Annotated in this window: 61 protein-coding genes and 2 tRNA genes (2 of these 63 cut by a window edge); 23 read left to right on the top strand and 40 right to left on the bottom strand. The window is 34.8% G+C overall.

All coding sequences use genetic code 11. The annotated features are described in order from the left end of the window. Positions 1-521: the end of a basic secretory protein-like protein gene (locus tag CRT24_RS03885; RefSeq protein ID WP_099369927.1), read on the top strand. 664 nt of this gene lie to the left of the window's left edge; only the last 521 of its 1,185 coding nucleotides appear in the window; its start codon lies beyond the left edge, outside the window; the stop codon is at positions 519-521. Between the two features lie 105 nt (positions 522-626). On the opposite strand, the gene CRT24_RS03880 is transcribed toward CRT24_RS03885, so the two are convergent. Next, complete coding sequence (locus tag CRT24_RS03880) at positions 627-1,067, bottom strand: hypothetical protein (RefSeq protein WP_099369926.1); 441 nt, start codon at positions 1,065-1,067, stop codon at positions 627-629. 142 nt (positions 1,068-1,209) lie between these two features. Between CRT24_RS03880 and CRT24_RS03875 the strand changes: the two genes are divergently transcribed. From CRT24_RS03875 to CRT24_RS03860, 4 genes are all read left to right on the top strand, one after another. After that, positions 1,210-1,869, top strand: a complete 660-nt coding sequence (locus CRT24_RS03875) for an Ig-like domain-containing protein (RefSeq protein WP_099369925.1) — start codon at positions 1,210-1,212, stop codon at positions 1,867-1,869. Positions 1,870-2,192: 323 nt separating this feature from the next. Then, positions 2,193-2,438, top strand: a complete 246-nt coding sequence (locus CRT24_RS03870; RefSeq protein WP_099369924.1) for a hypothetical protein — start codon at positions 2,193-2,195, stop codon at positions 2,436-2,438. A 156-nt stretch (positions 2,439-2,594) separates the two neighbouring features. Next, entirely contained in the window at positions 2,595-3,257 is a 663-nt protein-coding gene (locus CRT24_RS03865; RefSeq protein ID WP_099369923.1) for a YceH family protein, read from the top strand. A gap of 18 nt (positions 3,258-3,275) precedes the next feature. After that, complete coding sequence (locus CRT24_RS03860; RefSeq protein ID WP_099369922.1) at positions 3,276-4,283, top strand: YCF48-related protein; 1,008 nt, start codon at positions 3,276-3,278, stop codon at positions 4,281-4,283. Positions 4,284-4,353: 70 nt separating this feature from the next. On the opposite strand, the gene CRT24_RS03855 is transcribed toward CRT24_RS03860, so the two are convergent. The 12 genes from CRT24_RS03855 to CRT24_RS03800 form a co-directional block, all read right to left on the bottom strand. Continuing rightward, positions 4,354-4,776: an SH3 domain-containing protein gene (locus CRT24_RS03855; RefSeq protein WP_099369921.1), complete on the bottom strand. Its 423-nt coding sequence runs from the start codon at positions 4,774-4,776 to the stop codon at positions 4,354-4,356. A gap of 8 nt (positions 4,777-4,784) precedes the next feature. Further along, complete coding sequence (locus CRT24_RS03850) at positions 4,785-5,276, bottom strand: BON domain-containing protein (protein WP_099369963.1); 492 nt, start codon at positions 5,274-5,276, stop codon at positions 4,785-4,787. A 191-nt stretch (positions 5,277-5,467) separates the two neighbouring features. Continuing rightward, positions 5,468-5,917, bottom strand: a complete 450-nt coding sequence (locus CRT24_RS03845) for a GreA/GreB family elongation factor (RefSeq protein ID WP_144034502.1) — start codon at positions 5,915-5,917, stop codon at positions 5,468-5,470. Between the two features lie 113 nt (positions 5,918-6,030). Continuing rightward, positions 6,031-6,504: a hypothetical protein gene (locus CRT24_RS03840; RefSeq protein WP_099369919.1), complete on the bottom strand. Its 474-nt coding sequence runs from the start codon at positions 6,502-6,504 to the stop codon at positions 6,031-6,033. Positions 6,505-6,611: 107 nt separating this feature from the next. After that, the gene (locus CRT24_RS03835; RefSeq protein WP_257213966.1) at positions 6,612-7,214 is read right to left on the bottom strand and encodes a DUF1003 domain-containing protein; all 603 of its coding nucleotides are present in this window, start codon (positions 7,212-7,214) and stop codon (positions 6,612-6,614) included. 140 nt (positions 7,215-7,354) lie between these two features. Further along, the gene (locus CRT24_RS03830; RefSeq protein ID WP_099369918.1) at positions 7,355-8,242 is read right to left on the bottom strand and encodes a bifunctional 5,10-methylenetetrahydrofolate dehydrogenase/5,10-methenyltetrahydrofolate cyclohydrolase; all 888 of its coding nucleotides are present in this window, start codon (positions 8,240-8,242) and stop codon (positions 7,355-7,357) included. Between the two features lie 25 nt (positions 8,243-8,267). After that, positions 8,268-10,058: a translation elongation factor 4 gene (gene lepA / locus CRT24_RS03825; RefSeq protein ID WP_099369917.1), complete on the bottom strand. Its 1,791-nt coding sequence runs from the start codon at positions 10,056-10,058 to the stop codon at positions 8,268-8,270. Positions 10,059-10,197: 139 nt separating this feature from the next. Beyond that, complete coding sequence (locus CRT24_RS03820) at positions 10,198-12,396, bottom strand: ATP-binding protein (RefSeq protein ID WP_099369916.1); 2,199 nt, start codon at positions 12,394-12,396, stop codon at positions 10,198-10,200. A 349-nt stretch (positions 12,397-12,745) separates the two neighbouring features. Then, positions 12,746-13,945: an enoyl-ACP reductase FabV gene (fabV, locus tag CRT24_RS03815; protein ID WP_099369915.1), complete on the bottom strand. Its 1,200-nt coding sequence runs from the start codon at positions 13,943-13,945 to the stop codon at positions 12,746-12,748. 166 nt (positions 13,946-14,111) lie between these two features. Beyond that, complete coding sequence (locus tag CRT24_RS03810; RefSeq protein ID WP_099369914.1) at positions 14,112-15,263, bottom strand: serine hydrolase; 1,152 nt, start codon at positions 15,261-15,263, stop codon at positions 14,112-14,114. A 7-nt stretch (positions 15,264-15,270) separates the two neighbouring features. After that, a complete protein-coding gene (locus tag CRT24_RS03805) occupies positions 15,271-16,002 on the bottom strand; it encodes a DUF3307 domain-containing protein (RefSeq protein ID WP_099369913.1) in 732 nt (243 codons plus the stop codon). After that, the gene (locus CRT24_RS03800; protein ID WP_099369912.1) at positions 15,992-16,597 is read right to left on the bottom strand and encodes a hypothetical protein; all 606 of its coding nucleotides are present in this window, start codon (positions 16,595-16,597) and stop codon (positions 15,992-15,994) included. Before CRT24_RS03800 ends, CRT24_RS03805 begins: the two co-directional genes overlap by 11 nt. Before the next feature lie 221 nt (positions 16,598-16,818). On the opposite strand from CRT24_RS03800, the gene CRT24_RS03795 reads away from it, so the two are divergent. After that, on the top strand, positions 16,819-17,694 hold the full coding sequence (locus CRT24_RS03795; RefSeq protein ID WP_099369911.1) for a PPK2 family polyphosphate kinase: 876 nt from the start codon (positions 16,819-16,821) through the stop codon (positions 17,692-17,694). A gap of 16 nt (positions 17,695-17,710) precedes the next feature. On the opposite strand, the gene CRT24_RS03790 is transcribed toward CRT24_RS03795, so the two are convergent. Next, positions 17,711-18,499, bottom strand: coding sequence for an SDR family oxidoreductase (locus CRT24_RS03790; protein ID WP_099369910.1), 789 nt, complete (start codon positions 18,497-18,499; stop codon positions 17,711-17,713). A 65-nt stretch (positions 18,500-18,564) separates the two neighbouring features. Then, positions 18,565-18,960, bottom strand: a complete 396-nt coding sequence (locus tag CRT24_RS03785) for a hypothetical protein (RefSeq protein WP_099369961.1) — start codon at positions 18,958-18,960, stop codon at positions 18,565-18,567. A gap of 143 nt (positions 18,961-19,103) precedes the next feature. Between CRT24_RS03785 and CRT24_RS03780 the strand changes: the two genes are divergently transcribed. The 4 genes from CRT24_RS03780 to kdsB all read left to right on the top strand — a co-directional run bounded on the left by CRT24_RS03780 (position 19,104) and on the right by kdsB (position 21,998). Continuing rightward, on the top strand, positions 19,104-19,484 hold the full coding sequence (locus CRT24_RS03780; RefSeq protein WP_099369909.1) for a hypothetical protein: 381 nt from the start codon (positions 19,104-19,106) through the stop codon (positions 19,482-19,484). Between the two features lie 101 nt (positions 19,485-19,585). After that, a complete protein-coding gene (gene trpS, locus CRT24_RS03775) occupies positions 19,586-20,584 on the top strand; it encodes a tryptophan--tRNA ligase (protein ID WP_099369908.1) in 999 nt (332 codons plus the stop codon). A 4-nt stretch (positions 20,585-20,588) separates the two neighbouring features. Next, positions 20,589-21,203 (top strand): deoxynucleoside kinase, encoded by a 615-nt coding sequence (locus tag CRT24_RS03770; protein WP_099369907.1) that lies wholly within the window; start codon positions 20,589-20,591, stop codon positions 21,201-21,203. A 51-nt stretch (positions 21,204-21,254) separates the two neighbouring features. Next, positions 21,255-21,998, top strand: coding sequence for a 3-deoxy-manno-octulosonate cytidylyltransferase (gene kdsB / locus CRT24_RS03765; RefSeq protein ID WP_099369906.1), 744 nt, complete (start codon positions 21,255-21,257; stop codon positions 21,996-21,998). Between the two features lie 43 nt (positions 21,999-22,041). Here the strand turns inward: kdsB and fabF are convergent, their stop codons facing one another. The 5 genes from fabF to CRT24_RS03740 all read right to left on the bottom strand — a co-directional run bounded on the left by fabF (position 22,042) and on the right by CRT24_RS03740 (position 26,548). After that, on the bottom strand, positions 22,042-23,286 hold the full coding sequence (gene fabF / locus CRT24_RS03760) for a beta-ketoacyl-ACP synthase II (RefSeq protein WP_099369905.1): 1,245 nt from the start codon (positions 23,284-23,286) through the stop codon (positions 22,042-22,044). Next, on the bottom strand, positions 23,287-23,841 hold the full coding sequence (locus tag CRT24_RS03755; protein WP_099369904.1) for a TetR/AcrR family transcriptional regulator: 555 nt from the start codon (positions 23,839-23,841) through the stop codon (positions 23,287-23,289). 142 nt (positions 23,842-23,983) lie between these two features. Then, positions 23,984-24,892 (bottom strand): aldo/keto reductase, encoded by a 909-nt coding sequence (locus CRT24_RS03750; protein ID WP_099369960.1) that lies wholly within the window; start codon positions 24,890-24,892, stop codon positions 23,984-23,986. Then, a complete protein-coding gene (locus CRT24_RS03745; RefSeq protein WP_099369903.1) occupies positions 24,882-25,559 on the bottom strand; it encodes an FKBP-type peptidyl-prolyl cis-trans isomerase in 678 nt (225 codons plus the stop codon). The genes CRT24_RS03750 and CRT24_RS03745 overlap by 11 nt, the downstream gene beginning before the upstream one ends. Beyond that, positions 25,559-26,548 carry a glycosyltransferase family protein gene (locus tag CRT24_RS03740; RefSeq protein WP_099369902.1) on the bottom strand — a complete coding sequence of 330 codons (990 nt, stop codon included), beginning with the start codon at positions 26,546-26,548 and terminating at the stop codon, positions 25,559-25,561. The genes CRT24_RS03745 and CRT24_RS03740 overlap by 1 nt, the downstream gene beginning before the upstream one ends. 146 nt (positions 26,549-26,694) lie before the next feature. Here CRT24_RS03740 and CRT24_RS03735 point away from each other — a divergent pair, with 146 nt between their 5' ends. Next, complete coding sequence (locus CRT24_RS03735; protein ID WP_257213965.1) at positions 26,695-27,600, top strand: zinc dependent phospholipase C family protein; 906 nt, start codon at positions 26,695-26,697, stop codon at positions 27,598-27,600. 53 nt (positions 27,601-27,653) lie between these two features. Further along, positions 27,654-29,531 (top strand): TonB-dependent siderophore receptor, encoded by a 1,878-nt coding sequence (locus CRT24_RS03730; RefSeq protein WP_099369959.1) that lies wholly within the window; start codon positions 27,654-27,656, stop codon positions 29,529-29,531. A 15-nt stretch (positions 29,532-29,546) separates the two neighbouring features. Here the strand turns inward: CRT24_RS03730 and CRT24_RS03725 are convergent, their stop codons facing one another. From CRT24_RS03725 to CRT24_RS03700, 6 genes are all read right to left on the bottom strand, one after another. Continuing rightward, positions 29,547-29,897, bottom strand: a complete 351-nt coding sequence (locus tag CRT24_RS03725; protein WP_099369900.1) for a helix-turn-helix domain-containing protein — start codon at positions 29,895-29,897, stop codon at positions 29,547-29,549. Positions 29,898-29,932: 35 nt separating this feature from the next. Next, on the bottom strand, positions 29,933-30,274 hold the full coding sequence (locus CRT24_RS03720) for a type II toxin-antitoxin system RelE/ParE family toxin (RefSeq protein WP_099369899.1): 342 nt from the start codon (positions 30,272-30,274) through the stop codon (positions 29,933-29,935). 275 nt (positions 30,275-30,549) lie between these two features. Further along, a complete protein-coding gene (gene trxA, locus CRT24_RS03715; protein ID WP_094256329.1) occupies positions 30,550-30,867 on the bottom strand; it encodes a thioredoxin in 318 nt (105 codons plus the stop codon). A 98-nt stretch (positions 30,868-30,965) separates the two neighbouring features. Next, complete coding sequence (gene dnaE / locus CRT24_RS03710) at positions 30,966-35,387, bottom strand: DNA polymerase III subunit alpha (protein ID WP_099369898.1); 4,422 nt, start codon at positions 35,385-35,387, stop codon at positions 30,966-30,968. Between the two features lie 297 nt (positions 35,388-35,684). Continuing rightward, entirely contained in the window at positions 35,685-36,215 is a 531-nt protein-coding gene (locus CRT24_RS03705) for an OmpA family protein (RefSeq protein WP_257213964.1), read from the bottom strand. Positions 36,216-36,255: 40 nt separating this feature from the next. Beyond that, on the bottom strand, positions 36,256-38,445 hold the full coding sequence (locus CRT24_RS03700; protein WP_099369897.1) for a glucoamylase family protein: 2,190 nt from the start codon (positions 38,443-38,445) through the stop codon (positions 36,256-36,258). A 171-nt stretch (positions 38,446-38,616) separates the two neighbouring features. Here CRT24_RS03700 and CRT24_RS03695 point away from each other — a divergent pair. The 6 genes from CRT24_RS03695 to CRT24_RS03680 all read left to right on the top strand — a co-directional run bounded on the left by CRT24_RS03695 (position 38,617) and on the right by CRT24_RS03680 (position 42,656). Then, positions 38,617-38,689, top strand: a tRNA-Gly gene (locus CRT24_RS03695). 5 nt (positions 38,690-38,694) lie between these two features. Next, a tRNA-Leu gene (locus CRT24_RS03690) sits at positions 38,695-38,779 on the top strand. Between the two features lie 458 nt (positions 38,780-39,237). Further along, positions 39,238-39,981 (top strand): TlpA disulfide reductase family protein, encoded by a 744-nt coding sequence (locus CRT24_RS03685; RefSeq protein ID WP_180269057.1) that lies wholly within the window; start codon positions 39,238-39,240, stop codon positions 39,979-39,981. Positions 39,982-40,082: 101 nt separating this feature from the next. Further along, complete coding sequence (locus tag CRT24_RS20810; protein WP_180269056.1) at positions 40,083-40,253, top strand: hypothetical protein; 171 nt, start codon at positions 40,083-40,085, stop codon at positions 40,251-40,253. 571 nt (positions 40,254-40,824) lie between these two features. Then, positions 40,825-40,989: a hypothetical protein gene (locus CRT24_RS20805; RefSeq protein ID WP_171017650.1), complete on the top strand. Its 165-nt coding sequence runs from the start codon at positions 40,825-40,827 to the stop codon at positions 40,987-40,989. Positions 40,990-41,030: 41 nt separating this feature from the next. Next, positions 41,031-42,656, top strand: a complete 1,626-nt coding sequence (locus tag CRT24_RS03680; RefSeq protein ID WP_099369895.1) for a hypothetical protein — start codon at positions 41,031-41,033, stop codon at positions 42,654-42,656. A 68-nt stretch (positions 42,657-42,724) separates the two neighbouring features. Here the strand turns inward: CRT24_RS03680 and CRT24_RS03675 are convergent, their stop codons facing one another. Next, entirely contained in the window at positions 42,725-43,558 is an 834-nt protein-coding gene (locus tag CRT24_RS03675; protein ID WP_099369894.1) for a glycoside hydrolase family 16 protein, read from the bottom strand. A 12-nt stretch (positions 43,559-43,570) separates the two neighbouring features. Beyond that, positions 43,571-44,308 carry an SOS response-associated peptidase gene (locus CRT24_RS03670; RefSeq protein WP_099369893.1) on the bottom strand — a complete coding sequence of 246 codons (738 nt, stop codon included), beginning with the start codon at positions 44,306-44,308 and terminating at the stop codon, positions 43,571-43,573. A gap of 549 nt (positions 44,309-44,857) precedes the next feature. Between CRT24_RS03670 and CRT24_RS03665 the strand changes: the two genes are divergently transcribed. Next, positions 44,858-45,376, top strand: a complete 519-nt coding sequence (locus tag CRT24_RS03665; protein ID WP_099369892.1) for an O-acetyl-ADP-ribose deacetylase — start codon at positions 44,858-44,860, stop codon at positions 45,374-45,376. Between the two features lie 84 nt (positions 45,377-45,460). Further along, entirely contained in the window at positions 45,461-45,976 is a 516-nt protein-coding gene (locus tag CRT24_RS03660) for a GNAT family N-acetyltransferase (protein WP_099369891.1), read from the top strand. 41 nt (positions 45,977-46,017) lie between these two features. Here CRT24_RS03660 and CRT24_RS03655 read toward each other — a convergent pair whose 3' ends face one another. The 7 genes from CRT24_RS03655 to CRT24_RS03630 all read right to left on the bottom strand — a co-directional run bounded on the left by CRT24_RS03655 (position 46,018) and on the right by CRT24_RS03630 (position 50,919). Beyond that, positions 46,018-46,410: a barstar family protein gene (locus tag CRT24_RS03655; protein ID WP_099369890.1), complete on the bottom strand. Its 393-nt coding sequence runs from the start codon at positions 46,408-46,410 to the stop codon at positions 46,018-46,020. A gap of 57 nt (positions 46,411-46,467) precedes the next feature. Further along, on the bottom strand, positions 46,468-46,830 hold the full coding sequence (locus tag CRT24_RS03650) for a hypothetical protein (RefSeq protein ID WP_099369889.1): 363 nt from the start codon (positions 46,828-46,830) through the stop codon (positions 46,468-46,470). A 31-nt stretch (positions 46,831-46,861) separates the two neighbouring features. Further along, on the bottom strand, positions 46,862-47,209 hold the full coding sequence (locus tag CRT24_RS03645; protein ID WP_099369888.1) for a hypothetical protein: 348 nt from the start codon (positions 47,207-47,209) through the stop codon (positions 46,862-46,864). 134 nt (positions 47,210-47,343) lie between these two features. Next, on the bottom strand, positions 47,344-49,002 hold the full coding sequence (locus CRT24_RS03640) for a fimbrillin family protein (protein WP_144034501.1): 1,659 nt from the start codon (positions 49,000-49,002) through the stop codon (positions 47,344-47,346). Between the two features lie 25 nt (positions 49,003-49,027). Further along, on the bottom strand, positions 49,028-49,189 hold the full coding sequence (locus CRT24_RS20800; RefSeq protein WP_171017649.1) for a hypothetical protein: 162 nt from the start codon (positions 49,187-49,189) through the stop codon (positions 49,028-49,030). A gap of 602 nt (positions 49,190-49,791) precedes the next feature. Next, positions 49,792-50,181, bottom strand: coding sequence for a VOC family protein (locus CRT24_RS03635; RefSeq protein WP_099369886.1), 390 nt, complete (start codon positions 50,179-50,181; stop codon positions 49,792-49,794). Positions 50,182-50,229: 48 nt separating this feature from the next. Next, positions 50,230-50,919 carry an AraC family transcriptional regulator gene (locus tag CRT24_RS03630; protein ID WP_218962572.1) on the bottom strand — a complete coding sequence of 230 codons (690 nt, stop codon included), beginning with the start codon at positions 50,917-50,919 and terminating at the stop codon, positions 50,230-50,232. Between the two features lie 495 nt (positions 50,920-51,414). Between CRT24_RS03630 and CRT24_RS03625 the strand changes: the two genes are divergently transcribed. After that, entirely contained in the window at positions 51,415-51,909 is a 495-nt protein-coding gene (locus tag CRT24_RS03625) for a hypothetical protein (RefSeq protein ID WP_144034500.1), read from the top strand. A gap of 1 nt (position 51,910) precedes the next feature. Here CRT24_RS03625 and CRT24_RS03620 read toward each other — a convergent pair whose 3' ends face one another. The 5 genes from CRT24_RS03620 to CRT24_RS03600 form a co-directional block, all read right to left on the bottom strand. Continuing rightward, on the bottom strand, positions 51,911-52,648 hold the full coding sequence (locus CRT24_RS03620) for a sugar-binding protein (protein WP_099369883.1): 738 nt from the start codon (positions 52,646-52,648) through the stop codon (positions 51,911-51,913). Between the two features lie 51 nt (positions 52,649-52,699). Then, positions 52,700-53,251, bottom strand: coding sequence for a (d)CMP kinase (locus CRT24_RS03615; RefSeq protein ID WP_218962571.1), 552 nt, complete (start codon positions 53,249-53,251; stop codon positions 52,700-52,702). Between the two features lie 137 nt (positions 53,252-53,388). Beyond that, a complete protein-coding gene (locus CRT24_RS03610; protein ID WP_099369882.1) occupies positions 53,389-54,042 on the bottom strand; it encodes a hypothetical protein in 654 nt (217 codons plus the stop codon). Between the two features lie 15 nt (positions 54,043-54,057). Further along, positions 54,058-54,621 (bottom strand): hypothetical protein, encoded by a 564-nt coding sequence (locus CRT24_RS03605; RefSeq protein WP_099369881.1) that lies wholly within the window; start codon positions 54,619-54,621, stop codon positions 54,058-54,060. A 55-nt stretch (positions 54,622-54,676) separates the two neighbouring features. Then, positions 54,677-55,693, bottom strand: coding sequence for a hypothetical protein (locus CRT24_RS03600; protein WP_099369880.1), 1,017 nt, complete (start codon positions 55,691-55,693; stop codon positions 54,677-54,679). A 696-nt stretch (positions 55,694-56,389) separates the two neighbouring features. Between CRT24_RS03600 and CRT24_RS03595 the strand changes: the two genes are divergently transcribed. Together CRT24_RS03595 and CRT24_RS03590 are read left to right on the top strand one after the other, a co-directional pair. After that, positions 56,390-57,511, top strand: coding sequence for a tyrosine-type recombinase/integrase (locus tag CRT24_RS03595; protein ID WP_180269055.1), 1,122 nt, complete (start codon positions 56,390-56,392; stop codon positions 57,509-57,511). A gap of 37 nt (positions 57,512-57,548) precedes the next feature. After that, positions 57,549-57,671 carry the 5' portion of a hypothetical protein gene (locus tag CRT24_RS03590; RefSeq protein ID WP_144034499.1) on the top strand. It continues 96 nt past the right edge of the window, so only the first 123 of its 219 coding nucleotides appear in the window; the start codon lies at positions 57,549-57,551; its stop codon lies off the right edge, out of view.

Here is a 57,671-nt window from a genome sequence, read left to right as displayed (position 1 = left end):
GGTTAATCAATACTTATTTCAGTGTATACCCGAAGTTGATTGCTGACTTCAATCCAGATGCTAAAAAGAAGCTCTATTTTATTATTGACCCAACTTATGAAGGTGCGGCCTATGCATTTGGGGACGTCGTTGTTTTTAGTTATGATTATATGGAGGGCAATCCTACTGATGGCGATGTTGTTGTTCATGAAACTATGCATCATATACAACAAGGATATCAAGGAAATGTACCGGGCTGGTTGGTTGAAGGTATAGCAGACAATGTAAGGTATCATTATGGAATTGATGACCCAGATCCATGGACTCTTCAAGACTACAAACCAGAACACAATTTTGATGGGAGCTATGGAATTACTGCAAGGTTTTTATTATGGATAGAAACTCATAAAAATGAAAACTTCGTCAAGGAACTGGATAGAGCATTGAGAAATGGAATCAATTATAACGACTTTTTCCGTCAATCCTTAGGAAAATCGATTGAAGATACCTGGAGGGAATATGCACAAAATCCTGCGTTGTAAATAATTTGAAAGAATTTAATAAATAAATTTAGGGTGATACTTTAATTAATAGTATCACCCCTTTTGACTGTTAACCTATCTTCCTTTTTTAAGGAGTTGTTGTCATTAAGAAATTGCTTGGATTTCCTGAATTAATGCATCAATATCATTGTCCAATTTGGTTGAATCAATATTTTTCAAATGATTAGCTTTATAACCTTTTAACTGATCAAAAAATTGGAAAAGATTTTTTTTGAATTCTTCATAAGTTAGATCACTTGGGATATACTTTACAGAAGGTTCTAATCTTTCAACTCGAGGGTTTTCAATCGCAGGATACTCTATCCAGTTACCATTTATGTCCAATTTAGGTATATATTCCTCTTGCATCCACAGCACGACATCATTTTGAGGTTTTGATAACCTTAAGAAATAATGCCTGGAATCAGATATTTTCAAACCGAATAAGTTAACTGAATAATCATATTCTGTTAAAAAATCCGACAATGTATCATTTTCCATCAAAGAAATTACCAACTTCAAAATTTTCTCATTTTCATTCATCATATCAACCAATATTTGTTTCTCATAGTTTCATATCACTTTAAAAATAAGGAAACATTCATAGAATCAATAAGTTATTCTGTATTTAATCTTGGGTTAATTTTATACAGCTATATTAATACAGAAAGCAAAATTATCCCCTATTATGAAACTAAAAAATTCATTTATAGTCCTTATGATTTTATTTACAATTTATTCCTGCATAAAGCTAGATGATCATTCAGAAGAATTGATTTTGAATCCAAAAACAGCAGAATTACATATTGGGCAAAAAGTAAGATTTGGGACAAACAAAGATGATGTTGAATGGGAAAGTAAAAACAAATTTATTGGAACAATTAGTTCGAATGGAACATTCAATGCGAAACATATTGGGAAAACAAAAGTTATTGCCCAATATGGGGATGAGAAACAAGAAGCAGAGGTTATTGTAATTCCCCAAGTAACAGGATTTCCTGAACCCGTTATCAAATTCGGAGTAAGCAAAAACGAAATTATTGAATTAGAAAAAAGAAAGCTCTTAGCAAATAATCCCGTGACTTTAATTTATGATTCAGAATCAGCAGATGTTGAAACGATGTATTATTTATTTGAAGGAAATCGCTATTCCTATGCCGTCATTAGGTACAAGGACATGGATAAATCAAAACTAGACGATCTACTGACATTTTATAATGAAAGATATGAATATTATGGCAAGGATAAAGCGGATCAATATTTTGTAGATCAACGAAAAAAAGTCATTGTAGCTGTTTCCACCGATGAGGTAATTAACGCTAGGTATACGGCCTACAAATCTAAATGAGAAAAGTACGTGTTAATAATTTGATACCATTTTGCACTAAAAATTAGGACACATATTCTTAAATAAGCCAAATGATTTAAATATTTTAAATCATTTGGTGCAAATACCTCTTTTAGGTTAATAATAGCTTAATTTATAACATGCTATGTTAACCTAAAATTATTTATAAAAGTTTTAATCAAAAATCAACATAATTGGCACAATATTTTCACTTACGTTCCCGTAGTTGTTTAACAATAGATAATTGTTTGAATTATGACGAATGTTTAGAACACATTTGGGCTAAAATCACAGAACTATCTATATAAAATGGTTTTTTTAATATGGTAAAGAATCAAAACTTTAATAGTGATGAAATTATTAAAGAATTAAAGAAATTGGATCAGAAACATCATGATTATCTTCAAACCGATGGTAAGTGGTTAATTGGAGGTTTTGAATCTATAGTGAGTTATGATGGTAAAATTTCAACAATTCATGGAGAGCAAGTAACATTGAAGAAAGAGATTTACATGATGTTACCTGCCGAAATTAGGGAAGAAATTGCCCAATTTATGGATGTAGAATAAGCAAACCGGGATTTATTCAATCCTTTACTTGCTGAAAAATCATAAAAACTTGTGAAAACAAAAAACAGTCTATTTATTAAATAGACTGTTTTTTTGTGCTCAATCTTCAACTTTTTAATAAAAATGTATATTTAGGGTAGATATTGAATATATATTATGGAAGAAAATAAATCATTGCCAAATTTAAGTGCTGAAGAAATAAGAGTATTAGGATGTTTATTAGAGAAATCAAAGACTACTCCTGAATATTATCCAATGACCCTGAACGGTTTACAAACTGCCTGTAATCAAAAGACTTCAAGAAAGCCAGTGGTTCAATATGATGAAAGTCTTATTGTACAGGTATTAGACAGTCTTCGAAAAAAGGGTTTGGTTTCAACTGTTGTTGGTGGAGGAAGTCGAGTTACAAAATATAAACATAATATCGCAATTCAATTTCCACTTTTACCCCAAGAATTGGCCATTCTTTGTTTGCTTTTTCTGCGCGGTCCCTTAACTGCTGGTGAAATAAACAGTAATTCTGGTAGGCTATATGAATTTGAGAATTTGGATGAAGTACAGGAACTATTAAATAAATTAAGTGGTGAAGAACCACCATATTTGAAACAATTGTCAAAGAAACCTGGGCAGAAAGAGGTTCGATTTGTTCATTTATTCAGCGATTTTGACGAGGATGCCTATGAAGAGGAGTCTATCTCACCTGCCTCAACATCAAATAATTCAACTATTACACAGTTAGAAGAAAAGGTGGCACAACTCGAAGAAAAACTGAATACATTGAGAGAAGAATTTGATCAATTAATGAAACAACTCACGTAGGTATAGTACATTCTGATTATGAAAAAATTAATTTTATCATTTATCCTCTTTACATTTTCCTGTACTGTTCATTCACAGACTTTCGAAACTTTAACATCTGGGAACAAATCTAGTTTCAGAGGACTATCTACCTCTAAAAACAAAGTTGTTTGGGTTAGTGGAAGTAATGGAATCGTAGGTAAATCCATTGATATGGGTAAAACATGGGAATGGGTTTCACCAAAAGGATATGAGAAGTATGATTTTAGAGACATAGAATCTTTTAGTGCAAAGGAAGCAGTAATAGTAAGTGCGGGTTCACCTGCTGTAATATTATATACTAAAAACGGAGGAAAAGATTGGAAAGAAGTTTACAAGAATGAGGATCCTGCAATCTTTTTAGATGGCATGGATTTTCAAGGCAAGACCGGTTACATTTTAGGCGATCCGATTGATGGACAATTTCAGTTATTGAAAAGTAAGAACAAGGGTCGCACTTGGGAAGATGTGACCGAGGGAATCCATTTGTTTGCCGAGCCTGGCGAGGCTGCGTTTGCTGCAAGTGGTACATCCTTGCAAGTTATCAATGATTGGGTTTATATAGGAACTGGCGGCTCCTACTCTAGTTTAATCAAAAGAAGTGAAAAAGAAAGTAGATTAGACGTACAGGATGTCCCTATCTGGTCAGGTTCTGCAAGTACAGGGATTTTTTCCATAGATTTTTTAAATGAACGTGAAGGAGTCGTGGTTGGTGGAAATTATTCTTCAGATAAGGATAATAGCAACAATGTTCTTTTGACAAAAAATGCTGGTCTTTCTTGGGAAAAACCTAAGGTGCCGGTTTTCGGTTATAGATCTTGTGTTAAATACCTAACTCCTGAAATAATGATAGCTACAGGAACTTCAGGAACTGATATTTCCAAGGATGCTGGACAAACTTGGGAAAACATATCCACTGCTAGTTTCAATGTGATATCTATTTCAACAGATAAAAAGAATATTTATTTGGCTGGAAGCGAAGGAAATGTAGTATCGTTGGAATTGTAGTAATGACATAATCATAAACAAAATGCCCGGTAAAGGATTTTTACCGGGCATTTTTTATTTTGGATATATATTAACCCACTGGCTCAAGATACTGAGCATAGCAGTATCCTTCTTCACCATCTTTCGTTCTTACTAACCACCATTGGTCATTAGCGCGACTTATAAGGGTAATTATTTCATCTTTTGCAGCTTTACCAACGATTGGTTGGTCAGTTCCTGGACCTTTACGAATGTTGAGGTTGCTACTTTCAGTAATTACTTTAGCTTGTGTTCCAGCAACTGCTGTAGACACATCTACATTCATCACCACATCACCGGTTAAGAAGTTCGGGTCAATTTGGTTGTAGATATCCCAAAGTTTGTTTTTTACATCAGCATTTGGTGCAGTACCTTGGATATGCAATACGCCTTCTTGTTCAGCAATAGCTAGATCTGTTATGCCAGAAGCTTTTGCAGTGTCAATTAAAACTTGATATTTTGATTGTAAACTCATATTTGTTTCTATTTAACAGTTAAACCACTCATGTCTACTTTTTTAGGATTCAAAGCATCTAAACCCATTTTAAGTGCTTGAATACGTGCTTGCTCCAATTCGCCAGTTACTGTAATAACACCATTAGCGATGCTAGTTTTTACAGTTGGGAAATCTTTTGTGAATTCAGTAACCTTAGCAGTTAGGTCAGCATCATCCGTATTGATTTCAACTGGAGGCATCGTATTCACTACGATATTGTTTTGCACTGATTTTACGCCTTTACTATCAGCAGCTTTTGCAGCATTTTCAATTTGAAGTTTTTCATCTTCAGAATTTGCTGTACCATTCAAAGTAACAACACCGTCTTTTACTTCAACAGTAACACCTGGGTTTGCTTGAACAGCGGTTTCTACTTTAGCTTTAAGATCTGCATCCGAGATGTTGGATTTGCAGGCAATTGTTCCGGATAACAATGTTCCCGATACTAATGCAATAGATAAGATTTTTTTTAAATTCATAAAACCTCTTGTTTTTATTGGTAAATAATACATAAATCTAAACAAAAATTAGAGGTAAAAGTTTTGATGAATAAATTTTTAATTTATCGAGATTCAATTCATTTCAAAGTATATTTAAAATCATAATAGAGCGATCTAAAGAAGTCTATTTGTCGAATTACAATGAATATTTGTGTAACAAACACTTTTGTTTAAAGGATATTTTTGATCATTAAATCCTTTCCATTGAATGTTACCTTCCCTCCTGTTTTATTGCCTATTAATAAACTTCCTATGGGCGATTCTTTTGATATTACCATAAGTGATTTATCGTTTATCTTAACTGGACCTACAGAGATAGCGATAAAATAATCGAATTGGTTTGTGATGACAATACTTCCAACAGAAACGATGCTGGTAGGTTTTACATTCAGTGTTTTGAGTTTGTCGAGATCAGCTTGGGCTTGTTGCAATTGAGTTTGTAAACGATTTAATTCCTGCTGGGCCATTTCACGTGAAGTTTCATACTTATCCCCCATACTGCTTTTGGTATCATTGAGAATGGCATCCTGAGCAGTTTCCTTTGCTGCATTAATATCGTTTATTCGATTTTGAGATTTCTCTATTAAAATTTCTATTATTTCTTGTTTATTATAACTCATTCTATCTTTACGTGAACTGGCAATATACATTAAAGAATGTTCATAAAAAAAGCGCCAACACAATTGGCGCTTTCAATTAAAAACTTAATAACCATTTTTTATAATGGAATTATTTAGTTCTCTAAAGCTTCTTTAACGTTTTCAGCTTTTCTTTTAGCATCTTCAGTTACTTGTTCAGTTTTTTCACCTACTTTTTCAGCTGTGTTTTCGATTGCTTGACCAGCTTCTCTACCAGCTTCTTTAGTAGCATCTACTGCATTTTTCGCAGCTTCTTTAGTTTTTTCCCAAGCAGCATTAGCTTCATCTAATGCTTTTTGAGCAGCTTCTTGAGCTTTTTTATCTCCGCTTTTAATTGCTGCATCAAGGTCAGCTTGAGCTTGTTTCGCATTTTCTTCAGCTTTTGCAAGTTCAGCATTTGCATCAGCTTGCATTGCATCTACATTTTCTTCAGTAGTTTCAATTGTGTGATCTAAGTGCTCACCAACTGTAGTATCACCATCATGATTTTTATCTGCTGATGAATTATTGTTACATGCAGACATTGTTAATGCACATGCAACTGCTGCTAATAGCGCGATTTTTTTCATTGTTTTGTTTTTATTAGTGTTATAATAATTAAGTTTTTCAATAATCTGTAGGTTCGATACAATATTTATACCAAATATTATTGTGGTAAATATCCAAAATAATTTAATTATTGTTGATATCTATTTTTAATTTCTTTTTCCAATTTATCAATATGGTCCGACATCTGTTTAAGTAGCTTTAAATGGGTTACTTGGGACTCAAATAATTGTTTAACCTCTTCCTCCAATAGCATATCAATCTTTTTGTGCAAGCTCCTTATTTCCAGTTCAGCCTTTAAGTTGACCATATAGTCATTTTCCGCTCGTTGTCTATCTTTCTCTTCCTGTCTATTCTGGCTCATCATAATTATTGGAGCCTGTAGGGCAGCAATACAGGAAAGAACCAAGTTCATCAGAATAAATGGATATGGATCAAACTGATCTTGCTTAGCCACCATACTATTATAAATCACCCAAATAATCAATATTCCTGTAAATAATATGATGAAGGACCAGCTTCCTCCAAACCTTGCTACCTTATCAGAAATTAGTTGACCTTGACTCAGCGTTTCTTTAGGAGGATGTAAAAGATTGTCCACTATTAACTTTTCTTCGTCAAATGATTTTTTGACGATTTCATGCAGTTTATTTAGTGTTTCATCATTTTGGTTTTCCATATCCAAAATGTCTTTATTTTTTACTTTATCCAATTTTTCCATATAATAATTCATTAATCCATTGATATGAAAAACCTTAGGAATACTAAATGGTTTTCTATTTTATATAATTGACTTCTAAAATTTGTTTAAATAAAAAAAAGCCTTGACTTGGTCAAGGCTTTAAAATAAACATATTTCAATTCAATAATTTGCTATGCTTTAGGATATACTGTTCCTTTTGCCGCTTCTAGTGTATTCTTTAAAAGACCAATAATAGTCATTAAACCAACACCGCCGGGTACAGGTGTTATCCAAGATGATTTTGGAGCGACGTTTTCAAAATCAACATCTCCATATAATTTGAAACCTGATTTTGTTTCTGTTGAGGATTCTCTGTTAATTCCTACATCAATTACAATCGCACCTTCTTTGACCATATCAGCTGTGACAAAGTTCTTTTTACCGATCGCAGCTACTACTATATCTCCTTGTAGAACTTCATCTTTCAAATCCTTAGTCCTACTATGTGTTAATGTTACGGTACAGTTACCAGGATTAGAATTTCTAGCCAACAGAATGCTCATTGGTGATCCTACAATATTACTTCTACCTACAATAACTGCTTTTTTACCTGCTGTATCAATTCCATAATGTTCCAACATCAGCATAATTCCATAAGGAGTAGCTGGAATAAAACAAGGAAGGTTTCTTTGCATTCGACCTAAATTAATGGGGTGAAATCCATCAACATCTTTGCGGTAGTCAATAGCTTCAGTTACTTTATCTGGGTCAATGTGCTTAGGTAATGGCAATTGAACAATAAGTCCATCAATACTATCATCAGCATTGATTTCTTTGATTTTGTTCAATAATTCTTCTTCAGTGATGTCGACATCATAACGAAGGTTTGTGGAATCAAATCCTACTTGTTCGCAATTTCTCATTTTGCTGGCAACATAGGTTTCACTTCCGCCATCATTTCCGACAAGAATCGCCACTAGATGAGGTTTGCGACCTAACTTTTCAGTTAACTCTGCAGTCTCTCTTTTGATGTCTTCTTTAATCTTTGTTGATACTTCTTTACCGTCAAGTAAATTCATGTTATTATGTATAGGTTGATTTTTGTTAATCTAATTTCAAAACAGCCATAAATGCAGATTGAGGAATTTCCACATTACCTACTTGGCGCATTCTTTTCTTACCTTTTTTCTGTTTCTCCAATAACTTACGCTTACGGGAGATATCACCACCATAACATTTAGCTGTTACATCCTTACGTAAAGCAGAGATAGTTTCTCTCGCAATAATCTTAGCACCGATTGATGCTTGGATACGGATTTCAAATTGTTGTCTTGGCAATAGTTCTTTTAATTTTTCACAGATCTTCTTACCAAAATCGTATGCATTGCTACGGTGAATCAATGATGATAAAGCATCCACTGGTTCATCATTCAACCTTATGTCCAATTTCACTAAATCCGATTGTCTGTAGCCAATCTGGTGATAATCAAAAGAAGCATAGCCTTTAGAAATGGTCTTTAGTTTATCATAGAAATCGAATACGATCTCACCCATCGGCATTTCGAACACCAACTCTACCCTATCTGAAGTTAGATAAGACTGGTTGATAATTGTTCCCCTCTTTTGAATACAAAGAGACATTACAGGACCTACAAATTCAGCCTTTGTAATGATGTTTGCTTTGATATAAGGTTCTTCAATGCTGTCCAATTTACTAGGATCAGGCAAATCAGAAGGGTTATGTACTACTACTTCTTCGTGGTTTTTCGATAAGAAAGCGCGGTAAGACACGTTAGGTACAGTCGTAATAACGGTCATATCGAACTCCCTTTCTAGGCGTTCCTGGATAATTTCCATGTGCAACATACCCAAGAATCCACAACGGAATCCGAATCCTAAAGCTGCGGAAGATTCTGGTTCAAATACCAAGGATGCATCATTCAATTGTAAACGGTGCATCGACTCTCTCAGTTCTTCATAATCTTCAGTATCGACAGGATAAATACCTGCGAAAACCATCGGCTTCACTTCTTCAAAACCTTGAATCGCTTCAGCACATGGCCTATCTTTTTTGGTGATGGTATCACCAACCTTAACTTCTCTTGCTTCTTTAATACCTGATACAATATAACCTACATCCCCAGTTTTAATAACATCTTTTGGAACTTGAGTTAATTTTAGGGTTCCTACTTCATCTGCAAAGTACTCTTTTCCTGTTGCCACGAATTTTACCTTGTCGCCTTTACGGATTTCTCCGTTTTCAACTTTGAAGTAAGCCATAATTCCACGGAAAGAATTGAATACGGAGTCAAAGATCAAAGCTTGCAATGGAGCATCAGGATCTCCAACTGGTGCCGGAATACGCTCCACAATTGCTTCAAGAATATCAGGAATACCCATACCTGTTTTACCAGATGCAGGGATAATATCTTCACGTTTTCCACCAATAAGATCAACGATTTGGTCTTTTACTTCTTCAGGCATTGCACCTGGAAGATCCATTTTATTAAGAATTGGGATGATTTCAAGATCATGTTCCAATGCTAAATATAAGTTGGAAATGGTTTGAGCTTGGATACCTTGCGAAGCATCTACGATCAACAATGCGCCTTCACAAGCAGCAATGGATCTTGATACCTCGTAGGAGAAATCCACGTGGCCTGGGGTATCAATTAGATTCAACACATACTTTTGTCCATCTTTGGTATACTCCATTTGGATTGCATGGCTCTTAATCGTAATCCCTCTTTCACGTTCCAAATCCATATTATCCAACAGCTGAGCTTGCGCTTCACGTTGTGTAATAGTATTGGTATACTCTAATAATCTATCAGCCAAGGTACTTTTACCATGGTCGATATGTGCGATAATACAAAAATTGCGTATATGCTTCATATAGGTTATTATGCCTTCAATTTAATTCGCAAATATAAATTTTTTAAGCGAGGTTTTTAGCTATAAAAGTATCTATTTACGATTCATAGAAGCGAATGAATCTTAACAATAGGAAAATGGAACTTTCTAATAAGAAATTTTACTTAGTATTTGGAAACAACAAATGTATAGTGGTGCCTTTTCCAAGTTCGCTCTCTATCTTTATTTGCATACCCAATCTATCCACAATGCGTTTTACGATAGAAAGGCCTAACCCAGTTCCTTCAAAATTCCCTGCATTAGACAATCTTTTGAATGAATCAAATATCATGCTGAGCTCTTCCTTAGCTATACCAATTCCATTGTCGGCAATAGTATATTCTACAAACTCATGCTTAATTTTAGAATCAAAATGAATTTTTGGATAATTTCCTTTTGCGCTGTATTTGACAGCATTTCCAGTTAAGTTTTGAAACAATTGGTAGACAATGGATTTTTCACCATAAACCGGTAATATAGTTCCATATGTTACTTCAGCATGTTCTGCTTGATAGCGGATTTGACTAAACTCCACAATTTGACTCAGGAATTCATCAACATACACAGGCTCCATCTTATACTCATAACTCTTCACTTTAGAGAACTCATGGACACTACGGAGCAATTCTCCAATCACTTCAACGGCGTCTTTCGTATTTTTGAGCATTCTATTCCGTAATTCTTCCTTCATGTCGGGGCGTTGTAACAACATTTGGGTAGAAAGATTAATTGCGGATAGTGGATTTTTAAGGTCATGACTGACTGTATTGGCATAGTTATCCAAAGCACGATTTAGGTCGCCCACTTCCTTATTTAATTTATCAATTTCTTGGGAGAAATTATTTGCACTTTGGAGAATCAATTCTCTTAATCTTTTGATGAAATAGATTTCATCTTCGCCCCAAGGCTCAGAAGTTCCGACTGTTTTTTGGATCCATATATCCAGGTAAGGATGCTCCTCATGGGTGAAAATTTCATTTGAAAGATTCATTCCAATTCTTCTGACAGGTTTTTCAACCCATTTCCTCTGAAACTCCTTTTCTTTCCTGAACCACAGGATGGTACAGCTTTCATCCATTTCAACATGCAGACCAGCTAAACCAACAAAACGCTCAGCGTTTATTTCTAGCTGTTCTCCATACTTCATGATAAATTCATGATCCGCATAATATTGTTCCTTGCATTCAGACTTCAGCAAAGCTATGATTTCAAGGATTTTTTGCTCACCAATAACAATATTATAGGCATACATGCGGCCATTGATAAAGATGACCATCGAATCAGCTTTGGCATAATAACAAAGTTCTTTTTCAAGAACCCGCAATGATTCGGCTAGATTATTTTTGAGAACAAGTTTTTCCTTGAGTTGGAGTTCAAAATTCCGGATATCGTCATGAAATTCCTTTTCATAATTTTTTTGTTCTTCAGCATACCTGTTCACAGCCATTTGGATAAAATAAACCAAAGCCTCTCTTTTCAAGAGGTTGATTTTTTTAGCTTCTTGACTTTGACAGAAAATGAAACCCCATAATTTACCATCAATCTGCAAGGCAACACTTAAGTTTGAATTTACGCCATCCTTCAGCATATAAGCAGCATGGATCGGCGAAACCATCCTTATGTTAGTCTGAGATAAATTTGGTTCATACTTAGGGTTTGAAATAATACGAATTGTAGGACCATCGATTTGGGCTGCATAACGATGCACGTTGACCTGGTGAATGTTTTTTGCTAATTTGAAGATATCCATATCTGGATAATAGCACCCTAAGATTCCCTCCAGTTCATTGTTGTCAATTGACTCAGCTATAATGAGTCCGTTTCCGCCTTCAACAAATTGAAATACACGGATACGGTCAAAACCACTAATCTTGGTTATATAAGAACATGCAGCTTGCCATATATTCCCTTTATTCTTCGACAATAGCTTGTCTACGATTTCAAATTTTGGAAAAAAAACATTCGAGTCCTCAAATTTCTTTTCAAACTCAAGGTAAATCAGGTCGTTTAATAAATAGATGTTTAAATAATATGAATCCTCTTTAATGAATACCTCCATCAAAACACGTTCATTGATATCATTAAGAACTTGATGGACAGCCTTATTAATGCTTGCAACATATTTCGGAAAATAATCTGTTAGGATATTCCACAAATTAAGACCCAAGCAATCGGAGAAGTCTTCACAAAGCCACTCGTCACAGTTTTCACTGCCAGCAATCAGGTTAAATTCAGTATCCGTAATTAATAGATATCCGAATTCTTGAATGCCTTCGCTCAAGAACATGTGTTCGTCTTTAATAAGAACCTGATTATTCATTTATGTTAATTCATAGTTAGTGGTTTGTTTCAATCTAGATAAAGATTTATTTTATCATGGATTAATGGGGTAAATTTAAAAAAAGAAACAAATTTTTTCTACTTATTTATGTAATAAAAATATGCTATACTATAAATAAACCCATTTTTTGTGATTTTTTGACCGTCATCTATTTAATATTAAGTGATTAAACACATATTTTATTTCATTTCAAATAGATTGTTTAAAACGAACATGGATTTATTAAATTATAATAAATTTCGTTTTCCAAAAAAACAAACGAATGCAAAGCAAAAAAATGCGTCAAGAATATTATATTCTTGACGCATTTCTTAAAATTTAAGATATGTTATTCAGCTAAACTAGGTACTTGAACCAGTTCGCTTGTATCTTTATTATAATCTATCGCATCAAAGTTGAATCCAAACAACTGGAAGAAGTCATCACGGTATCCTTGGATATCAGAGATTTCTTCTAGATTCTCAGTGTTTGCTTGTTCCCAAAGTTTTGCAACTTCTGCTTGAACATCCTCTCTCATTTCTAAATCGTCAACACGGATTCTTCCTTTTTCATCCAATGGGATTTCACCGTCAATATAAAGACGCTCTGCAAATAAGCGCTGCATTTGCTCAATTGTTCCTTCATGAATTCCTTTTTCTTTCATTACTTTATATAACAATGAAATATACAATGGAACGACAGGGATAGCAGAACTAGATTGAGTTACTAAAGCTTTGTTTACAGAAACATAAGAAACTCCATTAAGATCTTTCAATAAATCATTGATTGCTGGTACAGTTCCTTCCAAATCGTCTTTTGCACGGCCAATTGTACCGTTACGGTAAATAGGGTAAGTCAATTCAGGACCAATATATGAATATGCTACAGTCTTCACACCTTCTGCCAATACACCTGCTTCTTTAAGGTCTTCGACCCAGAACTTCCAATCTTCACCACCCATTACAGCAACTGTATTTTTAATATCATCTTCCGAGTCTACCGGTTGGATACTGATATCAGATACAACACCTGAGTGGAAATCAACAGTTTTATCGGTAAAAGGCTTATCAATTGGCTTCAACACTGAAGCATGTTGAACACCTGTTTTAGGATGTGTACGACGAGGAGAAGCTAAAGAATAGATCACTAAATCAACTTGACCAAGGTCTTTCTTTATCAAATCAATTGTTTGTTTTTTGATTTCATCAGAAAAAGCATCGCCATTGATACTCTTTGCATATAATCCTGCAGCATGTGCTTCTTTCTCGAATGCGGCACTATTATACCATCCTGCTGTTCCTAATTTCCCTTCTGAGGCTGGTTTTTCAAAAAATACTCCGATAGTAGCAGCTCCCGAACCGAAAGCAGCACTAATACGTGAAGCAATCCCAAATCCGGTAGATGCACCGATTACTAAAACTTTCTTAGGACCGTTTTTGATCTCTCCTTTGGATTTTACGTATTCGATTTGGTTCTTGATATTCTCTGCTGCTCCTTCCGGATGAGCTGTTAAACAGATAAAACCTCTAGTTCTTGGTTGAATAATCATATTGCTTAATTGTCAATTTGAATAATTTTTACAAAAGTAGTTAATTTAAATCAGTATTTAGATGTTATCCCTTAGGATATAGACCCCAAACAAACCTCAAATCTGCTCATTGAGACACTAAATTCTAATTATCAATTACTTTCAGAATTAATTGTGAATCCTTTATTTATTTTTTTATAAAATCAGTATACAGTAAGTTAATAACTTCTTTGGACATCATGATATCCTCATTCCTATCCAATGTTGGAATACATCCATTCGTGATGACGATAAACCCAAATTTCTTCTTGGGTTCAAAAAACATATTGCTATAAAGTCCATATGCTGAACCCGTATGGCCAATCATATGTTCTCCTGGAATCAATCGGTCATTCTCCAAAAGAGCCAAACCGTAATTCTCTTTTGGAGAAAGACCTGTTTGCATCTTTTTGGAACTAGCCTTTGAAATAATTTTGGTTTTTCCTGATTTACCATAATTCATATGCATCATCATATATTTTGATAAATCATGGGCAGAGATTTTCATGCCCCCTGTTGGGGAAAAAACAGGTGTACTCACACCCATGGTATAGTTTCTTATCTCTTCTGATCTAGGGTTATATGCAGCTTTCTGTTCAACATATTTCCCATCTTCTTTTTCATATAATTTTGCAATTCTACGCTGATCTAATGAATCAACACAATAACCAGCATCCAGTCCTAATGGATTCAATATTTGCTGTTTGATGTAATTGTCAAAGCGTACATTGGTCAATCGCTCCAAAACAGCTCCTATCATATTAAAGTTCAAATTACAGTATTCATAATCCGTCCCAGGTTCATAGGAATTGAAAGATTTTTGCCAATCTTTAGTTTTGGTCGTATCCAATACATCTAACGTAAAATAGCCATTGCTGTCATTGAGACTAGAACGATGCGAAAGCATCATTTCCAGAGTAATCTTTGTGTTTGGAAACTTAGGATTTCTAACTTTAAAACCTATTAGGTCGCTGATATCATCATCTAATGATACTTTACCAGCTTCCACCAATTGCATAATCGCTGTCGAACTGAAAGATTTTGAAATGGAAGCAATCCGAAACAAGTTGTCTGTTGTCAATGGTTCTTTGGTTTCCAAATCTTTATAACCAAAAGCTTTTTCATATACAGGTTTCCCGTTCTTTACCACAACAACTGCTAAGCCAACGGCATCGTACTTATCTGTGATCTTCTTGAGCTCAGATTCAAAAGTAGCTGTTTGAGCATGGATTCCGGTTGAATATATTGCAGCGAAAATTAATAGAATTAAGGCTTTAAAACCTTTTTTAGTTTTATTCATGGTATGATTAAATTATATTTAGTGCATGTTTAAGTGCTATGGCCACCAACATTCCCAACCCAAAACTCAATAAAGTCCCTATCAGCACATATTCTGTAAACTTAGTGTCCTTCGCATTCGTTAGGTCGCCAAATCTAAAAATTGACTTAGCAGCCAACAAAAACCCAACTCCTTCCATAAAATCCATTAATATAAATCCCAAGATCATGGTTCTTTCGATAATCCCTATGATCGTTCCTGCATCAAATAAGGTTTCTTTCCTTTTAACATTGAATTCTGATTCTTTATTCCATTTGCTGAAAAAGATTCTGATTCCAATTGGAATAACAAAAACTATCAATAATATAGCAATCAAGTACAACATAACATGATTGGCTGAAATATCTGCCGTCATGGTTTTGAATACTTCGGGATGGGTAAAGAAATATACACCGAATATACTTGCCAAATGCAAAGCCTGGTCGATCAAGAATATTCGCGCTGGGTTGGCTGGCCATCTTTGCTCCCATCCAATTTTCAAGCTATCGATGGCTAAGTGTGCTGCTACTAAGAATAGAATGTTCTGCCAATTTCCTGCTAAGTCATTGATAAAAAACAAAATCAGCAGTCCAGCATGGACAGCAACATGATATAACAGATATTGGATCTTGGTTTTCCGCTTGTCTACCCATGATTTCGGTTGAAGGACAAAGTCCCCTAAAATATGGGCAGTCAACATTTTAAGTAAATCAGTTAACATATCGCTTTAATTCTTTAGTACAATAATCGATGACCTGGTTGATTTTTGTATAATTCGCTTTCCCCAATTCAGTACTGACTTGGCTTTGGTGCTTTTTACCCGTAATTCTTGTCAATTCCGTTTGATTTGCTTTAGGATTGTCCATGGCTGCCTGAACCGTTTCGGCCATATTTGCAGTCCATTGGTCAGTTAATCTAGTCGATAAAGTTAAAATTAAATTTATACATTCATCCAATTCTTTCCATTGAGATCGAAATTCCAAACTTTCCTTTGTCAAACTATCCAAGGATTCTCCCGATAGAATAAAAGCTTCTCCAGTTGATTTTTTGATATCCTTATCTATAAAATCAACTTGCCCAACTCCTACTCCTATCCGCACATCCATCCCCTCGAACTGACGCATCTCCGCCTTTAGATAAAACAAAGCCTTAAAACAATCTTCCAAAGAAACTTCAGCCTGGAAACTATCTCCCCTAAAAATATCATAAGACTTTGCGTATCGCTTGATTCCCCGTTCAAATTTTGGCAACCATTCACTCGCCTCGTATGACCGTGAGTGGATTACATCGCCCGTCAATATTACGTGATACTTCATTTTTTCTGTGATTAAGATTCTCTATTTACTTTACAATCATCGAATCTAATGATATTTTAAATTATCACTCATATCAATGATAAATAAAATTATCACTTATTTTAGTGATAATCTAAATTATCACACATTTAAATGATAATCTAAATTATCATTAAATTTAATGATAATCAAATGAAATAGAAACAAAATTTTAGTAAATTGTGTTACCTAAAATAAAATCTATGGCAAACTATTCTAAGAAATTAGCTGCTAAAAGCAATTTTAAATTAAAAGAACACCCTACTAACATAAAGGATGAAATCAGTAAAGACGATGCAAAAATTGAACTCAAGGAATTGAGGAAAAAGATTGCAGCATTGCAGGATAAAATGTACGCAGATGATAGATACAGCGTATTAATATGTTTGCAAGGGATGGATACTTCCGGGAAAGATTCGTTGATTCGAGAAGTATTCAAGGAAATGAATGTCAGAGGAGTGGTCGTTGAAAGTTTCAAGACGCCTACAGAATTAGAATTGCAGCATGATTACCTGTGGAGACATGAAATAAGGTTGCCCGAGAAAGGGAAATTCACTGTTTTCAATAGAACGCATTATGAAAACGTACTAGTGACTAGAGTGCATCCTGAATATTTATTGAACGAACGGATTCCAAATATTACAGATCCACAAAATCTTCCGAATGATTTTTGGGAAATGAGGTTTGACCAAATAAACAATTTTGAGAAACGACTAACTCAAAATGGTATGATTATCCTTAAATTCTTCTTGAATGTCAGCAAGGAAGAACAAAAAGAAAGACTATTGAGCAGACTGGAAGAAGAAGAGAAAAACTGGAAATTCTCACCCGGGGATTTAAAAGAAAGAGCTTTATGGGATAAATATATGGAATGTTATGAGGATGCAATCAGGAATACAACTAAGAAAGATGCTCCTTGGTATATAATTCCATCGGATTCCAAACCCATCAGCAGATTCTTGGTAGCTAGCATCATCTATGAAACTCTATCAGAATATAAAGACATCCACTACCCTGAGATGCCAGAAGAGGTAGAAGAACACAAAAGAAAGTATAAAGAACAATTGGAAGCTGAATAGCTTCCAATTGAATTTCTTAAAATATAAAATCAGAAAGCCCTCCATCTAAAGGAATGGAAGCTCCCGTCAAAAAGGAAGCATAAGGTGAAGCCAAGAAAGCCACCAAATAACCATATTCTTCAGGCTTGCCCAATCTTTTGACAGGCATACTATCAATTCTTCTTTTTTCAATAACCTCCACATCAACACCCTCACTCTTAGCCTGATTATTCATCAAATCATGTAAACGATCTGTGCCAAAGTAACCCGTTAAAACAGAATTGACGGTAATTCCATCTGCAGCAACCGCTTTTGAAAGAGATTTACTCCAGCTAACCAGCGCAACTCGCATAGTATTGGAAAGAACCAATGAGTCTTGAGGCTCTTTGACAGTCAAGGACGAAACGTTAATGATCCTTCCAAAACCAGCATCACGCATTGAATTCAAAGCCAAACTCGAAGCATAGACAGCATTCTTGAACAATAAATCAAATGCTTCCTGATAATCAGAAATGGACTTGTTCATTACCGTTCCTGCAGAAGGGCCATTCGTGTTGTTTACTAAAATATCGATAACATGCTCATCAAAGAACTTCTTTAAATTTGATTTATGAACCTCAAAATTCATAAAATCTGTAGCGATGTATCCATGTACTTGCCCTGCTGTTGTGTCCAATTCTGTTAAAACTTGCTTCAGCTTATCCTCATTTCTTGCCATCAAATAAACTTCTGCTCCACAAGCAGCCAATTCTTTGGCGATAGCTTTGCCAATTCCAGCGGTTCCACCGCCAACAAGAGCAGTTTTGCCCGTTAAATCAATATGCATATCAATAATTTTGAAAGACTAAATATAGTGATTCAAGTCAAAATAAAAATTTTGGCAAGTATAGACTACTCGTCGTTTTTTGGATACCCTTCCTCGTCTAAATCATCGCGGTAATCTTCGGCATCTCTAGACAATTCTTCATCTTCTTTAGAAACCCTCACAATACTTTCACCTTCAATATGCATGTTATTGTCATCCAAATTTTCTTCTCTCAATTCTTCCAAAGGAGCGTATTCATCACCAACATAAGGGTTAGCAGAGTCATAGGTAGAATCATCATCAGCAGCACCCTCACTTATGGTGTCATAATCCGATGGGTGTTCCCAATCTGGATCTCTGTCATTGACATCAAGCTCATACGAATCTTCTTCTGAGTCATAAGCAAGATTATTAGGATCTCTAGGTCCTTGATCATCATCATTCAACTTGTTCTTCTTTTTATTCTCATCTGAATTTATCATAACCATTGTTTTTTAAAATGTACTATTAGAACCTTCCAAACAACCTATTTGTTTGCATACACATTGAGAGTTAATCTTAATTTAACCGTTGTATGGAAAAGGATAATTGATTATATTTACGATAACACTTATAAACTTTTGTTATGCAAACTAAAACTGAGTACCTTATTTGGGACAAAATTGTCTCAAGTGCGAAAAGTCGTTTTGATTCTGAACTATATGCTAATAAGTTCAAGAATATGAATCCGGAACTGTTTGACAAATTAATCTTACATATTATTGTTGGATTTGCTTCAGGTGAAGATCACGAGAGCATCTCAACCAATCTTCACAATGAAATAGAGCATTTGGGAATTGACATCAGGGAAGGTGTTATTGACACCATTGTCTCAGACAAACATGTCGTTTTCAGTTGTGAGATATATGCTGCATACCTAACCTTTTCCATGTTGGAAGATGGAGCCCAAGAAGCGGAAGTTTTAGGTTATGTAACGGACTTATTGGAAAACCCTCAACTCTACTAAACCTAGTTTAAAACACCTTTTAGCACGATTATCTTACGACAGCTTAACATCGATTTAACCTGTCTGAATTTTCCTGTTTTTTATGTAACTTCGCAACTAATATGGAAACCGTTGTTAGTGGTATTAGAAGTACCGGAAAATTACACCTTGGAAATTACTATGGAGCATTGAAGAATTTCGTCAAAATGCAAGACGAGTACAATTGCTTCTTTTTTATCGCAGATTTACACTCTTTAACTACTCACCCAACGCCACATGGATTAAAAGAAACTGTGCGCAATGTCGTAGTAGAATATCTTGCCGCTGGACTTGATCCAGAAAAATCAACCATATACGTACAATCAGATGTACCTGAGGTGGCTGAACTTTACCTATATATGAATATGAATGCATATTTGGGGGAACTTGAGCGCTCAACAGCATTCAAGGATAAAGTAAGAGCAAATCCTAACAATGTCAATGCAGGACTATTGACTTACCCAGTATTAATGGCATGTGATATCTTAATTCACCATGGAACGAAAGTACCGGTTGGAAAAGATCAAGAACAACACTTGGAAATGACAAGGACTTTTGGAAATAGATTCAACCGATTGTATGATGTTGATTATTTCAAAGAATCATTTGCATTTACCTATTCTGATAAGTTAATTAAAATCCCTGGGCTTTCAGGTCAAGGAAAGATGGGCAAATCAAATGGTGATGCCGACTGTATTTACCTTTCTGACACTGAGGAGGCTGTTCGTAAAAAAATAATGCGTGCTGTAACTGACGCTGGGCCTACTCAAGAAAACCAAGAAAAACCTGAAGCTGTTCAGAACCTTTTTGATTTGATGAATGTAGTATCTACACCAGATACAGTTCAACATTTTGACAATCTATATAATAAAGCTGAGATCCGTTACGGTGATTTCAAAAAACAATTGGCTGAAGATATGATCATTGCTACTAGCGAAGTTAGAGCAAGAATCAATGAAATCAACCAAGACGACGCATATATTGCTAAAGTATTGAAACTTGGAGCTGAAAAAGCGCAAGCAAGTGCTCAAAAAACAATGAAAGAAGTGCGTGAAATCATCGGTTTAAAAAAATTGTACTAGAATTATGCATATAGCTATCGTTGGAAATATTGGTGCCGGTAAAACTACTTTAACAGAATTATTAGCTAAGCACCTGAACTTTGAACCTCAGTTTGAAGCCGTAGAAAACAATCCTTACTTAGAAGATTTCTACAGCGACATGAAACGCTGGGCATTCAACCTTCAAATCTTCTTCTTGAATTCTAGATTCCGCCATATTGTTGATCTGCAAAACAGAGACATCAATATGATCCAGGACAGAACAATCTATGAAGATGCTTATATCTTTGCAGAAAACCTCTACGATATGGGGTTGATGAGTGCACGTGACTTTGAAAATTATTCCGATATCTTTCAGAGCATCGTGAATTATATCAAACCTCCAGATCTCCTTATCTATCTAAAAGCCTCTGTTCCTACCCTAGTGAACAATATTCAAAAAAGAGGACGTGATTATGAATCTGGAATTCGCTTGGACTACTTATCGAAACTAAACGATAAATACGAAAAATGGATCAATAATTATACAGAAGGAAAACTATTGGTATTAGACAAAGACAACTTAGACTTTGCAAATAACCAAGAAGATCTCGGTAAGATTATCCAAAAAATAGAAGCCGAACTTTTCGGTCTGTTCTAATCAAAATATTTTAAAAGCCGATTTTCATCGGCTTTTTTTTATTTTTATCCTATGAAAGTTATCGGAATAATTCCCGCTAGGTATGAATCCACAAGGTTTCCTGGCAAGCCATTGGTAGACATTGGCGGATTATCAATGATCCAAAGAGTTTATAATCAGGTTAAGCATGCAAGTTCTTTAAGTGAAGTCGTAGTGGCGACCGATGATCAAAGAATCTTTGACCATGTAAAGAGTTTTGCTGGAAACGTTGTGATGACCAGTAAGGATCATCAGTCTGGCACTGACCGATGTGCTGAAGTCATCAACAGTATTTCAGGATTTGATGTGGCAATCAACATACAAGGCGACGAGCCTTTTATCGATCCCCAACAGATTGACCTACTTGTCTCATGTTTTGAAAAACCAGAAACTTCAATCGCGACTTTAGTAAGACCTATTACTGAATTAGCAGACCTCGAAAATGTCAATAAGCCAAAGGTTGTTCTGAACCATAATAATGAAGCGCTATACTTCTCTAGACAACCAATTCCTTACTTTAGAGGATTAAATATATCTGAATGGCTCTCGAATGCTCCTTACTATAATCATATCGGTATATATGGATACAAAATCGATGTTCTAAAAGAGATAGCGAAACTTCCAATATCTAAGCTTGAAACTACAGAGTCCTTAGAACAATTAAGATGGTTGGATAACGGATATAAAATACAAGCTGCTGTTTCAAATCATATCAATGATGCAATCGATACTCCCGAAGATTTGGAGGCGATCTTAAAGAAATATTTTAGATCTTAAAACAAAAATGACCAAGTTATAGCTTGGTCATTTTTGTTATCGATTAATCTGTATACTTTTTGAAAATACTAGAGGCTATATGTCCTCCAAAACCGAAAGTATTGTTCAGCGCATAGTTGACAGGCTTCTTGATACTAGTACCTAATGGAAAGTTGAAAGAGTTTGCAAATGCAGGTTCAATCTCGGTAGTATTGATTGTAGCAGGAATTATGTCCTCACTTACAGCTTTGATACAAACAATAGCTTCAATGGCTCCAGCTGCTCCTAATAAATGACCTAGCATTGATTTTGTAGAACTAACGCTTATATCCTTGTTTTCTCCAAAAACTCTAGTCATAGCCTTCAATTCACTTATGTCGCCTGCTGGCGTCGACGTAGCATGAGCATTGATGTAATCAATCTCATAAGGTTCAATATTTGCCTCTTCTAAAGCTGCTAACATTCCCAAGTAAGCACCCTCTCCTTCTGGATGTGTACCAGTCAAATGATACGCATCTGCAGCCATACCACCTCCAACGATTTCAGCAATAATATTTGCTCCACGCTTCTTCGCATGTTCTAATTCCTCAAGGATGATTGCTCCTGCGCCTTCTCCCATCACAAATCCATCTCTATTGACATCAAATGGTCTTGAAGCTTGGCCAGGATTATCATTATTGGTTGATAATGCTCTTGCAGCATTAAATCCACCAACCGAACTCTCTGTAATTGCTGCTTCAGATCCTCCAGTTACTATCATATCTGCCTTATTCCATTTTATATAATTAAAGGCATCAATAATTGAAGTATTGGAAGTTGCACATGCTGAAACAGTGGCAAAATTAACTCCCCTCAATCCATACTTCATGGAAATAACACCTGAAGCAATATCAACGATCATTTTAGGAATAAAATATGGGTTAAATCGAGGTACCCCATTTCCTAAGGCAAACTCTGAAACCTGCTCCTGAAAGGTCTCGATCCCTCCATTACCTGAACCCCAGATAACTCCTATTTTGTTTCTATTTAATTGCTCGAAATCAATGCCGGCATGTTTGACTGCCTCATCAACGGCAACCAGAGCATATTGAGTATACAAATCATATTTGCGTAAATCAGCTTTTTCTATAACCTCTAATGGATCGAAATCTTTAACCTCGCAAGCAAATTTTGTCTTGAAATTACTTGTATCAAATTTTGTGATATTTTTAGCTGCAGATTTACCTGCAACGATAGCTTTCCAAAAATCTTTTATCGTATTGCCCAATGGACTAATCGCTCCAATTCCAGTAACAACAACTCTTCTCATTTAAATATTTGTTAAATTATTAATAATGGCATTCTTAATATCCCGAAAATCATGTTTATAGGTGATTCTTGTCAATTGTTCCGCACCTAAAATATTCGTGATTAATAATAAGGCTTTGGTCCTATTATCTTCTTTGAAAATAAATACCTCCAAACTCTTCCCTTCCTTCAATGTTTCTGATAACCAATGCAAGGTATTGTCCATCAAAATCTTTAATTCCGTTTGAATTTCTGAAGTAAAGGTGTTATAATCATTACTTAAAGAACCTAGAATACTTCTTTTGCCTTCTTTCCTCCCAAAACTGTAGACATTTAAAAACATGGTAATTTTCTGCAATGGATCAGAATTACTGACATTCTTTTTAAATCGTTCCAATTGAATCACATGTTTTTGAATAATAGCTATAACTAAAGATGTTTTAGTTGGAAAATGATAATGAATAGAAGCATTCTTTATATTCAACTGCTTAGAAATATCACTGAAGCTAAAGGCATTGTAACCTCTATCCCGTATCAGTGTATCTCCTAGTTGAATGATTTTATCTCTTGTATCCATATAGTATTTTATATTTACCTACTAGTAGGTAGGCAAATATAAGAATAATATTTCTAAAAGAATTCTAACAAGAAATAAAAAAGGTTACCCACATTGGATAACCTCTTTTAAATCTTAAAATGATAAATTTAAATTCTTGATTTTATTTCCTATGGTCCTGATACTTAATTTCTTTTGGCAGTACATTAAATAAAGGACTATAAGAATCAATATTTAATGTGCTCATTTCTTGGAATACATTATCCAATGCATTTACCTGTGTTTTGGTTCTTATGCCAAGCACACAACAAGCAACTGGCTCATGTAATAAAGGATATTTTAAAGCTAATGCAAGACTTGATACATTCAACTCATTAGCGATTGCGTTTATTTTCTTTTGAATATCAAGGACATCATGGACTGAATAACTAAGATATTTTTGTGCTGCTTTCTTTATTAACAGCCCTTGGGCAACTGTTCCTCTGGCAAGAACAGAAATATTTCTTTTTGACAATTCTGAAAAATATTCTTCTGGTCTACGATCCAAAATACTGTACTGCATCATATCTGAAACTATATTACTATGCTCAGCATAATTAAGAAATACATTAGGACGAATAGATGAAATCCCGTAATAACGGATTTTCCCCTGCTTTACCAGTATTTCAAATGCTTCAACGATTTCTTCAAAAGGATCATCAATAGTTCCACCATGCAGCTGATAAAGATCAAGATAGTCAGTTTTTAAACGTCTAAGTGAATCTTCAACAGCTTTTAGAATATAATCTTTACTTGGTTTCCAATCCCATCCACTTCCATCTTCACGCCACTTATTACCTACCTTGGATGCTAAAATCCATTTATCTCGCTCACCAGATAGAAGTCTCCCTATCAATTCTTCGTTTTTACCTTTATCATATAGATCTGAAGTATCGAGATAATTGATTCCCAATTCCCTAGCATGATTTATGATATAAGAATTGGTATCATCCTGACCTTGAACCAAGGACATCGCTCCCAACCCTACCTCAGAAATTTTCAAATCTGAATGACCTATTTTATTATATTGCATTTTCATTAGGTGATTTGATGTCCAACAATTCTACTTCAAATATCAGGGTGCTATAAGCTGGAATCGGTCCACTTGCTCGTTCACCATATCCAAGTGAATGAGGAATAAAGAATCTATATTTAGAACCTTTGTTCATCAATGGAATTCCAATTTTCCAACCTTCGATCATTGACTTTAAATTAAGTTCTAAAGGTTCGCCACGATCATACGAGCTATCAAATTGTTCACCAGTATAAATTTTACCCACATAATGAACGGTTAAGGTATCCTCTAGCGTCGCTTTCAATCCTTCCCCCTCTTTGATAACCTCATATTGAACCCCCTCAGGAGTAACTTTTACGCCAGGTTTCTTTTTGTTTTGATCCAAAAAATCTTGTGATGCTTTTTTCAGACCTGCATTTTTTTCTTCTTGAATTTTCATTAATCCAGCGCGAATTACGCCTTCGCGTTCCTCATCTTTCAATAATGTTGCTTTTCCATCTAGAACATCACTGACAGCTTGCATTAAAAGAGTTTTATTCAGTGGGAGCTCCATTTTTTTGAGATAAGATGCCAAGTCTTGACCCAATGCATAGGACAATGAATCAGTGCTATTCGATAATTTCTGAGCATGAACACTTTTCGAACTCAAGGCTAAACAAAAAAAGATTCCTAAAATATACTTCATTACGGTTTATGTTTTTTCACGATGTTATCTACTATCTCAGCAGTACAATCTTGGTAGTCTACATTTACTTTAGATTTGGCATTGAGCCACGACTCAATATCCAATTCTGATTTCTTTTTCAAGCTTTTTATAACCGGAACTCCGATTTCTTCTAATGAGGCAGCATTTAAATGCTGTTCATATTGATTTTTCATCGGAATGACCAACAACTTCTTGCCTAAGTACAAAGCCTCAGCAGGTGTTTCAAAACCAGCTCCGCAAAGCACACCTGATGATTCTGCCATACTCTGAACAAAAGCGTCGCTATTAATCGGATTAATAGAAACATTCTTCATCCTAAAGGGTTTCTTGTTATGTTTAGAGAATACTTCCCACTTTACATCAGGAAACCTCGAAAGATGCTTTAAGAGATGCGAATCATCGTAAGATGGTAAATATACGGTATAATGTCCTAAATCTTTAGGATCTAATTGCCTAACTGATTGACGGATGACAGGAGTGAAAATATGGGAAGCATAGGATTTAAAATGAAATCCATAAGAAATATTGGCAGGAGCATAATTTTTCATGATGAATTTACCCAACATATCCGATTCTTCGGGCTTAGGACTTGAGGGGTCAAAAGCTCCAATCTGGTGGCTTAAACCAATGCAGCTTTTTTCTTTGAAGTAACATCCCCATGCTGAAATTGGCTCAAAATCATTGATCACCAAATCATAATCTTCAACAGGTACCGAATTTACTTCTTTAACGAATTTACGGACAGTGGAACTCATAAAGGTCTTCCAAAGATCGACACCACCAGATTTCCCAAAAATAAAACTCAAACCATGATAACGGTATTTCACCTCAAATGGCAATACGATATCGGCTTGGATACCACTGATTAAAACGTCTACTTGTCCATATTCCTGAAGGCAGGGAATAATATCAATTGCCCTACATAAATGCCCATTTCCAGTCCCTTGAACAGCATATAATATTTTCATCGATTCCGAATTTGACTGTAACAAAGTAACAAATTTCAGTTAATATGTTTAGAAAAAACTCTAGATATCTTAACTAAAAATTATTAATTTTCGATAAATCTCTCGTAACCAACATGAAACGCTGTGTGACTGCAATAGCATTTTTTATGTTAACGTTCATTGTATCGTCTTGGGGATTTCAACCTCATAAATTGATCAACCTTAACGCCATCTTCACGCTCCCACCAAATCTCGCCATATTCTATAAAAAACATAGCTTCCAAATCCGTGAATTTGCCGTAAATGCAGATAAAAGAGTATATATCGACCCCAAGGAATCGCCAAGACATTTTATCGATCTTGACAAAATTGAAAATACCGATTCATTGTTGATACCTTGGTATAAAGTCAGAGAAAAATTCAATGAAAAAATAATTTTAAGCAAAGGTATTGTCCCTTGGCAGATCGACAATTCATATAGGCAACTAGTTAAGGCTTTTTACAACAAGGATATTGCAAGGATAATCAAGCTTTCTGCAGATTTGGGACATTATGCTGCTGATGCGCACGTGCCACTACATACGACTAGCAATTATAACGGTCAATTTACTAATCAGATTGGAATTCATGCTCTTTGGGAAACTCGAATACCTGAAATGTTTCACCATAAATACAAACTTATGGTAGGCCCAGCAAAATATATAAACAATGTCCTGGATTTCGCTTGGTCAACAGTTCTCGAAAGTCATCATTTACTCGATTCCGTATTGACAATAGAAAAACGACTCTCCAAAAATTTACCCAAAGTTTTGCAAAGAGCATATATCCAAAGAGGACAACAAATACAAACTAATTATTCCGATTTCTATGTCATATCTTATCATTTAGCTTTGAATGGAATGGTACAAAGAAGGATGAAAAAATCCATACACGCGATTGGGTCTTTGTGGTATAGTGCATGGGTGGATGCAGGACAACCTGATCTATCAAAATTGGAAAAAAGATCTATTGAAAATGACAGTATCGATTTGACTATAAATAAAATACCAAAAGGAAGGCAAGAATGGCATTAAAAACTTCGTTTGCTGTAAACATTTTAACTAATTTTGGCAAAATTTTAATTAGAATGTCAACTAAGAATTTATTATTTCTTCTGTGCTCATTACCTACTGTTGTTTTTGCACAAAACATAAACTCCGATACTACCAATATAGATGAAGTATTAATTCAAGAAAATAGATTCCAAATTCCTTTTAACCAACATAGTCGAAACATTCAGGTCCTCACCCAAAAAGACCTCAAAAATCTGCCAAGTACCAGTATTAATGAGGTTTTAAGATATGTGTCCGGATTGGATATTAGACAAAGAGGTCCATTTGGAACCCAAGCTGACATAGGTATTGACGGCGGCAGTTTTGATCAAACTTTACTTTTGATCAATGGTGTTAAATTGTCTGATCCTCAAACAGGTCATCATATGCTCAATATTCCAATTCCATTGGAAGCCATTGAAAGAATAGAAATCCTGAGAGGACCAGCATCTAGAATGTATGGAATCAATGCCCTAACTGGAGCTGTAAATATTGTTACCAAAAAAGTTGACCACAATTCTGTTTATGCACATTTATATGCGGGAAGCTCCTTCAAAAAGGTGGAAGAAGAAGATAAAAGTGGCATTTATTATGGTAGTGGTATACAGGTTGGTGGAACATTGAACGCACAAAAACACCAACACCAGCTTTATGCCACCAAAGAACATAGTAACGGTCAACGCTACAATACGGGCAGTAATAATGAAAGGTTGCATTACCAAAATAATATCATCTTGAATCAGGACAATAGGATACAGATGATGGCGGGATATATCAATAATAAATTCGGAGCAAATGGTTTTTATGCAGCACCTGGTGATAAAAATTCCGAAGAGATTGTCGAAACATTTCTGTCGAGCATTACCTCTCAACATCAGATTAATGAAAAGTGGTACTTGAATCCAAGGATAAATTATAGGTATAACGAAGATGATTATAGATATTTCAAAGATGATTTAAGCAAAGGTAGAAGTCAACATTATACACATTCTTTCTCAGGTGAATTGCACGCTTATAGACAATCTAAATATGGTGATCTGGGCCTAGGGGTTGAATCAAGACATGAATCAATTAGCAGCTCTAATATTGGTGACCACAACCGTAATAATTTAGGGATGTTTACAGAATTTAGGTCAACCTATTTCAGGAATTTTATTTTCAACTTAGGAGCTTATATTAACTATAATACCGATTATGATTGGCAAGTTTTCCCGGGGTTGGATATCAGTTATTTAATTAATGATCATTGGAAAGTCTCTGCCAGCAGCGGAACAAGCCAAAAAATCCCAACTTTTACAGATCTTTACCTCAACCAAAGACCTGGAAACATTGGAAATCCAGACCTGAAAAGTGAAAATGCATGGCAGAATGAAATCAGCACATCATTCCAAAAAAACAGTCTTACCCTAAAAGGAGGATACTTTTACAGAGATATCGACAACTTCATCGACTGGGTCAGAGCATCCACAGATGAACCATTCCAAGCCCAAAATTTAGGGAACAATAAAACACATGGCTTTTTCAGCAATATTTTATACAATCATAAAATAACAGAAAATAAAAACATAAACTTCAACTTTTCTTATACATATTTAAACCCTTCTATTATAAATGATTATAAGAACACTATAATCAAATACGGAATCGAAAGTTTAAAGCATCAAGCGATTGGAACAATCAGTTTTCAAACAGGAAATTGGACTTTCAGTACTGCAAATAGAATGCTTGAGAGAAGTTCTAAAAACTCTTATTTTGTTTCAGATGCAAGAATCTCCTTCCAGAAATCTAGCTATATGATCTATACCGATATGCAGAATATATTCGATGCACAATATATAGAAGTTGGAGCGGTACCAATGCCAAGCCGATGGGCAACATTGGGGTTTAGATATAGGTTATCGGTAACAAAGTAACTTTTAGAAATACCATTAAGGAAAATCCAGTTGGTCTTCATCATCTAACACAACACTTATTTTAAGCTTTGCATTAAGGGCTACAAAAACTTTAGAAATAATTTTTAGAGAAATATTATCATAGCCAGATTCTATTTTACTTATTTGGGATTTTTTTACTCCGATTTTTAATCCAAGCTCTTCCTGAGAGAGGTTTCTTTTTTTTCTAATTTCTCTAATTAACTCCTGAATGGTTTCAACATTTAACTCTTGTTCATACCTTTCTCTCTCAAAACTTCCTTCAACACCTATCAATTCATCTTTCAAAGTATCTAGGGAAGTAAGCTGATTATAGTTCAATCCATTAATTTTTATAGAATCCTTCATATTCCTCTTGTTAAATTAAATAACTTAATATTTTATCATGAATGACCACTTTTAAATATTTTTTCATATATTTTTTCTGCTTTTTTTATTTCATTTTGGGGAATTTTATTACTTTTTTTCTTAAATCCTGAAAGAACAATAATTGTGGTTTCATCATTAATTTTATAATGTTTAGTAATAAATCTAAACCAATGGTCTTTTGTTTTCAATTTACACTCATAAAAATCTTTTGTACCAGACATCTTAGCATAATAATCTCTAAATAGTCCTAATTTTACTTTATCAAAAGTCTTTAATATTTTTTCTACCGATTTAGAATCTAAACAATATATAAAACCCTTAACTTCTTCAGTAAAAATTATTTTATAATTCAACATAAACAATCGCCAAATTATAAATATAACTATTATTTAAAAATATTACTGAGGTATTGAAATAGTTTCTAAATATAGAAACTAATAATCTAAAAATCGTAAGTAATGGTTAATAAAATTGATTATTTTTAGATATAAAAACTAACAGTCTATATCAAGTCATATGTCTTGTGTCTATTGTCTTATGTCTAATTCTACCCCAAGTCCCACATCTCACATCTCACATCTCATATCCAGAAAACAAAGAAGCCGCTTTTTTGAGCGGCTTCTTTGTTTTCTTATAATTGTTTCTCTAATTTCTCAGTTAGAACTGATTTTGGAACGGCACCGATTTGTTTGTCAACAATTTCACCGTTTTTAAAGAACAACAACGCTGGGATATTTCTGATTCCATAACGTACAGAGATGTCTGGGTTGTTGTCAACATTAACTTTACCCACTACTGCCTTACCTTCGTATTCAGTTGCAATTTCGTCTACCAATGGACCAACCATGCGACATGGGCCACACCATTCTGCCCAAAAATCGATTAGTACTGGTTTATCTGATTTCAATACAACTTCATCAAAGTTGCCATCTGTAATTTCTAATGCCATTTTGATTATGTTTTATGTTTTACAATTTTATAAACACAAATATAAGCAATCACTTATACATGTTATTTTATTACGCCTATTATTTTTTTTATAACCTATCAATTTAATTTATAACGAACGTTTTCAAGAGCCTCAAGGCCATCCAAAAATTCATTGGTTATAAATATCTTCTTCTTCTTAACTGGCATTTCTATAGAAAGCTCATCCTGAAGATCCATGATCATAAATTTCAATTGACAATTCGCTTCCTGCCCTTCTAATTGTGTGCAGCTAACCAATTCTTGTAAGGTATGCATAAATTCTTGATTTAAGGCATGCAAAGGAAATTGAATCGTAAAGCTTTTGGCCATCTTCTCGCGGAGGTCTGATAGCAACTGAATCCCTTTTAACTCAAAACCCCAATTTCCAACCTGTTTGAAACGCTCTTGAACCAATCCGCGGATTTGAACAAAATATCCTTCCTGCAAGTAACCTTTGAATTTAACATAATCTTCTCCGAAAACCATAATTTCAAATGAATCCGAATAGTCTTCAATAATAAAAGAACCAAAAGGCTTGCCAGATTTAGCTACACGATGGTTAGCCATTTGCACAATACCACCTACGACAACCTCTTTATTCTTAATTCTATTAAATTCAAGCAACAGTTCTTGTTCTACCTCTGCCGCTTTGACTTTATTGATCATCTGCAAGTCCGTCACATTGTTTGGACAGAAATGCCTCATTTCAAATTTATAGTTATCCAAAGGATGGCTGGTTAAATAAATACCAATAACATCCTTTTCATATTTCAATTTCTCGATCAAGCCCCATGGTGGACATGGGTTTAAGGTTGGCTCTGGTAGTTCCACAGCGCCACCGGCACCAAACAGACTTACTTGAGCAGAATTTTCATTCTCACGGAATTTGTGAGCAAACTTAATGGCCTTTTCGATACCAGAACTGCTGTCAGAGTCCGAAAAGAAATATTGGGCACGATGGGTATCTGTAAATGAATCAAACCCTCCTCCATAAGCTAAACTCTCAAATGCTTTTTTGTTGATCATACGTAGATCTACGCGCTTCGCCAAATCAAAAATTGACTTGTAAGGTCCGTTGCTTCTACTATTTACGATAGTATCTACAGCTCCAGCACCTACTCCTTTTACGGCCCCCATTCCAAAACGTATAGCACCCTCGTCATTTACCGTAAATTTATAATGCGATTCATTAACATCCGGTCCTAACACTGTTAAGCCCATGCGTCTGCACTCTTCCATAAAAAACGTTACTTGTTTGATATCGTTCATATTATTGGAAAGTACAGCAGCCATATATTCTGCAGGGTAATGTGCTTTTAAATATGCAGTTTGATACGCTATCCAAGCATAACAGGTCGAGTGCGATTTGTTGAAGGCATAAGATGCAAAAGCTTCCCAGTCAGTCCATATCTTCTCAAGGACTTTCGCACTATGACCATTTGCTTCAGCTTGAGAAACAAATTTAGGCTTCATCTTGTCCAATACAGCCTTCTGCTTCTTACCCATTGCCTTACGCAATACGTCGGCATCACCCTTAGAGAAACCTGCTAATTTTTGAGAAAGAAGCATTACCTGCTCCTGATAAACCGTAATACCATACGTTTCACTTAAATATTCCTCGCAGGCATCTAAGTCATAAGTAATAGGTTCAATACCATGTTTACGCTTGACGAAAAGGGGAATATATTCCATTGGTCCTGGACGATACAATGCGTTCATCGCAATTAAATCGGCAAATACAGTAGGCTTCAATTCCTTCATGTATTTCTGCATCCCAGGCGACTCATATTGGAAAACCCCAACAGTCTCCCCTCTTTGGAATAACTCGTAGGTTTTTACATCGTCGATAGGGAAATTATCAGGATCTAATTCTATATCATGGCTTAACTTCACATTCGCCACTGTATCTTTGATCAGTGTTAATGTCTTAAGCCCCAAGAAGTCCATCTTCAAAAGTCCAGCACTCTCAACAACGGAGTTGTCAAATTGAGTGACATATAGATCAGAGTCCTTCGCTAAGGATACCGGAACAAAATTCGTAATATCATCTGGAGTAATGATGACCCCACAGGCATGAATTCCCGTATTACGCATCGAACCCTCCAATACGCGTGCTTGCTTGATGGTCTCAGCTTCAATACCGGCACCATCAGCCAAGGATTTCAGCTTATTTACAGCCTCCAATTCCTCACTCCGCAACACCTCTTTCAATGCCTTATCCTCCAAGTTGAAGATTTTGCTCAGTTTTAGGTTTGGAATTAGCTTGGCAATTTCATTTGCATCTGATAATGGCAAATCCAGTACCCGCGCCGTATCTTTGATCGAAGATTTGGCTGCCATAGTACCATAGGTAATGATCTGAGCAACTTGAGATGCTCCATATTTGTCAATTACATATTGCATAACCCTACCACGGCCTTCATCGTCAAAGTCAATATCAATATCGGGCATGGAAACACGGTCAGGATTCAAGAAACGCTCAAATAGTAGGTCATATTGAATTGGGTCGATATTGGTAATACCTAGACAATATGCTACTGCGGAACCAGCAGCAGATCCACGACCAGGACCAACAGAAACCCCCATTTCTCGAGCGGCAGCAATAAAGTCCTGAACGATCAAAAAGTAACCTGGATACCCAGTTTTTTCAATAGTGGCAAGCTCGAAATCCAAACGTTCCCGGATAGAATCCGTAATTTCTTCATAGCGCTTTTCTGCTCCAATATAGGTTAAATGTTTCAAAAAGGCATTTTCACCTCGTTTGCCGCCATCAACTAAATCTTCAGCAGATTGAAACTGCTCAGGAATCTCAAACTTAGGCAATAGGACATCGCGGTTCAACGAATAAACCTCGATCTTGTCTAATAGATCCTGGATATTGATAATAGCCTCTGGAATATCAGAGAACACTTTCTTCATCTCTTCAGCAGATTTGAAATAGTACTCTTGATTTGGTAAACCAAACCTAAATCCACGGCCACGCCCCTTAGGAGTCGAAAGTTTCTCGCCATCCTTTACACATAACAGGATATCATGAGCATGCGCATCAGATTTATTTACATAATAGGTATTGTTGGTTCCTATCAATTTAACCTGATGTTTCTTAGCCAATTGGATCAATGAGTCATTTACTCGATTCTCATCCTCTTGACCATGTCGCATCAATTCAATATAAAAATCTTCCCCAAACTGCTCCTTCCACCATATCAATGCTTCTTCAGCCTGAACCTCACCAATATTTAAAACTTTGCTCGGAACCTCACCATTCAAATTTCCGGAAAGTACAATTAAATCTTGTTTATATTTTTCTACGGTCTCACGGTCAATACGTGGCACATAATAGAATCCTTCTGTATAAGCGATAGATGCCATTTTGGCCATATTGTGATAGCCATTTTTATTCTTTGCTAAGAATACGACCTGATAACCATTGTCTTTCCGACTTTTATCCTTGCGATTATCACAAACATAAAACTCACAGCCTACAATTGGTTTAATCGGCCTGCCATCATACTCCTCACCTTTCTCAATTGCTTCGGCCATCTTAGCCTCAACATCTTTGTTATGACCCAACGTTTTGCTCACAAAATGGAAAGCACCCATCATATTGCCATGATCGGTCATAGCTACTGCTGCCATTTTGTGCTTTGCAGCAGCTTGGATCAAACTATCAATAGAGATAGTGGATTGTAGTACTGAAAATTGAGTATGATTATGTAAATGTGCAAATTCTGCTGCTTTAAATTTAGCTAGAGTCTCAGGGTCAATAACAACCTTTTTCTGACCCATGCTCTCTGCTTCGCGAATAGCATCTGAAGCCGCCTTGAGATTAATATGTTTTAACCCGACTGATTCAATAACCTCAGGGTTCTCCTCTTTAAACTCAACAAAGTATCCAGTATCCGTTTGAAGTTCTTGAGGAGTAAAAACCTCCTTCCTGATTAACTCAAAGAAACATCTAGTCGTAGCCTCCACATCGGCAGTTGCATTGTGCGCCTCTGCAAATGGAACTCCAAATAAATAGCTATGCAATTCAGTAAGGTTTGGCAATTTATAACGACCGCCCCTACCTCCAGGTAATTTTAATAGATCAGCAGTAACTTCTGTACAAGTATCCAAAATAGGCATTGAAGCCATGGGGCTTTCAACCTGATACCTGTAGAATTCACAGCCCATAATATTGATATCAAAACCAATGTTCTGACCTACTACAAATTTGGCCTTTGATAAAGCCTCATTAAACTTAACTAAAACATCAGTTAAGGGTATACCCTCAGTTTCAGCAAGCTCTGTGGAAATACCATGAATTTTCTCCGAATCATAGGGAATATTGAAACCATCAGGTTTGATTAAATAATCTTGATGCTCAACTAATCGCCCCATTTCATCATGCAATTGCCATGCAATCTGGATACATCTCGGCCAATTATCAGTATCTGTAATTGGTGCATCCCAACGCTTTGGCAAACCCGTCGTTTCCGTATCAAAAATTATATACATAGATTTCTTCCTAACTCAATATATCGTTGTTCACTTCCTCTAATAACTAACAAAATTAATTATTATTATCCTAAAAATCCCCGAAAATCATCCAACCAAGACACTCATAATTTTAAGTAAATCTAAACTAGCCCATTAAAACATCAACATCGTTTTTTTACTGAGTTTTAAATTCGTTCTTCCGTTCCTTATTACAAAATACAGAAAATTATTAACAAAAAAACCGAGGTCCAATTTTCAGTATCCACCAAAAACCAAACCTCGGTATTGAAATCAATTTTTTATTTTAAGGGTATCTTATTTTAAGATTACCACTTCTACACGTCTGTTTTTTTGTCTTCCTTCAGGAGTCTTGTTATCTGCGATTGGTTTTGATTGTCCTAATCCTTTTGTCGATATTCTAGACGCTGAAATACCAGAATCAACCAAGAATTTCTCAACAGAGGCAGCACGTTTCTCTGATAACCAAACATTGTATTCAGCAGTACCTGTAGCGTCTGTATGCCCATCAACGCGAATATCATTCTTGCCGTTAGCTCCTTTTAAAACCTTAACCAATTTGCTCAACTCTGTTTTAGCAGCATCTGTCAAATATGAAGAGTTGGTAGGAAACAACAAATCCGAAGAAATAGAAACTAAAATACCTTCATTTGTTTGTTTAGCATCTTCAAATTCTCTCTTTACATTTTTCAAACCATCATTGGTACCATCTTGAGAAACTACAGCACCTGGATTAACGACTAATGCTTGTTGTTTACAAGAAAATAGGATTAAACCCGCTAAAAAGATTAGAGAAAAATAATTGATTCGCTTCATGTGTTTTTTCATTGTTTAATTGCCGTAAATATAACGATATTGATTTAAAATATTACTTCTTAAAGATTCTTTGTTCTGCAGATTTTATTTCGGGAATAGCCTGATATAATTTCCAAATCAAACCCGTTCTTGAATTTTCCAACTGAATGGCTAAACTCGCCTGATTAGTGGCAATGTATTCATCAGAGACATCATCCGTCCGAATGTCCAACCATGCCCTAAAACCATATTCCGTAAATAAATATTCTCCAAATTGATTATATAATGCATGAAGAGAGCGCTTCCCGCGAACCTCATCCAAAAATATCGATGAAACTGAAATGGCAGGATTAATTCTATAAGTACCGATACTATCTCTTACTTGGTAAAATCCCCAGATATCGGAATTGGAGGTGCCCACCCCTATTTCATTGTCCCTGCGTTTTGCAACTTGCGTATAGCGTTGCAAAACATCTTTCAAATCATAATTCGCAACTTTCGAAATGGAAGGATTAATCGTATTAAACGGTCTATACATGTCCAATAGGCTTGTCGTATAATTACCAAATGGCAATTGAATTCCGTACATCAAGGTATCATGAGTGGCTAAGACCTTATAGATAGAATCTTTACCCGAAACAGTTGAAAACTGTGCTTCTTGATCCATCATTGATTGAACGGAATCCGCAATATTATCACCTGCTGTTACTTGCATATTGCGAATTGTGCTTCTTCTCTTTGGCCTTTCAAACTTATATTGGATTGCATTGGCGAATGCTTCTGGAGCAAGACTGGATTTTGTTGATGCAATAGCCAACATATAGGCATTCATGCCTCCATTTATTCCAACTAAAGGATCGTAAGTAAAGTATTGATCGACCATATCAATTGCAGATCTTAAAACCAAAGGATCCGACGGCAAGGTAACTCCACGCCAATCCAAACGTTCCCACAATTTGGTGATATTCGCTCTTAAATTATTTTCATCTTCTGAATCTGTAGTCAAGTACTGCCTAATAATCAACAAAGCTTCCATTAAACTGGTAGTAGCCTGAATATCATAGCGTGGTTGATCATCTAAGTAAATCGGCAATCCTTTCCTACCATCAAAATATGCCGGATAAAAACCTTTATTATTCTGTGCTTTTCCTAAGAAATCTACAATTCTTTTCACTCTGCTCAAGAACAATGGTTTACTCACAAATCCTTTCTCTACACCAATCAACATGCTGAGCATTGCACCTCCAGTTTCACGAACGGAAACTGGTGCTTTATCCTTCATTCTGAATGGCATGTACATACCGGAATTTATATCATAATTATCGACGAAATAATTGACATTGGCTAACTGTATCAAATCCAGCAGATGGTCTTCACTTAATTTTTTCGGTTCCACTTCCAATACTTCTGAAAATGGAGATTCCCGATAATTGTAGTCTACCCAAGCAATCTTATAGTAATACTTTTTGTCAAGTATGGGCACAAAGTCCAAACACCTCAACATATAAGTCGGTCGGATTCCAACAGCCTTAAAATCTTTATTATCTTCGGAACGATAAATCTTCACGTAACGGATGCTTGGCGTTAAAGGTACCTGCCACAGCAAGTCAACATGGTTTCCATAAGCTTGCGCTTTAGTCAGCACCGCATTTGATGTCAAAGGTGTTTCCGGGTATTGCGAAGGAAGGAATTCAATCTGGTCTAGAAACAGTTGGTTGGTAACCGCACTTGAATGGTGCTGACGCAAAACTATTCCTGAAATAATGTTATCGCTATCCAAACCAGCGAATTCTTTTACAGGGATTTTTACGCTCATCCAACTACTATTATTGAAATCTTCGATGTAATCACCTAAAGGAACGGAGATTGATTGGTTTAGACCTTGTTGAATAGAGATTGATGGCAAGTGTTCAGGTTTGGTACCTTCCGAACCAACAAATATTTTCAAGCTCAAGATATCATTATTTGATACACGGTAATGAAACTTCTGGCGGCTATATTTAATCATGACATCCCAGTCACCGTTTTCTGAGGATATATATTTTAGAGAAAGTGCATTTCCTGGAGTAAAGAACAACGTATCGGAGACTAACAGGTTACGTTGTACATTCTCCACCCAGCTATCACCTGAATAATTGACAATACTTCGGGCATACGAACCTTTCACCAAACTGTTATCGAATACCACTTCGGGGTATGATTCTGATTTGGCAAATTTGACGAAGCAACACAACAATATAAAAGCAAAGAGTCTAAGTTGCATAAATCTAAATTAATTCACGAAAGTAGTCAAAAATAGCACCAAAAGCTATTATTATGGCCTTTTTATCCCTTTCGTGATAAAATTATTACGCACATTACAAGCACATTGCATCATTTCAACAATTATTATTTTTCAACTTTGCTAAATCTATCTATATTTGCAGCACGTCAAGCGAAAGTAGCTCAGTTGGTAGAGCACAACCTTGCCAAGGTTGGGGTCGCGAGTTCGAATCTCGTCTTTCGCTCAGTTGCCTAGGTGGTGGAACTGGTAGACACGCAGGACTTAAAATCCTGTTCCTGTTAAAGGAGTGCGGGTTCGATTCCCGCCCTAGGTACGAAACAAAAAGCCTGTCGCAAGACGGGCTTTTTTTGTTTAGTATTTTGATTTAAGTATTTAGTAATTAGTAGTTAGTATTTAGATAACTGTAGGACGGTATTTTTTAAAAATCTCGATTATCCAAGCGAAATTTTGGTCATCGCAATTTGGTTCACAAATTGTAATTTAAAATACAGACAAGTCTTCATTCGGAGCTTGGATTGCCGTGGCTAGTGTCCCCACCTGCCACTGAAAACTTAGCCATGGCATTTATCTCAAAAGATGGTGCTAAAAATGAAATTATTGTAATTGATAAAATCATCCATAAATCCTTGAATAACTTCTTCTTATCTAAACTCATACAATTTTCTATCTAATTTCATCGTTTATTATTTATCACACAACCACTTAACTAATTAGATTATGAATTTCAAGCCTATACTTACCTCATTGATTACCTTGATTTCAATATCTTCATTGGCACAAGATGCTAGTGATGCTACATTGAAAATTTCTGATGCCGCACCTCCACTATATATCAAAGAATGGGTGAAAGGCGATCCAATAAAAGAATATGAAAAAGGAAAGGTTTATATTGTAGAATTCTGGGCTACATGGTGTAAACCCTGTATTGCTGCTATGCCTCACCTGTCTAAACTAAAAAGAAAAAATAAAGATCATTTGGAAATCATAGGCGTTAGCGTTTTTGAAGATAAAAATACAACGAGCGAAGATATCAAAGAATTTGTCCTCAATATGGGGGACAAGATGGATTACCATGTTGCGATTGATGACAATAATAAAATGGTTGATAATTGGTTTAATGCAACAAACGACAATAAAGGGATACCAAAATCAATTGTCATAGATCAAAATTCAAAGCTTGCATGGTATGGACATCCAAAAGATTTAGAACCTGTCATCAATAAAATTCTTGCTGGAGAATGGGAGCTTCAATCCGCTAGCAAAGAAAAAAATGAGGAAAAAAATTTCAAAGAATTGGAAGTGCATGTTTTGGATTCTATGAATAACTATATCTACGAACTCAATGCTAAAAAACTTAATGAATCAGAAATTAACCAAAAAACCTTAGATAAAATAAATGAGTTTATTGTTGCAAATCCTGAATTAGAAAACACTCCTATTCCAACGTTTTATATTATGCAGTCAATGCTCTCCTTAGATCCAAAAAAGCTTATGAATATGGAAATTCAATTCTAACTTCTAAAGAAATTGTTTTTAAACCTGCTTGGTCCATTGTAGAAGTTATCCGTTACCACGAAAATGAAAATAAATCAACCCTTCCTCCTGAAATATACCTTTTGGGAGCTAAAGCTTTTCAAGAATATATAGACCAAAGTGAATATCAAGAAGTATTGGATCTACCCAAACTTTATAAAAATATTTCCGAGTGGTACTTAAAAGCGAATGAAGAACAATTAGCAAAAGAAGCCCTTCAAAAAGCAAATCTTCCAAGACAAAATACTAATTAATAAGTCTATTCCTGAAAATGGTTTACACATGGATTAAATACTATCAAACCCCTCCTTCCTTATACCCTCCTTCGTCTCTCGTTCGGACATTGTTCGGACCTCGTTCGGAGCTTGTTCGGAAAACATCCGAACAAGGTCCGAACGAAGTCCGAATGAAAGAGGACTGAGAGTGGAACAAGAGTCAGACTTGACTCGAAGAAAATCATAACAGGAAAAAACACAAAAGATCAAAAATGGAAATTGGACAAACATGGTTTCTATTTTAGACCATCTCCTATCTATTAAGTAAAAACTGCAGTTTTCTTACAATTTAAAATTCGAATATTTTAAAATATTACAAGGCTTAGGGGCTACAAAATCTCTTTTAACCGATATCGATAGCAAACTGTAGATAGGAAACGACAATTCAAAATTAACCACCGAAATAACAGTATTCTATCATTAAGAAAAACAATTAACTATATACATTTACATTGTCCTCAAAAGGAAGACATTAGAATTTACCGAAAATCACTAACTATTAACCGGAATTCTAAATTTTATTAATTTTTTAAACTAGGAGCAATGTATTATGGAAAAAAAATACGTTAGCCCCCTGATCGAGGTAAACAATATTCACCTCGAAGAAGGGATTGCTGCAGGATCAGCATTTGTACGTCCTCAAAACGGTAATGATGAGGTCATAGAACAATGGTATGAAGATGACCAAGAGTCAAAAAGCATCGATTGGTTCTAAATTAACACACACACACTAAACGTTTTAAAACACCTTAAAAAATGAAATTCACACAAATCAACAAAGTGGCTAGATTCTCTACGTTGTTCTTTTTTGCCATGCTGTTTATTGTTTTTCAATCTTGTAAAAAATCGGGAACTGACATTGGTTCTGGCGGAGAAACTATGCTAAAAGTGAAGCTTTCGGTAGGATCACCAAAAGAGGAAAACATATTATTTGGGAACAGCAAAACCACTAAAAGAAGCGCTGAATCTAATGTGCAGTTATCTTCTGTAAAAATAAGCGATGGAATAAGTATGGACGTAATGGTTATCAAGGACGGCAATAATGCTACGCTATCAGCAGCATCATCTGCCTTGGGCGATGCTAAAGCAGCAACCCAACCCGTTGTCAAAGTCCTCGATCCAGGTGTTAAATATCGGGTAGTCGTTTATGATGAAGATGGAGCACACAAAGGAAATTATGACTATGCGTATGGGAATGAAGCAACAACACCAGGAATTCCATTAAATAATGGGGCTACCTATACATTTATTGTTTACTCTGTAAACAGTACTTCTACCTTGCCCAATATTACTGACCAGGGAAGCTTGTCGACAGCAAGTTTAAATGATATTTCATCGGAGCTCATGTATTTCAAGAAAACAATGACTTTGACTTTTGGTGAAACAAACTTGTTGGAAGCAGAATTAATTCATCAATTCAGCCAGATCACAACTACAATCGAAATGGACAATAGTATGACTGGAAACATTCACGCTTTATCAGGAAACCAAATAACCCCTACAAAAGCAAGTGGTTCCATCAAGTTCAGCAATAATCTCGTTAGTTTTCCGGCAACCAGTAATTCAACAAACGTTGCTTTCCCGGCGATTACACCAGGAATCCGATCAATCACCAGTACACCTACTTTTTTGATCAGTCCTGCAACAACGACTGCAAACTTTAACATTGGTTCTATTACTTTAGATGGCGAAACTAAAACCAATATTTCAGTACCTGATATAAAAATCACTCCAGGCCATCGTTACAACCTTGTATTGAAATTTAGAGTATGTACCCAGAATGTAACCTCTGATGGTTTAAATTGGAGATATCCTGAAGAGTCGTGGGAAGTACGAGAAAATCGTAAATGGGTAACCTATAAGGGTATTATAAAGGATGGAATTAAATATCCTAATAATTCGATTATCACGAATCAGTTCCTTGCCCCACAAGCAAATTATGGATTCCAGTTTGACATCACAGAATTGGATAATGCCTTCAATATGAAAGTAAATGATAATTATATTTTCGGAACAAGTGCAAACCAACAAATCCAATTCCAAACAAATAATCTTTTGGGAACGGTTAGAAATATTGAATTCATCGACGGTACAGAATATAGCCAAGGTGGAATTGATGAGGTTTACAATTTAGTTGGAACAACTCAGAACCCTTTGATACGGATTCTTATCAGTAGGAATGGCGAGGTCACCATTCTAGGAAGTAAGACCAATGGAGGTCCATTAATGCAAATGAGACTTAAAAACGGTCAATCTTTCAATCCTGTAATATGGAAATCTACTGATGAAAACAAGGTAATTGTTAGCCAAAAGGTCGATGGAAGAACTATTGTAATTGGTAGAGGTTATGGTAGGAAAAGGATTGCATGTCCAAAAAATTAAAGAACCCATTTAAAACAGGAATATAGTTTGAAAATAACGGCCGAACAATTGTTTGGCCGTTTTAATTTCTATTGGTATACTTTTACCCAATCGATTTCCATTTCAACAGGCAACTCACTCTGATCAACTTTCCCAACCCATTTGCCTCCGAGCTGTTGGTCAATCAATATAAAAAACGGTTGGTCATATGGCCATTGTGATTTATCCACCCCATCTACCCTTGGGTATGTAAAGGTATCTTTTCCATTCAATTGAAACACAATTTTGTCAGGATACCAGCTGAGGCCGTAAACATTATATTCATTGGGATTTACAGTGGCAGTGCCTCCATGTGGAGGATTGTCTTTTTGACCTAAATTCAAGGTATAATGTGAATGCGTGGTTTGGTAAATAATCGTATCATAGTTCAAATGTTCCATAATATCGATTTCCCCATTCAATGGATATTTACCATATTTATCAAGCTCAGCAAGCATCCACATAGCAGGCCAAGCACCTTGAGCACTCCCCAATTTAGCACGGATCTCAATTCTGCCATATTGAAAGGCGAATTTGTTCTTACTCCATATTCCGCCGGTTATAAAAGGTCTCGGATCTTTTGTTGTGTCTGGATTATTGATTCCTCTAAGATATAGACTACCATGCTCTAATCTAAAGACGTCATCTACCGTACTCATATGCTTATTCCAATCCGATTCTCCTTTAGGGATTCTGCTCCATTTTGTAGAGTCTATTTCATTTCCATCAAAATCATCTTCCCACACTAATTTCCATTTTTTGGCCTCCCGCCCTTCCTTTTGAACTATTACGTAGGGCTTCTCACTTAATTTCTGTGAAACTGAACAAGCACTTAGAAGAAGTGAAGCTGCGAAGCCACTGATCAGTATGTTTGTTATTTTCATAGGTTTAGATTTTTAAAATAAACTGGTTTGACCAGACCATTTATCTTGGATTACCGGTTTGTTTGTATCTTCTCCCCTGGCTCCGGTTACTCGATAGACCTGGTGGCTACCCAAATCGCCAGAATAAGGCTTCATAAGTTCTTGGATTTCCTGTTTTCCTTCTGCATATAACCATGCATCACGATCTTGTGCAGAAATGATTAAAGGCATCCGTTTCTTTTCATTATGTATTTCTTCTAACAAAGGATTCGCGGCAGTTGTAATGATCGAGAAAGTAGGATATGTTTCTCCGGTTTCTTGGTCTGTAAAGTTATTATACACTACTCCCAATGTTAATATTTCTTTCTGTGGAGCATAGATAAAATAATTCTCAGACTCCTTCTTTCCAGCAACTTTATGTGGTTCATAAAAACCACTTACATATAGTAACCCTCTATTTTTGAGAATATAATTCTTGTAACTAGCTTTTTCGAAAATACTTTCAGACTCTGCATTTAGGGTGTTGGCATACTTTCCAGCGTCTGTTTCATTCTTTACCCAACCTGGTATCAATTTCCATCTAGCTTCAATTACTGAATCAACATCTGAATTTAGAGTAACCGGTAAATAAGGACGAGTAAACCCTGAGATATGAAAGATTTCACTCTCATTGGGATAATAGATTTTTTTCTTTGGTAATTTATTCTTTAGCTCCGATTTACTCGGAGACCCAACATGGTAGCACATATTTGGAAAGTAGACAATAGACATTAGACATAAGACACAAGACAAAGATATAGTTTACTAAATAACTTATGTAAGGTTTTATAAAATGACCTTATGTTCGATTTAAACTAATTTATTATGCCAAATATTGGCTGTTTGATAATTAAGTTAAATAAGCCTTGAAAGTTCTAAGATATTGAGTCTTTGTATAATTACCTTTAATAAGCCTTAAAAGTTCTAAGATATTGGGTGTTTATATAATTAAATTTAATAAGCCTTGAAAGTTCTAATGTCTTATGTCTAATGTCTTATGTCTAACTAAGTCATCCAGTCCAAAAACAATTATACCCCTAGCGACAGGGGTATAATCGACTGTACATTGACAAGTAAATGTTGTATAACTAAATTCTGAAAAGAGTCAATCTACAGTTTTATGGTTGTATTGCGATATGCGTTGTAACAATCATATTGTAAATAAATTTGAAACAATCAAAGCGGGAATTAGTTTGAATTAATTGAATATTTTTAGAATATATCCAACGATTATATGATTCGTAGGTTCTATAGGTAGCAAATTATTAATTAATTGAACAAATGGAGCATAAGATAAAAGTAGAGCTAGGTGATATAACAAAATGTGAAACAGATGCTATTGTTAATGCTGCCAATACTTCCTTAATGGGTGGTGGTGGTGTTGATGGAGCAATTCATCGTGCAGGTGGGAAAGCAATTTTAGACGAATGCATGCATATCCGAAATAAACAAGGTGGATGCAAAACTGGAGAAGCTGTGATTACCAATGCGGGAGACCTACCAGCTGATTATGTTATTCATGCTGTAGGACCTGTATGGCAGGACGGATCTAAAAATGAAGATAAGTTATTGTATTCAGCTTACCATAACAGTTTAAAGTTGGCTTCCAAAAATAACCTCAAATCTATAGCATTCCCTAATATCAGCACTGGTATTTACGGATTTCCGAAAGAAAGGGCTGCAGAAATTGCAATTCATGCTGTTCAAGACTATTTAGTTGAGGATGAATTTATCCAAAATGTAACATTTGTGTGTTTTGACGAGGAAAACTACCGTATTTACTCCAAATTGTTACCGTAAACTATAATTTTAACGTCATAACTCTGATTTTTTTATCTGAATTGCGATAATTTAGATAAATTTAGCCACCTAGGACTTAATATTATGATTCAAATTAAAGTAGCATCTGTCGATGATGTACTCATTATTCAAAAAATAGGACGAGAAACATTTCTGGAAACTTTTCAAGAACGTAATACTGCAGAGGATATGCAGGAATATTTAGCGGAAAGGTTTTCAGATCTTCAAGTTCATAATGAGCTGAAGAACGTAGAGTCCATTTTTTATATTGCCTGGGATCAGGAAGATCCTATAGGTTATCTGAAACTCAATGTTGGGCAAGCCCAGACTGAATTTAAGCTTGAAGATCATATTGAGATAGAGCGGATTTACGTCTATGCAAGTCATTATGGCAAGCAGGTAGGTCAAATGTTATTTTTCAAAGCCTTGGAAACTGCAAAGAATTTGCGCGTACCTACGATTTGGTTAGGCGTATGGGAAGAGAATGCTCGTGCGATCAGCTTTTATAAAAAAAATGGATTTGAGGAATTTGACAAACATACATTCAAACTCGGATCCGATGAACAGATAGATATTTTGATGAAGCGAGCTGTTGTTTAATATTTGTTTAATAAATGAAATAGGCGATGATAATTCATCGCCTATTTTTTTATCAATTCTATATTTGGATGTGAAGATATGATTTCTTCAATTATCTCAAAATAAGTTTGTCCTTCTCCCCTTTCCAACTCATCCAATTGACGGCGAACTAATTTTGAATCAAAATTTTCCGGTTGTTCAAGTTTTTCTTTATAGAAATTTCTAGTAAAATCTAATCCAAAAGCTTCTTTATTTCTTTCAAAATTCAACCAAACAATTTTTATTTCTTCCTTTTCCTTGATTGCTCCAAAACCGCCATACAAGAGATCATCAAAAGCATCTAAGCTTTCAGCTAATTGCCAACTTTCCTCATGCATAAATTGCCTATTGATCTCTTCATATAAGCTGCTTTTATCTTTTATTCTATTTCCATCTATTACGAACTCTTTTTTCATCGATAGCAAAAATAAAAAAAATTAAACAGAGCCTAAATGAGATTTAACAATCAGGATTTATTCATAGAATTTCTTTTCACAACTACTATACACCATTTTTCTATCCTTCACATTTTCAAAATCCCTATTGAATTCCACTAATTCAAGTTCGCAGGTATAACCAGATTGAGGAGTTTCTATAAGGCAATTTTCGCAGTCAGTATATATAAAATATACAATTTTTCCATTATAGTTGCCTTTAAAAAGATGTGTTGAAGATGCACTAATTTCAGTATTTGTATTACAATATAATTCTTCTTTAAAATGTTCCTTCATTTTAAGTGAACATTCTGACGCATCGCCAATGTCTTCAAATTCTTTATCCGAATCACACGAAATAAAAAAGGCAGTCATAAAAAATAATAACAATAAGTTTTTCATAAAATAAATATTATTGGTAGTTAAGAATTATTTACTCGCTGAACTTTTTGTTGCAGCTATCATAGACTTTTGTTTGCTCTTTCATGTTTTCATTGAAATCTTCAAACTCAACTTTTTCCATACTGCATGTATATCCAAATTTAGGTGGCATCGTATTACAATTGGCACATACAGTTAAAGGATAATAAACAGTTTTTCCTTTGTACATACCTTTAAAAAGATGAACACCCTCACCTTGTCCATTGGAAGAACATTTCAATTCATCCTTAAACTGTTCTTTCATTTTGATGTGACAATCTTGGGAATCTACCATTTCGCCATCCTTCTCGCAAGACGAAAACAATAATAAGCTTAAAGCTAAAAATAGGAATCTTTTCATAATTATTAATAGTTTATGTAAACAATACGAGATTGTTGGGCAGTATGCTACAAAAAATTTAAGTAAAATAAAAAAAGAGCCTGAAGTAATTCAGGCTCTCTATTCTATTATGTTTATAAAAAATTAATCTTGTTTTAAGTTGTTGGACAAGCGATTTTTGCTTGACCATAACCTTTACCAATTACGAAAGTGGTATTGGATACTCTTTGGGTTACTTTAACAACATTAACATCAGTTGGAGCAGTTTTCCAAACTACTTTGTTGAAAGTTAATCCTTCTTTTAAAAGTAATTGAAGCAATGGTCCACCATTTGTTTTACTGCCCAACATGGTAATTTCACCAGTTTTACTGATAATAATCCTCACTAAAGGTGCTGTAGCTGTTCCTTTTAAGTTCCAGATATCAGCGATTCCATTTTGACCATATTCAGTATTATCTGGGAATTTAATATTTCTTGTGATAATACCTTCACCATTAGCGGTATTGTCGTATGTTTGGAACTGAACCTGTGCATCTTTTGGATTTGCCAATCTTGCATCCGTTAGAATTTGAACACCATTTACTTCCATATTGATAGCATTATCTAATTCCGTAATATCAAATGTAAAACCATAATCTGATGCAGGTGCATTAAAAGTATGACTTAATAAAGTACCGTTTTTATAATTAACATTGTTTGGCCCAATACAACCAGTATATGTTGAATTTACAGGATATCTCCAATTCATTGCATCATCTGCTAATGCAACAGATTTAGTACATGTTCTAAAGTTCAGGTTTAAGTTGTATTTACAACCTGGATTAACTCTAATATTATTTATAGTAAAGCCCGTTTTGGTTTCATCATCAATCATAATCGAACCAAAAACTAAGGTTTTATTTGATGCCATAGGAGCAATTAACAATGTTGGAGAACTAATAACTTCACGTAAACCTACTGCAAGGTTTGGCCATGCTACAGATGGACGGGAAGTTAATGTGCCTCCATATGTAAGAGTTTCATCAGTAAAGTTGAACGTTGCATTTGCATGCGTAGGTCCAAAAGTTGTATTTACTAGTGACTTAATTGAACCTGTCATTTTTGCATCCATGGTCAATTTCGTAGTAATCATACTGAACCTGTGTTTTAACACGATTGCAAGCTTTGTATCTCCGTGACTGATCGCTCTATTCTTTGCAACAAATACCATTAGGTCTTTATCTACAGTTGGTAAAATGGCATTTGCAAAGGTTTTAACAGTTGTTTTATAGCTTACATCTGGCAGAGTCGAAGTACCATTAAAAGAATATGCTACGAAAGTATAGTTTTTACCAGCATCTAAACTCATTGGCCCGGTTGTCGCTTCACTACCAACAGTATATTCTTTTATTTGATTCAAAGTACCGTCAGAATTAAATGCAACTAATTTATATTTAATTCCAGGAGCTAATTTTGTAGTAACAGTAGAGGCAGCCATATTGCTGTTACCCGCTCTATAAACTGTATTATTATTTACGGTTCTGCTAGATCTGTCAGTTTCGTTTGTCATTTGAACATCCACTACAAAATCATCATATACAATAGACGTGTCTTTGACGATACCCGAAGCTGAAGAATTTGCAGCACTTGATTTAGCGCCGTAATCATAATTGTCTTGTTCAAAAGAAACACCATCCATTTGAACCATTACTTTGGCATCCCCAGTGCCAGTGCCAGCATCTGTATCTTTTTGACAAGATGAAAATGTCAGCATTAAAATCGCCATAAAGCCCATGCTCCACTTTAGGCAAATATTTTTATTTATTCTATTCATTTTATTTTTAAATCCAATTTTATAATTACCAATCAATGTTTCTACTGTCATCAGGTTCTTGCTCCCAAGATTCATACATTTCACCTTTTTCGTTGTAAGGGTATACTTTTGCCGAACCAAGAGCAATATCAGCTTCCATCTGAACCTTGACCATATTGATATGGGGTGATTTATATTGCTTTTTCATATTCGATTATTTGCAATTACAACTTTAGTTCCCTGAATTCAGACTAATCTTTCTATCCAGTTAATTAATTGCTGTAATTTTTTAATACTTCTTTTAATTTTTCTAATAGTTTGTGTGCCATTTAATAATGGTCTACAAAAATACACAGGAATTTTGTTCCTTAAAATCAATAGTGCCCAAAACGGCCTGTTAATTTGTATTTGTAGCATATGCCCTACATACTTAATTGAAAATTTTAATTTTGCTAATATGTTTTAGTAGCTCAAAAAAGATGGTTAAACATCTGTTTTATTAAAATTTTTAATTATTGTAATTCAATAAATAATGCAAGAAAAACCCGTAAAAATCACTCTCAGACAAGATTTTTAGATGGAATAAAAAAAAGATTTTTGTACCGAAAATAGTTAAGAATTTCATCGAAACCCGACAAAAATTTTTATGGCTACATTAAACCTCACAGAATCTGAATTAACATAAAGTATCAAATTATATTCAGAAGGAAAATTAAGTGTTTAAACAAGTGAAATATTAGTGAATTATATCCCAAAAAAGCCGTTTAAGGATATTTTATACGACTTTATTTATATTATTCGAAAGAATTGCTACCCTTGGTAATTATGATATTCAGTAATGCTGATATAATATCCGTCCAAATCCTTAATTGAAAATTCTAACCTATTATAATTGGTATTTCGATGGGTATCTTGAATAATTTGAACTTCCATTTCTTCAGCTTTTCCTCTTATAGATTCAAAATCTGTGGTTTTGAAATATAATATTAAGCCATTTCCAGGAAGGATGGTTGGATCCGTCATAGAAGGATGATTATGGCTTCCCCATTCATGCAAACAGATGACGGTTTCTCCAGATTCATCTTGTAACACTGCGAAATTACTTCCACCATGGTTATTCTTTAAACCAAAGAGTTCCTCATACCATCTTGCACTGGATAATACATCTTTTACAGCTATTATGGGATCTAATTTTATCATCTTCTTTTTGAAAGAAACAATTGATATGTCAATTTGATTTAGAATTTTTTATTGAGGAATCTGATAATTAGTATATTCTTGATATTGTTGATTCAACATTTGATTGATATAACTAGGGTTATGTCCCAAGAAAGTTTTAAAATCTTTAATCAGGTGCATTTGGTCAAAATAACCACATGAATATGCGATTTGGGTCCATGTTTGGTTTGGATTGAGCTCTTTTATCTTATAAGCGGTCGCAAATCTTCTTAGTTTCCTGAAAAAGTTGGGGCTCACTCCTATTCTATCTTTAAATAATCTTTCGAGTTGCCTTATACTTTTCCCAGCCGCCAAAGCCATTGCAGCAATAGGAATGTTTTGGGGCAATTCATTCAATAGCATGTCAGATCGATTTGTCTTGAGTTTATTTCTATTAAGAATTTTTAAGAAAAACTGATCAAGCTCTTTCTTTATTTTTTCCAAGTCATTGGTTTCTATAAGTTTATCAATGAGTTCTTTTACAGGATTTCCAAATACCGCATCACCTTCTAGATGACTATCAATTAAAGTATGTATAGGACAGCCTCCCAATAAATAATACTGACCGATATTTTGTAGTTCTATAGCGATCAGTCTATGATTACTTTCAAAACATAAGCTTACAGGTGTAGTTTGAGGTCCTATAATCAACATATCTTTTTTCTTTTCCTTTTTCTTGTTTTCAAAGGTTACTTCCACTGAACTTCCTAAATAAAGCATGATAAATTTTTTATGGGTCGGCGTGAAAAAGTATGTGTTATTTAGGTTTTCCCTACTAAAATCTATGACGTTATGAATATATCCTCTTATAAAAGGACGTAATTCTAAATGGGGTAATAATACGTCAATCATAATAGATTTATTTTATTCTAATTTACACATTTTCATTTAGTTGAATACATGTCGCATCTATACTATTTTTCACCTTTTAATAAAGTTAACTTCAAGCAAAACTCTATTTAGGGTATTGGGAATGAAGCACCGTTTGATTTACTAAAAGCCTTGTTCAAAATGGAAACATATTCTAAGAATTTAATAATATTCTTTTGTTTAGTAATTGTCCTTACTTTGGCAGGATTTTATAATTCCTACTTTAGATTTTTGCCCGATTTTAATAGATTTCCAATCATAATTCACCTCCACTTCTTTGCATTTTTATGTTGGTTTGCTTTACTTATTATTCAACCGGTACTTATTAAAAAGAATAAGATTGAAATGCATAGGCGCATTGGTAAGTTAAGCTATTTTCTTGTTCCGGTTTTGATTATCACTATTGTATTACTAATTACACAACAAGTGCAGAGACAGCTCGCAACTTCCAAACAAGATGCTGCATTTACAGCCATGTTAGGTTTATTGGATATTTTGTCGTTTTCAATTTTTTATAAGATTGCCATGGTCAATAAAAAGAATATCCGATGGCATGTTGGATTTCTTCTGGCAGCAACATTGGTTATACTTAATCCGGGACTTTCAAGGTTATTAAATCAGTTACAGCCGGGATTGGGTTTGATCGTTGCTGTACTATTACCGTTTGCGATATCTATATCAATCATCATTTTGGAGAAAATAAAATACAAAAGGGCTATTTTGCATAGCCCTTATTTTCTTTTTCTCTGTATCTGGTCCTTGGAAATTTTATTATTGATGAATATCTCCACCAAAGTATTTTGGATCAATATGATTACCGACTTATTTTCCAGCAAATGACCTACTTTATTTCAAAAGTAATTTTATGAAATGCTGATGGTGTATGAAAGTCTGGTTTGTTCGTACTGGGTTTTATCCATGATATCCAATTAACAGTAGGATCTTTAGGATTGAGGTTGTTGAATTCTGCTCGAAATACTCCGAATCTTAAATTTGACAGAGTATTACCATCAGATTTATCAATGCTATTAATAAAAGACATCGGCATTTTACCTTCCAAAATATAACCATTGGATGTTTTTGAACTTTTAATTTCAAGCTCGTCTAGATCCCAGTTATAATCGAACTTACGATAATAATGAGCTACATAATCGAGCACCTTCCCTGTTGGAGATATTTCAAAACAATAATATTCTTTCAAACTTGAATMTGCTGTTATAAATATCTCGCCTCTATCTCCTAACGCCACATCTGATTCTTTTTTGAAATCTGCTTCCACTATTTTCTTATCTTCAATTTCAAAGCTGAAATAAAACCAATCTGCATCATAGAATGCCATAAACTCAGTTTTTCCAAAATCTGGACTTGACCAAGGTGATACGAATTGATCAATCTTAAAGAGTTTATTTGGTGCTTTCCAATCATCCAGCTTGCCATCGATTACAATTTTTGAATCTGATATAAACGGAATTGTGGTTGTACTATTATTTGCTACAGTAGATTGGGCGAAGCCATAGAATGGCAACGAAACTGAAAAACCTAAATAAAGGAATTTTGAAAATAAACTTTTTAAAATCATAGTTGACAGGTTTTTATTCTGTGTCAGTTTCCATATAAAATCATTTCTAAATTAGCCAAACCTTTTATCCAATTCCCATTCTTGGTAATATTTATTTAATTCTTTCATAGATTTAATATGGACCAGCATGGCATTGCTTTCACTAATTAATTTTGCATATTTAAACCTATTTTTGGGTGCTACATATAAAATATGACGCAGCATATCCCAATTTATTTGTTCTTTAGCCCCCTCTAGATTTCCTGCTCGATCTTTTGAATTTTGCATGCCCCTCTTTATAAAACGAATTAAGGACCCGATTCTTTTAAAATCCAACCAAATAATACAGGATGCAGAAGAAAACCTATCTTTCATTAGAAAACTATAATTTCCTTCGATTATCCAATTATTATTCTTGTTAATAAACTCATGATGGTCGGCTCGTATGAGTTCTTTTTCGCGAGGTTGCCAGTTTGTATTTGGTAAATGAGCAATTTGATCGAGATAAAGGACTTTAAAGTCCAATTTATTCCCTAACGCTTTTGCTAATGAAGATTTCCCACTAGAACTTGGTCCAATAATACAGATTTTCTCACCTAATGATTCTAGCGGTACGATATGCATGGAACCAAATTAATAAATCCTATTTTAATTCAGCATATTTAAAGTTCATAAAAGGAGCTTTATCATCGGAGCTTGGAAATGTGGGGGATTTGAAAATTAAGTTATTTTAAGGGGGGCTAGGATTTTTATAATTGCATTTATATTATTTCTATCAATTCGTCCTTTCCTAGATCATATTCATACATCCGGTGAGATTCATTATCTAGGTATAACCATTGAAGAATGCTGGAATTTTCAGTAGAAGATTTTACACCAATCCCAATAAGTGTGTAACTCCTTCCATTTTTTTCAGCATCCTCAATGGAATAATAGATTGTATTTGACTTATCAATAATAAGATCTTCTACCGGGAGAGTCTTACTTATGGTTAGATAATATTCTACCCAGTTATATAGATAATCTTTAAAGGTTTCTGTATAATTACTGTCCATAGGATATTGAAAGACTAGATCCTTTCCATATTTACTTCGGAAATCCAGAATTTTACTATCCTTAATTTTAAGAATTTTGGTTACTACCTTTTCTCTTACAGTTCCGGTATCTCCGGCAAGATCCAGAACCCTATCTTCCCAGTTAATCAGAATACTGTCTCCTCTTAATAAATTCAATTCCACAAATGAATCTGGTTGATATACAAAAGTTAATCGCTGGTCACCACTTTTCACAAATAAAGGCTCTAGGTCCCCTCCTTCTTGCAATTCTAAAAAAATCACTTTTTCCTGCTTTTCTTGAGCAAACAGTGGCTGAGTGAATAGAAATAACAAATAGAATATTATCGTTGATTTTATCATTGAGACAATATGAGTTTAATAGAGGCTGTCAAAACTAATTCTTTCGTATTCTTCAATTGTTCGACCGGTATTACTAGCACCAAAGAATAGTATCCACAATGTATTGTCGTTATAGTTCATAATCCCCAATCTATTGTTATCTAGGGGAGCTAAAAAGGAGATATCTTCCTTTATTTGAAAATAGACAACGGGGATTGGAACCATTGATCGGTTTTTCTTTAAATATAGGTAGTTACCTTCTTTCCTAGTTGAGATTGAAAATGAAGATAACTTATCATTTCCTTTGAAAGCTGTAACTTCTAGATAACTGTCTGGCTGAACAGTTAATCGTAAAATGGCATCATCTGGTATTTTCTCAGTGGAATCTATATCTGATCGATAAAAGGATAAGAAATCCCATAATGTATATTCTTTAACCGTGAACCTCTGTTTGATCTCTGCAGGTTTATTGGAATAATATTCCCCCTTAAATGCTGTATTGATGGTTGAAACCTTACCTGAGAAATCTTTTGAAAGTTTTCGGGCTGAGGAACAACCAATAATTGATATACATAGAAACAATAAGAATATGATCCTCATTAACTTACATTTTATTTTATTAGATTATTTATACCATCTCACTATCCACTTCCTTTCATATTTTGTAATTGAATTTATTGTCTTTAAATACATAACCTCTCCTGGCGAAAGGTAGAGTACTCATGATTTCTCTCTGAAAAGGAGTTGTTGGCTTTTCTAAGTCAAAACCTTTTGACATATAAACAGAAAACGGTAAATAGAATCCATCGTCTTTATTTTCCATGCTCTGTACATGCTTATTAAAACTATAGATTTCTAATTCACCTTCAGGATGGAAATTCTTTCTCTTAAATACCAATCTTCCTTCCTGCATTTGAAAACGAAGGGCGTCCTTTTCCATGGCGGTATTTGCCTTTCCTTCTATCTCACTCACTTTTCCTTTACCCTCAATTTGCCATTCATCTTTTGACTTAAAAAATGTCTTATTGATATTAAATTCTTCAGAATCCTCCATCTCAACAATTAATGTAAAATCATCAATCTGTTTATTCGCCCATCTATTCGCAGCTGTAAGAACATAATTAAAGTGATAATTGTAGTCTATACTGCTGGATACATCGAATTTATAAGTGTGTTTAACGATATTCTTACCTTTTTTGAAGTTAGCTTTAAAGTGGTAGACATACATAAAATCAATATAGTTACCACTGGTGCTCCCATCAAATGTTTTTAAGTCAATGCTTTTTATTTTTCCATTCTGATAATAAAGGGAATCAGCGACATATGCGACATTGTATTTAAGATTTTCCCCGTTCATTTCTACTGTAAAATCTCGCATATATGGATGTAAACCTTTTTTGGGAGCTCCATTTACATCACCAGATGGCGATACTGCTTCAAAACCAACTAAGATTTCCTTCGCCTCAGCAGGATTGAAGAACTCATAGTAGACGGTTACTTCGATAAACTGATTGTTAACCTTCTTTACTTTTAATATTTCTTTTTGTACTGAAATATCAGTTTCGTGGATAGGGATTAATTGATTGCCAGAAGCAAAATATGCCCCATCATTTGCATGTAGATATACATTGGTGAGCAACAATAGTAGTAAAAGGAATTGGCGAATGATCATAGGATTTAAAATTGAGAGTCTATTTGCTTTAATATATATTATGGTTAAATGTATTGGCCATATTGAAAGATGTTTTTTCGGTATTGTAATTAAATATAGTAAAAAGAAATTGAAGTTGATTTTATGGAGTGGGAATATTAGAACATTGGATGATCGTTTGAATTAAAAGGATTTGATTAGGAAGAATTTTGGGATAGGATGAGAAATGGAAAACAAGATTGAATATTTAATCTATATAAGGATAGAATATAAGGTCAGATAAATTTGGAAAACTAAGGTGAATATCAATGGATAAACTTGCCATCTGGATTGGTTCAGCCGCTCACTCTCCGCGCTCGGTACCCTGAACCATCCCTTTTTGTGGGTGGCTTCAAAGAAATAAAGCCGCATCGCTACGCGAGCGGTTTTGTTGTTTCTAAGGCTGTTGCTCAAACAAGTTTGGCAACAGCCTTAGAAACAACAAAACCCGACTAACGTCGGGCTTTATTTCTTTGGCGGAGAGAGAGGGATTCGAACCCTCGATACAGTCATCCCGTATACAGACTTTCCATTTCAGTGCTCAGTTTAAGTAGTAAAATCTACGTTTAAATGTATGTAGAGTGGCTTTTTAGGAGTGCGCAGTTATTAGTTTATTGTTGTAGTGTACCCTTTATGAGTGCGCAATTATTAATGAATTATTTAACAAAATGGCGAGAAATGGCGAACTACACTATTCCCAAGATTAACTTTGGCAAGAATTGCAGAACCAAAGCAGAGCAAGCAAAAACCAAATGGGTGATTGAATTCACAATTGGTGACCAACGAAAAAGAGTAAGTAACGGTCTTAACAGATTACTAAATTATGACAAGAAGTTATCTGAGTTTAACAAGCTAAGAGATTCTATTGAGAATGAACTTAAAGAAGGAACATATAACCTACCTAAAGCAAAACCTGTAATTATTCCTACAGTTAAAACAGCTGTTAAGGAATTTATCCAATGGCATAAAAACAAAGGTTCAAGGCTTAAAACAGTTCAGTCTTATGAATCTAAACTAAAGTACATATCAGATGAATTAGGTAATACCAATATCAATAGTATCTACCATAAGGATATTAATGATTTGATGATGTCTTTGCAAAATGACCTTAAATGGTCGAATAAAACCTATAACAATGCAAAGGGTATATACAGTGGTTTATTTGCATTTGCCATTGATAGTAGATATATCGATACCAATCCTGTATCAAGAATCAAATCTAAATATGTATCTAAATCTGAACGCAACAAAGCATTTAGTAAGGATGACTTCAATAAGATAATGACTGAAGTAGATAAGGATGTTATGTTGTCTATGTTTGTACGTAGTATCTATTACACCTGTATACGACCACGTGAATTATGTTCATTGCAGGTAAAGCACATCAACTGGAATAAGAGAACTATATATATCCCTGCTGATATAAGCAAGAACAAAAAAGATGGATATGTTCATATTGATGACAACTTTTATAAGTTACTAAAACAATACTACTTTAATGCACCTGCTGATAGTTACCTATTCTGCAATGATGTTGTTCTTTGGGGTACTCTCTCCTACCATCCTAACCGACCTTATAAAAGATTCATTAGGATTATTGATAAGCTAGGTCTATCTAAAAAAGGCTATACACTGTATTCTGTCAAGCATTATTCCAATGTTCAGAAGTTCTTAAACGGATGGACTGTTGCTGAGATAATGAAAGCTAATAGACACGCATCTATTGAAGAAACCGAAAACTACCTACGGGATTTACTTGAATATGTTGATATCACAAAGAAAGTAGTACCTGCACTTTAATTATCCCAATCAAAAGACTATTTATAAACATACACTAATGAACTATTATAACATTATGGAAAAGAGAATTAAACAATTGGTATCTCATATGGTACTATCAGATATAATGAGCAAAGGACAGTTAGCAAAGATTAACAAGGCTGTCAAAGGAAATGAATTA

The organism is Sphingobacterium sp. 1.A.5 (assembly GCF_002734235.1).
Lineage (GTDB): Bacteria > Bacteroidota > Bacteroidia > Sphingobacteriales > Sphingobacteriaceae > Sphingobacterium > Sphingobacterium daejeonense.
Note: the sequence above shows the minus strand (reverse complement) of the source record. Positions and strands in the feature narration are given on the sequence as shown.

Excerpts from the sequence above, each read along its gene's own strand:
- fabF (WP_099369905.1), bottom strand. The coding sequence starts at position 23,286 with ATGAGAAGAGTTGTTGTTACTGGAATTGGAGCGATTAGTCCATTGGGC.
- CRT24_RS03725 (WP_099369900.1), bottom strand. The coding sequence starts at position 29,897 with ATGAAGGATTCTATAAAAATTAATGGATTGAACTATAATCAGCTTACT.
- CRT24_RS20805 (WP_171017650.1), top strand. The coding sequence starts at position 40,825 with ATGGAAAAAAAATACGTTAGCCCCCTGATCGAGGTAAACAATATTCAC.
- CRT24_RS03740 (WP_099369902.1), bottom strand. The coding sequence starts at position 26,548 with ATGAAAATATTATATGCTGTTCAAGGGACTGGAAATGGGCATTTATGT.
- CRT24_RS03730 (WP_099369959.1), top strand. The coding sequence starts at position 27,654 with ATGTCAACTAAGAATTTATTATTTCTTCTGTGCTCATTACCTACTGTT.
- fabV (WP_099369915.1), bottom strand. The coding sequence starts at position 13,945 with ATGATTATTCAACCAAGAACTAGAGGTTTTATCTGTTTAACAGCTCAT.
- CRT24_RS03670 (WP_099369893.1), bottom strand. The coding sequence starts at position 44,308 with ATGTCTATTGTCTACTTTCCAAATATGTGCTACCATGTTGGGTCTCCG.
- CRT24_RS03860 (WP_099369922.1), top strand. The coding sequence starts at position 3,276 with ATGAAAAAATTAATTTTATCATTTATCCTCTTTACATTTTCCTGTACT.
- CRT24_RS03605 (WP_099369881.1), bottom strand. The coding sequence starts at position 54,621 with ATGAGGATCATATTCTTATTGTTTCTATGTATATCAATTATTGGTTGT.
- CRT24_RS03610 (WP_099369882.1), bottom strand. The coding sequence starts at position 54,042 with ATGATAAAATCAACGATAATATTCTATTTGTTATTTCTATTCACTCAG.
- CRT24_RS03790 (WP_099369910.1), bottom strand. The coding sequence starts at position 18,499 with ATGCATATTGATTTAACGGGCAAAACTGCTCTTGTTGGCGGTGGAACC.
- CRT24_RS03700 (WP_099369897.1), bottom strand. The coding sequence starts at position 38,445 with ATGCAACTTAGACTCTTTGCTTTTATATTGTTGTGTTGCTTCGTCAAA.
- kdsB (WP_099369906.1), top strand. The coding sequence starts at position 21,255 with ATGAAAGTTATCGGAATAATTCCCGCTAGGTATGAATCCACAAGGTTT.
- CRT24_RS03780 (WP_099369909.1), top strand. The coding sequence starts at position 19,104 with ATGCAAACTAAAACTGAGTACCTTATTTGGGACAAAATTGTCTCAAGT.
- trpS (WP_099369908.1), top strand. The coding sequence starts at position 19,586 with ATGGAAACCGTTGTTAGTGGTATTAGAAGTACCGGAAAATTACACCTT.
- CRT24_RS03810 (WP_099369914.1), bottom strand. The coding sequence starts at position 15,263 with ATGAATAAAACTAAAAAAGGTTTTAAAGCCTTAATTCTATTAATTTTC.
- CRT24_RS03880 (WP_099369926.1), bottom strand. The coding sequence starts at position 1,067 with ATGATGAATGAAAATGAGAAAATTTTGAAGTTGGTAATTTCTTTGATG.
- CRT24_RS03865 (WP_099369923.1), top strand. The coding sequence starts at position 2,595 with ATGGAAGAAAATAAATCATTGCCAAATTTAAGTGCTGAAGAAATAAGA.
- CRT24_RS03705 (WP_257213964.1), bottom strand. The coding sequence starts at position 36,215 with ATGAAAAAACACATGAAGCGAATCAATTATTTTTCTCTAATCTTTTTA.
- CRT24_RS03820 (WP_099369916.1), bottom strand. The coding sequence starts at position 12,396 with ATGAATAATCAGGTTCTTATTAAAGACGAACACATGTTCTTGAGCGAA.
- CRT24_RS03635 (WP_099369886.1), bottom strand. The coding sequence starts at position 50,181 with ATGATAAAATTAGATCCCATAATAGCTGTAAAAGATGTATTATCCAGT.
- CRT24_RS03785 (WP_099369961.1), bottom strand. The coding sequence starts at position 18,960 with ATGATAAATTCAGATGAGAATAAAAAGAAGAACAAGTTGAATGATGAT.
- CRT24_RS03640 (WP_144034501.1), bottom strand. The coding sequence starts at position 49,002 with ATGAATAGAATAAATAAAAATATTTGCCTAAAGTGGAGCATGGGCTTT.
- CRT24_RS20800 (WP_171017649.1), bottom strand. The coding sequence starts at position 49,189 with ATGAAAAAGCAATATAAATCACCCCATATCAATATGGTCAAGGTTCAG.
- dnaE (WP_099369898.1), bottom strand. The coding sequence starts at position 35,387 with ATGTATATAATTTTTGATACGGAAACGACGGGTTTGCCAAAGCGTTGG.
- CRT24_RS03720 (WP_099369899.1), bottom strand. The coding sequence starts at position 30,274 with ATGTTGAATTATAAAATAATTTTTACTGAAGAAGTTAAGGGTTTTATA.
- CRT24_RS03665 (WP_099369892.1), top strand. The coding sequence starts at position 44,858 with ATGGAGCATAAGATAAAAGTAGAGCTAGGTGATATAACAAAATGTGAA.
- CRT24_RS03805 (WP_099369913.1), bottom strand. The coding sequence starts at position 16,002 with ATGTTAACTGATTTACTTAAAATGTTGACTGCCCATATTTTAGGGGAC.
- CRT24_RS03840 (WP_099369919.1), bottom strand. The coding sequence starts at position 6,504 with ATGAAAAAAATCGCGCTATTAGCAGCAGTTGCATGTGCATTAACAATG.
- CRT24_RS03735 (WP_257213965.1), top strand. The coding sequence starts at position 26,695 with ATGTTAACGTTCATTGTATCGTCTTGGGGATTTCAACCTCATAAATTG.
- CRT24_RS03650 (WP_099369889.1), bottom strand. The coding sequence starts at position 46,830 with ATGAAAAACTTATTGTTATTATTTTTTATGACTGCCTTTTTTATTTCG.
- CRT24_RS03625 (WP_144034500.1), top strand. The coding sequence starts at position 51,415 with ATGCATAGGCGCATTGGTAAGTTAAGCTATTTTCTTGTTCCGGTTTTG.
- CRT24_RS03600 (WP_099369880.1), bottom strand. The coding sequence starts at position 55,693 with ATGATCATTCGCCAATTCCTTTTACTACTATTGTTGCTCACCAATGTA.
- CRT24_RS03845 (WP_144034502.1), bottom strand. The coding sequence starts at position 5,917 with ATGAGTTATAATAAACAAGAAATAATAGAAATTTTAATAGAGAAATCT.
- CRT24_RS03835 (WP_257213966.1), bottom strand. The coding sequence starts at position 7,214 with ATGAATTATTATATGGAAAAATTGGATAAAGTAAAAAATAAAGACATT.
- CRT24_RS03645 (WP_099369888.1), bottom strand. The coding sequence starts at position 47,209 with ATGAAAAGATTCCTATTTTTAGCTTTAAGCTTATTATTGTTTTCGTCT.
- CRT24_RS03630 (WP_218962572.1), bottom strand. The coding sequence starts at position 50,919 with ATGCTTTATTTAGGAAGTTCAGTGGAAGTAACCTTTGAAAACAAGAAA.
- CRT24_RS03855 (WP_099369921.1), bottom strand. The coding sequence starts at position 4,776 with ATGAGTTTACAATCAAAATATCAAGTTTTAATTGACACTGCAAAAGCT.
- CRT24_RS03680 (WP_099369895.1), top strand. The coding sequence starts at position 41,031 with ATGAAATTCACACAAATCAACAAAGTGGCTAGATTCTCTACGTTGTTC.
- CRT24_RS03800 (WP_099369912.1), bottom strand. The coding sequence starts at position 16,597 with ATGAAGTATCACGTAATATTGACGGGCGATGTAATCCACTCACGGTCA.
- CRT24_RS03595 (WP_180269055.1), top strand. The coding sequence starts at position 56,390 with ATGGCGAACTACACTATTCCCAAGATTAACTTTGGCAAGAATTGCAGA.
- CRT24_RS03750 (WP_099369960.1), bottom strand. The coding sequence starts at position 24,892 with ATGCAATATAATAAAATAGGTCATTCAGATTTGAAAATTTCTGAGGTA.
- CRT24_RS03830 (WP_099369918.1), bottom strand. The coding sequence starts at position 8,242 with ATGAATTTACTTGACGGTAAAGAAGTATCAACAAAGATTAAAGAAGAC.
- CRT24_RS03615 (WP_218962571.1), bottom strand. The coding sequence starts at position 53,251 with ATGCATATCGTACCGCTAGAATCATTAGGTGAGAAAATCTGTATTATT.
- CRT24_RS03770 (WP_099369907.1), top strand. The coding sequence starts at position 20,589 with ATGCATATAGCTATCGTTGGAAATATTGGTGCCGGTAAAACTACTTTA.
- CRT24_RS03660 (WP_099369891.1), top strand. The coding sequence starts at position 45,461 with ATGATTCAAATTAAAGTAGCATCTGTCGATGATGTACTCATTATTCAA.
- trxA (WP_094256329.1), bottom strand. The coding sequence starts at position 30,867 with ATGGCATTAGAAATTACAGATGGCAACTTTGATGAAGTTGTATTGAAA.
- CRT24_RS03870 (WP_099369924.1), top strand. The coding sequence starts at position 2,193 with ATGGTAAAGAATCAAAACTTTAATAGTGATGAAATTATTAAAGAATTA.
- CRT24_RS03875 (WP_099369925.1), top strand. The coding sequence starts at position 1,210 with ATGAAACTAAAAAATTCATTTATAGTCCTTATGATTTTATTTACAATT.
- CRT24_RS03655 (WP_099369890.1), bottom strand. The coding sequence starts at position 46,410 with ATGAAAAAAGAGTTCGTAATAGATGGAAATAGAATAAAAGATAAAAGC.
- CRT24_RS03795 (WP_099369911.1), top strand. The coding sequence starts at position 16,819 with ATGGCAAACTATTCTAAGAAATTAGCTGCTAAAAGCAATTTTAAATTA.
- CRT24_RS03755 (WP_099369904.1), bottom strand. The coding sequence starts at position 23,841 with ATGGATACAAGAGATAAAATCATTCAACTAGGAGATACACTGATACGG.
- lepA (WP_099369917.1), bottom strand. The coding sequence starts at position 10,058 with ATGAAGCATATACGCAATTTTTGTATTATCGCACATATCGACCATGGT.
- CRT24_RS03675 (WP_099369894.1), bottom strand. The coding sequence starts at position 43,558 with ATGAAAATAACAAACATACTGATCAGTGGCTTCGCAGCTTCACTTCTT.
- CRT24_RS03850 (WP_099369963.1), bottom strand. The coding sequence starts at position 5,276 with ATGAATTTAAAAAAAATCTTATCTATTGCATTAGTATCGGGAACATTG.
- CRT24_RS03745 (WP_099369903.1), bottom strand. The coding sequence starts at position 25,559 with ATGAAGTATATTTTAGGAATCTTTTTTTGTTTAGCCTTGAGTTCGAAA.